Annotated in this window: 53 protein-coding genes and 1 pseudogene (2 of these 54 only partly in view); 30 read left to right on the top strand and 24 right to left on the bottom strand. The window is 62.1% G+C overall.

All coding sequences use genetic code 11. The features are described from left to right. From NKI49_RS07070 to NKI49_RS07055, 4 genes are all read left to right on the top strand, one after another. Positions 1-843 carry the 3' portion of an ABC transporter permease gene (locus tag NKI49_RS07070; protein WP_352606239.1) on the top strand. 279 nt of this gene lie to the left of the window's left edge, so only the last 843 of its 1,122 coding nucleotides appear in the window; the start codon falls outside the window, past its left edge; the stop codon is at positions 841-843. 174 nt (positions 844-1,017) lie between these two features. Beyond that, the gene (locus NKI49_RS07065) at positions 1,018-1,299 is read left to right on the top strand and encodes a metal-sensing transcriptional repressor (protein ID WP_352606241.1); all 282 of its coding nucleotides are present in this window, start codon (positions 1,018-1,020) and stop codon (positions 1,297-1,299) included. 5 nt (positions 1,300-1,304) lie between these two features. Next, positions 1,305-2,651 (top strand): cation diffusion facilitator family transporter, encoded by a 1,347-nt coding sequence (locus NKI49_RS07060; protein ID WP_352606243.1) that lies wholly within the window; start codon positions 1,305-1,307, stop codon positions 2,649-2,651. Positions 2,652-2,675: 24 nt separating this feature from the next. Next, complete coding sequence (locus NKI49_RS07055; protein WP_352606245.1) at positions 2,676-3,110, top strand: YqaA family protein; 435 nt, start codon at positions 2,676-2,678, stop codon at positions 3,108-3,110. Positions 3,111-3,460: 350 nt separating this feature from the next. Here the strand turns inward: NKI49_RS07055 and NKI49_RS07050 are convergent, their stop codons facing one another. Continuing rightward, positions 3,461-4,042 carry a TetR/AcrR family transcriptional regulator gene (locus NKI49_RS07050; RefSeq protein ID WP_352606314.1) on the bottom strand — a complete coding sequence of 194 codons (582 nt, stop codon included), beginning with the start codon at positions 4,040-4,042 and terminating at the stop codon, positions 3,461-3,463. A 152-nt stretch (positions 4,043-4,194) separates the two neighbouring features. Here NKI49_RS07050 and NKI49_RS07045 point away from each other — a divergent pair, with 152 nt between their 5' ends. Together NKI49_RS07045 and NKI49_RS07040 are read left to right on the top strand one after the other, a co-directional pair. Beyond that, positions 4,195-5,091, top strand: a complete 897-nt coding sequence (locus tag NKI49_RS07045) for a class I SAM-dependent methyltransferase (RefSeq protein ID WP_352606247.1) — start codon at positions 4,195-4,197, stop codon at positions 5,089-5,091. Between the two features lie 120 nt (positions 5,092-5,211). Further along, the gene (locus NKI49_RS07040; protein ID WP_352606249.1) at positions 5,212-5,913 is read left to right on the top strand and encodes a HoxN/HupN/NixA family nickel/cobalt transporter; all 702 of its coding nucleotides are present in this window, start codon (positions 5,212-5,214) and stop codon (positions 5,911-5,913) included. A 20-nt stretch (positions 5,914-5,933) separates the two neighbouring features. Here the strand turns inward: NKI49_RS07040 and NKI49_RS07035 are convergent, their stop codons facing one another. The 3 genes from NKI49_RS07035 to NKI49_RS07025 are packed head-to-tail and all read right to left on the bottom strand — an operon-like array spanning position 5,934 to position 9,498. Further along, a complete protein-coding gene (locus tag NKI49_RS07035) occupies positions 5,934-6,755 on the bottom strand; it encodes an alpha/beta hydrolase (protein WP_352606251.1) in 822 nt (273 codons plus the stop codon). A 10-nt stretch (positions 6,756-6,765) separates the two neighbouring features. Beyond that, the gene (locus NKI49_RS07030) at positions 6,766-8,253 is read right to left on the bottom strand and encodes an NAD-dependent succinate-semialdehyde dehydrogenase (RefSeq protein ID WP_352606253.1); all 1,488 of its coding nucleotides are present in this window, start codon (positions 8,251-8,253) and stop codon (positions 6,766-6,768) included. An 18-nt stretch (positions 8,254-8,271) separates the two neighbouring features. After that, entirely contained in the window at positions 8,272-9,498 is a 1,227-nt protein-coding gene (locus tag NKI49_RS07025) for an iron-containing alcohol dehydrogenase (protein WP_352606254.1), read from the bottom strand. Positions 9,499-9,603: 105 nt separating this feature from the next. Between NKI49_RS07025 and NKI49_RS07020 the strand changes: the two genes are divergently transcribed. Both NKI49_RS07020 and NKI49_RS07015 read left to right on the top strand, forming a co-directional pair. Next, positions 9,604-10,302, top strand: a complete 699-nt coding sequence (locus NKI49_RS07020) for a GntR family transcriptional regulator (protein WP_352606256.1) — start codon at positions 9,604-9,606, stop codon at positions 10,300-10,302. Between the two features lie 168 nt (positions 10,303-10,470). Continuing rightward, on the top strand, positions 10,471-11,064 hold the full coding sequence (locus NKI49_RS07015; protein WP_352606258.1) for a DJ-1/PfpI family protein: 594 nt from the start codon (positions 10,471-10,473) through the stop codon (positions 11,062-11,064). Between the two features lie 115 nt (positions 11,065-11,179). On the opposite strand, the gene NKI49_RS07010 is transcribed toward NKI49_RS07015, so the two are convergent. From NKI49_RS07010 to NKI49_RS06985, 6 genes are all read right to left on the bottom strand, one after another. Then, positions 11,180-11,920 (bottom strand): ribonuclease activity regulator RraA, encoded by a 741-nt coding sequence (locus NKI49_RS07010; protein ID WP_352606260.1) that lies wholly within the window; start codon positions 11,918-11,920, stop codon positions 11,180-11,182. A 23-nt stretch (positions 11,921-11,943) separates the two neighbouring features. Continuing rightward, entirely contained in the window at positions 11,944-13,107 is a 1,164-nt protein-coding gene (locus NKI49_RS07005) for a mandelate racemase/muconate lactonizing enzyme family protein (RefSeq protein ID WP_352606262.1), read from the bottom strand. Positions 13,108-13,139: 32 nt separating this feature from the next. After that, entirely contained in the window at positions 13,140-14,237 is a 1,098-nt protein-coding gene (locus tag NKI49_RS07000) for an ABC transporter ATP-binding protein (protein ID WP_352606264.1), read from the bottom strand. 10 nt (positions 14,238-14,247) lie between these two features. Further along, entirely contained in the window at positions 14,248-15,138 is an 891-nt protein-coding gene (locus tag NKI49_RS06995; RefSeq protein ID WP_352606266.1) for a carbohydrate ABC transporter permease, read from the bottom strand. Next, on the bottom strand, positions 15,135-16,094 hold the full coding sequence (locus tag NKI49_RS06990) for a carbohydrate ABC transporter permease (protein ID WP_352606268.1): 960 nt from the start codon (positions 16,092-16,094) through the stop codon (positions 15,135-15,137). The genes NKI49_RS06995 and NKI49_RS06990 overlap by 4 nt, the downstream gene beginning before the upstream one ends. A 77-nt stretch (positions 16,095-16,171) precedes the next feature. After that, complete coding sequence (locus tag NKI49_RS06985) at positions 16,172-17,650, bottom strand: ABC transporter substrate-binding protein (RefSeq protein WP_352606270.1); 1,479 nt, start codon at positions 17,648-17,650, stop codon at positions 16,172-16,174. A 184-nt stretch (positions 17,651-17,834) separates the two neighbouring features. On the opposite strand from NKI49_RS06985, the gene NKI49_RS06980 reads away from it, so the two are divergent. The 4 genes from NKI49_RS06980 to NKI49_RS06965 are packed head-to-tail and all read left to right on the top strand — an operon-like array spanning position 17,835 to position 22,400. Further along, positions 17,835-18,545, top strand: coding sequence for a GntR family transcriptional regulator (locus NKI49_RS06980; protein ID WP_352606272.1), 711 nt, complete (start codon positions 17,835-17,837; stop codon positions 18,543-18,545). A 57-nt stretch (positions 18,546-18,602) separates the two neighbouring features. After that, positions 18,603-19,769, top strand: a complete 1,167-nt coding sequence (locus NKI49_RS06975; RefSeq protein WP_352606274.1) for a mandelate racemase/muconate lactonizing enzyme family protein — start codon at positions 18,603-18,605, stop codon at positions 19,767-19,769. 56 nt (positions 19,770-19,825) lie between these two features. Next, positions 19,826-21,184 carry a mandelate racemase/muconate lactonizing enzyme family protein gene (locus NKI49_RS06970; RefSeq protein WP_352606276.1) on the top strand — a complete coding sequence of 453 codons (1,359 nt, stop codon included), beginning with the start codon at positions 19,826-19,828 and terminating at the stop codon, positions 21,182-21,184. A gap of 16 nt (positions 21,185-21,200) precedes the next feature. Further along, positions 21,201-22,400, top strand: a complete 1,200-nt coding sequence (locus NKI49_RS06965; RefSeq protein ID WP_352606278.1) for a mandelate racemase/muconate lactonizing enzyme family protein — start codon at positions 21,201-21,203, stop codon at positions 22,398-22,400. A 1,005-nt stretch (positions 22,401-23,405) separates the two neighbouring features. Here NKI49_RS06965 and NKI49_RS06960 read toward each other — a convergent pair. Then, a complete protein-coding gene (locus tag NKI49_RS06960; protein WP_352606280.1) occupies positions 23,406-25,487 on the bottom strand; it encodes a coiled-coil domain-containing protein in 2,082 nt (693 codons plus the stop codon). A gap of 496 nt (positions 25,488-25,983) precedes the next feature. On the opposite strand from NKI49_RS06960, the gene NKI49_RS06955 reads away from it, so the two are divergent. The 3 genes from NKI49_RS06955 (at position 25,984) to NKI49_RS06945 (ending at position 28,293) form a co-directional block, all read left to right on the top strand. Further along, a complete protein-coding gene (locus tag NKI49_RS06955) occupies positions 25,984-26,193 on the top strand; it encodes a hypothetical protein (protein ID WP_352606282.1) in 210 nt (69 codons plus the stop codon). Between the two features lie 129 nt (positions 26,194-26,322). Beyond that, positions 26,323-27,819: an aldehyde dehydrogenase family protein gene (locus NKI49_RS06950; RefSeq protein ID WP_352606284.1), complete on the top strand. Its 1,497-nt coding sequence runs from the start codon at positions 26,323-26,325 to the stop codon at positions 27,817-27,819. A gap of 198 nt (positions 27,820-28,017) precedes the next feature. Further along, positions 28,018-28,293 carry a hypothetical protein gene (locus tag NKI49_RS06945; RefSeq protein WP_352606286.1) on the top strand — a complete coding sequence of 92 codons (276 nt, stop codon included), beginning with the start codon at positions 28,018-28,020 and terminating at the stop codon, positions 28,291-28,293. A 103-nt stretch (positions 28,294-28,396) separates the two neighbouring features. Here NKI49_RS06945 and NKI49_RS06940 read toward each other — a convergent pair whose 3' ends face one another. Next, entirely contained in the window at positions 28,397-29,497 is a 1,101-nt protein-coding gene (locus NKI49_RS06940) for a CaiB/BaiF CoA transferase family protein (protein ID WP_352606288.1), read from the bottom strand. A gap of 103 nt (positions 29,498-29,600) precedes the next feature. On the opposite strand from NKI49_RS06940, the gene NKI49_RS06935 reads away from it, so the two are divergent. Genes NKI49_RS06935 through frp form a run of 3 tightly spaced genes read left to right on the top strand, consistent with a single transcriptional unit; the run spans position 29,601 to position 31,686 of the window. Continuing rightward, positions 29,601-30,623 (top strand): LLM class flavin-dependent oxidoreductase, encoded by a 1,023-nt coding sequence (locus NKI49_RS06935; protein ID WP_352606290.1) that lies wholly within the window; start codon positions 29,601-29,603, stop codon positions 30,621-30,623. 47 nt (positions 30,624-30,670) lie between these two features. Further along, on the top strand, positions 30,671-31,318 hold the full coding sequence (locus tag NKI49_RS06930; protein ID WP_352606292.1) for a ThuA domain-containing protein: 648 nt from the start codon (positions 30,671-30,673) through the stop codon (positions 31,316-31,318). A 35-nt stretch (positions 31,319-31,353) separates the two neighbouring features. Next, positions 31,354-31,686, top strand: coding sequence for a fluorescence recovery protein (gene frp, locus NKI49_RS06925; protein WP_352606294.1), 333 nt, complete (start codon positions 31,354-31,356; stop codon positions 31,684-31,686). A gap of 14 nt (positions 31,687-31,700) precedes the next feature. On the opposite strand, the gene NKI49_RS06920 is transcribed toward frp, so the two are convergent. Beyond that, complete coding sequence (locus tag NKI49_RS06920) at positions 31,701-32,120, bottom strand: VOC family protein (RefSeq protein WP_352606296.1); 420 nt, start codon at positions 32,118-32,120, stop codon at positions 31,701-31,703. Between the two features lie 52 nt (positions 32,121-32,172). Next, entirely contained in the window at positions 32,173-34,200 is a 2,028-nt protein-coding gene (locus NKI49_RS06915) for an amidase (RefSeq protein ID WP_352606298.1), read from the bottom strand. A 426-nt stretch (positions 34,201-34,626) separates the two neighbouring features. Between NKI49_RS06915 and NKI49_RS06910 the strand changes: the two genes are divergently transcribed. After that, positions 34,627-34,833, top strand: a complete 207-nt coding sequence (locus NKI49_RS06910) for a hypothetical protein (RefSeq protein ID WP_352606300.1) — start codon at positions 34,627-34,629, stop codon at positions 34,831-34,833. A gap of 256 nt (positions 34,834-35,089) precedes the next feature. Here the strand turns inward: NKI49_RS06910 and NKI49_RS06905 are convergent, their stop codons facing one another. Then, positions 35,090-35,821, bottom strand: a complete 732-nt coding sequence (locus NKI49_RS06905) for a GntR family transcriptional regulator (RefSeq protein ID WP_352606302.1) — start codon at positions 35,819-35,821, stop codon at positions 35,090-35,092. A gap of 182 nt (positions 35,822-36,003) precedes the next feature. On the opposite strand from NKI49_RS06905, the gene NKI49_RS06900 reads away from it, so the two are divergent. After that, complete coding sequence (locus tag NKI49_RS06900; protein ID WP_352606304.1) at positions 36,004-37,017, top strand: SIS domain-containing protein; 1,014 nt, start codon at positions 36,004-36,006, stop codon at positions 37,015-37,017. A 38-nt stretch (positions 37,018-37,055) separates the two neighbouring features. Further along, a complete protein-coding gene (locus NKI49_RS06895; protein WP_352606307.1) occupies positions 37,056-37,868 on the top strand; it encodes a PfkB family carbohydrate kinase in 813 nt (270 codons plus the stop codon). 91 nt (positions 37,869-37,959) lie between these two features. Here the strand turns inward: NKI49_RS06895 and NKI49_RS06890 are convergent, their stop codons facing one another. From NKI49_RS06890 to NKI49_RS06875, 4 genes are all read right to left on the bottom strand, one after another. Continuing rightward, on the bottom strand, positions 37,960-38,931 hold the full coding sequence (locus NKI49_RS06890) for an amino acid ABC transporter permease (protein WP_352606309.1): 972 nt from the start codon (positions 38,929-38,931) through the stop codon (positions 37,960-37,962). Further along, positions 38,928-40,229 carry an NAD(P)/FAD-dependent oxidoreductase gene (locus NKI49_RS06885; RefSeq protein WP_352606311.1) on the bottom strand — a complete coding sequence of 434 codons (1,302 nt, stop codon included), beginning with the start codon at positions 40,227-40,229 and terminating at the stop codon, positions 38,928-38,930. The genes NKI49_RS06890 and NKI49_RS06885 overlap by 4 nt, the downstream gene beginning before the upstream one ends. 48 nt (positions 40,230-40,277) lie before the next feature. Beyond that, entirely contained in the window at positions 40,278-41,105 is an 828-nt protein-coding gene (locus NKI49_RS06880) for a transporter substrate-binding domain-containing protein (protein ID WP_352607576.1), read from the bottom strand. Between the two features lie 269 nt (positions 41,106-41,374). After that, entirely contained in the window at positions 41,375-41,959 is a 585-nt protein-coding gene (locus tag NKI49_RS06875) for a TetR/AcrR family transcriptional regulator (RefSeq protein ID WP_352607578.1), read from the bottom strand. Between the two features lie 103 nt (positions 41,960-42,062). On the opposite strand from NKI49_RS06875, the gene NKI49_RS06870 reads away from it, so the two are divergent. The 7 genes from NKI49_RS06870 to NKI49_RS06840 all read left to right on the top strand — a co-directional run bounded on the left by NKI49_RS06870 (position 42,063) and on the right by NKI49_RS06840 (position 49,803). Beyond that, a complete protein-coding gene (locus NKI49_RS06870) occupies positions 42,063-42,878 on the top strand; it encodes an oxidoreductase (protein ID WP_352607580.1) in 816 nt (271 codons plus the stop codon). A 76-nt stretch (positions 42,879-42,954) separates the two neighbouring features. Beyond that, on the top strand, positions 42,955-43,824 hold the full coding sequence (locus tag NKI49_RS06865) for an alpha/beta fold hydrolase (protein WP_502899627.1): 870 nt from the start codon (positions 42,955-42,957) through the stop codon (positions 43,822-43,824). 66 nt (positions 43,825-43,890) lie between these two features. Next, positions 43,891-44,892 carry an NADP-dependent oxidoreductase gene (locus NKI49_RS06860; RefSeq protein WP_352607582.1) on the top strand — a complete coding sequence of 334 codons (1,002 nt, stop codon included), beginning with the start codon at positions 43,891-43,893 and terminating at the stop codon, positions 44,890-44,892. Between the two features lie 502 nt (positions 44,893-45,394). Beyond that, entirely contained in the window at positions 45,395-46,468 is a 1,074-nt protein-coding gene (locus NKI49_RS06855; RefSeq protein ID WP_352607584.1) for an ABC transporter ATP-binding protein, read from the top strand. A 38-nt stretch (positions 46,469-46,506) separates the two neighbouring features. Next, on the top strand, positions 46,507-47,832 hold the full coding sequence (locus tag NKI49_RS06850; protein WP_352607586.1) for an ABC transporter substrate-binding protein: 1,326 nt from the start codon (positions 46,507-46,509) through the stop codon (positions 47,830-47,832). Positions 47,833-48,056: 224 nt separating this feature from the next. Beyond that, the gene (locus NKI49_RS06845; RefSeq protein WP_502903192.1) at positions 48,057-48,908 is read left to right on the top strand and encodes a carbohydrate ABC transporter permease; all 852 of its coding nucleotides are present in this window, start codon (positions 48,057-48,059) and stop codon (positions 48,906-48,908) included. A 1-nt stretch (position 48,909) separates the two neighbouring features. Then, positions 48,910-49,803 carry a carbohydrate ABC transporter permease gene (locus tag NKI49_RS06840; protein WP_352607590.1) on the top strand — a complete coding sequence of 298 codons (894 nt, stop codon included), beginning with the start codon at positions 48,910-48,912 and terminating at the stop codon, positions 49,801-49,803. 126 nt (positions 49,804-49,929) lie between these two features. Here NKI49_RS06840 and NKI49_RS06835 read toward each other — a convergent pair. Continuing rightward, a pseudogene (locus tag NKI49_RS06835) lies at positions 49,930-50,235 on the bottom strand (Lrp/AsnC ligand binding domain-containing protein); the annotation flags it as partial. A gap of 44 nt (positions 50,236-50,279) precedes the next feature. After that, a complete protein-coding gene (locus tag NKI49_RS06830; protein WP_352607592.1) occupies positions 50,280-51,464 on the bottom strand; it encodes an NAD(P)/FAD-dependent oxidoreductase in 1,185 nt (394 codons plus the stop codon). A 211-nt stretch (positions 51,465-51,675) separates the two neighbouring features. On the opposite strand from NKI49_RS06830, the gene NKI49_RS06825 reads away from it, so the two are divergent. Further along, a complete protein-coding gene (locus NKI49_RS06825; RefSeq protein ID WP_352607594.1) occupies positions 51,676-52,590 on the top strand; it encodes an NAD(P)-dependent oxidoreductase in 915 nt (304 codons plus the stop codon). Positions 52,591-52,690: 100 nt separating this feature from the next. Next, entirely contained in the window at positions 52,691-54,148 is a 1,458-nt protein-coding gene (locus NKI49_RS06820; protein ID WP_352607596.1) for an NAD-dependent succinate-semialdehyde dehydrogenase, read from the top strand. 68 nt (positions 54,149-54,216) lie between these two features. On the opposite strand, the gene NKI49_RS06815 is transcribed toward NKI49_RS06820, so the two are convergent. The 3 genes in view from NKI49_RS06815 to NKI49_RS06805 are tightly spaced (at most 22 nt apart) and all read right to left on the bottom strand, a layout consistent with a single transcriptional unit that may run on beyond the window. Then, positions 54,217-54,705, bottom strand: coding sequence for an Lrp/AsnC family transcriptional regulator (locus tag NKI49_RS06815; protein WP_352607598.1), 489 nt, complete (start codon positions 54,703-54,705; stop codon positions 54,217-54,219). 22 nt (positions 54,706-54,727) lie between these two features. Continuing rightward, the gene (locus NKI49_RS06810; protein ID WP_352607600.1) at positions 54,728-55,450 is read right to left on the bottom strand and encodes a haloacid dehalogenase type II; all 723 of its coding nucleotides are present in this window, start codon (positions 55,448-55,450) and stop codon (positions 54,728-54,730) included. Beyond that, positions 55,447-56,567, bottom strand: the 3' portion of a protein-coding gene (locus NKI49_RS06805) for an aminotransferase class III-fold pyridoxal phosphate-dependent enzyme (RefSeq protein ID WP_352607602.1). Its footprint extends 250 nt past the window's final position; the window shows 1,121 of its 1,371 coding nt (coding positions 251-1,371); the start codon falls outside the window, past its right edge; the stop codon is at positions 55,447-55,449. Before NKI49_RS06805 ends, NKI49_RS06810 begins: the two co-directional genes overlap by 4 nt.

Below are 56,567 nucleotides of genomic sequence, written 5' to 3'. Positions count from 1 at the left end.
GGGCGCTTCGTCTTCGTCGTCGAGATTCCGCCCAAATTCGAGCAGGACGTGATTGCCCGGCGGCATCCCGAGATCGGCCTCGACATCGACGCCACCGCCATGTCGCAGGCCGGCAATGGCGCCTCCTATATCCAGAACATTCTCCTTCAAGAGGTGCTTGCCGCAATGCCCACTACAGTACAGGCCGAGCCGATCGACCTCGTGATGCGCGCCAAGTTCAATCCCAATCTCAAATCCGATTGGTTTACCGCCGTCATGCAGGTGATCAACAATATCACCATGCTGTCGGTGATCCTGGCGGGTGCGGCCCTCATCCGCGAGCGGGAACATGGCACGATCGAACATCTTCTCGTCATGCCGGTCAGGCCGATCGAGATCATGCTCGCCAAGATTTGGGCAAATGGACTGGTGATCGTAGTGGCCGCTATCTTCTCACTGTTGGTCGTCGTCGAGCGTCTTCTGGGCGTCCCGGTGGCGGGTTCGCTGCCGCTCTTCGTGAGCGCCGCCGTGCTCTATCTCTTCTCGACCACCGCGCTCGGCATCCTCATCGCCACGGTCTCGACCTCCATGGCACAGTTCGGCCTGATCGTCATGCCGGTGCTTATCGTCATGAACCTTCTGTCCGGCAGCACGACGCCCATGGAGAGCATGCCGGCCTGGCTTCAGGAGGCGATGATGGCTTCGCCGTCGCCGCATTTCGTCGCCCTGTCGCAGGCGGTCCTTTATCGTGGCGCCCGCCTTGCAATCGTCTGGCCGCAGATGGCAGCACTCGCCATCATAGGCTTCACGTTTGTCGTGCTCGCCTCGTTGCGCTTCCGCAAGGCTCTGCTCAGCATGCAGTGACAGCCGGCTCCGCATGACCGGGCCGGCGCTGGTCAATCACCCGAAAAGAAAAACCCGGCGACTGACCCCGGAAGTTGGACATCCATTTTCGGAGTTCAGTGTCACGACTCTTGCGTCGGATCGAATAGGCATGAGGAGACTTGCATATCCCCTCCAGGAGGATAGTATCAAGTTATGAATGGCCAGCCCCACATCCACGAAACCCATCCCGATATCGTCAAGCGCCTGAAACGAGCCGATGGACATCTCAAGGGCGTCATCGAAATGATCGAAGCGGGCCGGCCCTGCCTCGACCTCGCCCAACAGCTTCATGCTGTCGAGAAGGCCATTTCGCAAGCCAAGAAAACCCTGATCCAGGATCATCTCAACCACTGCCTTGAAGACGTCGTCGGGCCGCTGGCGCGCGAACAGCGCCGCTCGATCGACGAGTTCAAGGTCATCACCAAGTACCTGTGAAAACCATGAGGGACGAAATTCGCGATTGGTTCGGGTTTGGCCCGATGACGCGTGGCATGGGCGGCCATGGACATGATCACGGTGATGGCGGCCATGGCGGCCATGGCCACACACACGGCGTCATCGATCCGACGATCGCGACGACGACGCGCGGCATCTGGGCGATCAAATGGTCGTTCGTCATTCTGGCCATCACGGCGGCGCTTCAACTCGTGGTCGTGTTCCTCTCCGGCAGCGTAGCGCTGCTGGCCGACACGATCCACAATGTCGGCGACGCGGTCACCGCCATACCGCTATGGATCGCGTTCGTGCTGGCCCGCCGCAAACCGAGCAAGACGTTCACCTACGGGCTGGGCCGGGTCGAGGATCTGGCCGGAATCGTCATCGTTCTCATCATCCTCTTCAGCGCCATCGTCGCCGGCTATGAAGCGATCGACCGGTTGATCAATCCGAAGCCCATCACACTTCTTGGCTGGGTCGCCATCGCCGGCCTAATCGGTTTCATCGGCAACGAAGCGGTCGCCGTATTTCGTATCCGCGTCGGGCGAGAGATCAACAGCGCTGCGCTGATCGCGGACGGCTACCATGCTCGCACCGACGGCTTTACCAGTCTGGCGGTCGTGCTGGGCGCTATTGGCGTATGGCTGGGCTTTCCGCTTGCCGATCCGATCATCGGGCTGCTGATCACCGTGGCGATCTTCGCTATCGTCTGGCAGTCGTCGAAAGCGGTCCTCACGCGCATGCTCGATGGTGTCGAGCCCGGCATCATTGACGAAATCCATCATGCCGCCGAGCACGTGTCGGGCATCGGGCGCGTTGAAAGCGTGCAGGCGCGCTGGATCGGACATCGTCTGCATGCCGACGTCGCCATCAGTGTTCCGGAGATGGCGACGGCCAAGGACGTGCTGGGCGTAACCGAAGCCCTCAAGGAGGAGTTGTTCGCCCACTTGCCGGCGTTGGCGGAAGCCAATGTCCGCTTGGTGAGCTTGGCCAGGCCGGCCGTCACTGGCGCGGAAGCCACTCATGCTCACCATCATGCGCCGGAGCCCTTCAAGGTGGCCTGCGATCTGGCTGAAGGGAGGTTGGAAATCGTCGACACGGCGGCCGGCGAGCGGATGCGGCTGACCATCGATCGTCACGCCGACGATTTGACGGCGACGGTGATCATCGACCGGCCCGGCGGGCCGGAGACGCTTCGCCTCGAACCCGTCGCTGACAACCATCACCGCCTTGAGAGCACGGTCGCCCCGGCCGAGCCGCATGAGTTCCAGGCGAGGTTGGTGCTGACCGCGAAGGGTAGCGAGCAGGTGCTGCCGTTCAAGATGGTCGAACCCGAAGGTCACCATCATTAGGTCGACTGGCGGATATGCGGTTCAATGACCGATCTCGCGGCCTATGCCAGTCTGTTCCTGGCGGCCTTGCTGGCCGCGACGATCCTGCCGATGCAATCGGAAGCAGTGCTGGTCGGGCTGCTGCTTGCGGATTACTCGCCCTGGCCGCTTATCGCGGTCGCGAGCGTCGGCAACGTGCTTGGATCGGTGATCAACTGGGTGCTCGGGCGAGGCATCGAGCGCTTCCGGAGCCGGCGGTGGTTTCCGATGAACCACGCGCGCCTGGAACGCTCGCAAATGTGGTATCAGCGCTATGGAAAATGGTCGCTCCTGCTGAGCTGGCTGCCGGTTGTCGGTGATCCGCTAACCGTCGTCGCGGGCGTCCTGCACGAGCCTTTTCGGGTTTTCCTTGTGCTGGTCACTGCCGCCAAGGTCGGCCGTTATCTTGTTCTTGCAGCCGTGACGCTGAGCGTCATCTGACGTCGCGGATCTTCTCCAAGCTGAGCTGGTTAGGGCCGGCTGGTTCGAAGGAGCCAGCCCAAGAGCCACGTCTGATACAGGGGAAGCCTAGCCTTTCTTGACGGCGACCTTTGTGCTGGTTCCAGATCATCAGAACCCCGATGAGCGGCGCGTCCCGCTTCATTCTGTCAGTGCGACGTTCTGGCGATCGGTAGTGAATCAATTTGAAAGCCCGCCACACATAGGGCGGGCTTTCAATGGGAGCGGCTACATTCCTGAGAAATCGACCGCTATGGCCATAATGCGTGTCCAGCGGAACGGTTCCAGACGAAGGTCGAACGATCATTGCAAGCTCGATAGCCGACGACTGGTCAGGCTTCGATGCCTTTTCCTGCCATCCTCTGGAACAGGTCGTCTGCCTGTGCTGGTGAAAGGTTCATGTCGGTGGCGACCCACCAGGCGAGGACCGCAAGAAATGCGCCGGCGATGAACTGAATGGCGAATTCGGCAGGCATGCCGCGATCGCCGATCCGTTTCTCGACGAGTTCTTCCCGGACGGCTCGCCGGATACGCTCACGCAATTCGTCGTGGATCGTATCGCCGCTGCTTGCAAGCAATGCGTGGTGAAGCGGTCGGAACGCATGGGCGTGCTCGAACATGGGCAGGCTGAACTCGAACAGGCGGCTACCTGCTGCTTGACTTGCCGCCTCACGCCTGCGGCCGATCGACCGCAGATGCGCCTCGATGGTCGCGCTGCGCAGAGCATCCTTGTCGGCATAGTGGGTATAGAAGGTCGATCTGCCGACATTGGCCCTCTGGCAAATGTCATCGACTTTGATGGCAGCATATCCCTGCTCCGGGATCAGGGCGATGAGCGCGTCCTGCAGCAGGCCGCGCGTCCGCGCGACGCGTCGATCGATCGTGTTCCGCTCGCCCGCACCTTCGATTTTCATGGTCACGGCCCTCTGCAGTGCCCGGTTTCGGACATTCGGCGATCCGGTGTCCGACAACAGCATTTCCAGACATTATGTCCATTATGATACGCCAAGTCCAGGAGCTCAAATCGGGTTTGGGCACGCCGCAATGAAGCAGAAGGTCGCCAGACATGCATTCATCCGATCATCACGCCGGTAACGGACCGCATTCGCGCAAGAGGCTGATAGCGTTGGCCCTGCTTGCCAAGCTGTCGCTGGTCGCCGGCTTTCTCGTCCTCGCCAAATTGGGCATGGGCTATATTCAGGCCGGCGCCTGGACGGCGGCATTCCACGGCCTCGTCCTTGCGGCGATCGCGGGACTGGCGCTGTGGGGCAGCGTGCGTCACAGGGGGCTCGTCGGCAACGGCGCGCAAAGCGCGAGCGACAGGGGCATCGGCATCGTCCTGCACCGGGCGGCGGCCTATGATTTGCTTGCGCGCGTTCTGACCTTTGGGCGCGAGGGCCGGTTTCGGGAGTTCATGCTTCGCCCGGCAAAGCTCCAGCCCGGCGAAGCGATGCTCGATGTCGCCTGCGGCACGGGAACCCTTGCCATTGCCGCGAAGCGGCTGGTTGGTTCGGACGGAAGCGTCACCGGCGTCGATGCGTCGGCCGAAATGATCGAGAGGGCGCGCGCCAAGGCCGAGCGGTCCGGTCTCGATCTGACTTTCGTCAACGGGACGGCGCAGGAGCTTCCCTTCAAGGACGCGCAATTCGATATCGTCGTCGGCACGCTGATGCTGCATCATCTGTCGAAGCCCGTTCGATCGGCCTTCATCCGCGAGGCGGCACGCGTCTTGAAGCCAGCAGGCCGGCTGTTGCTCATCGATTTCGGCAGGCCGGTGCGCAAGTCCAGATTGCCCAGGCTCCACAAGCATGGTCATGTCGATATGCATTCGGTCGCCTCGCTGTTGACCGAGAGCGGATTCCAGGTCAGCGATATCGGCGCCGTCGGAACCAAGAACCTGAACTACATTCGCGCGACGACGGACAAGGACCAGCCAGGCCAAGCGTCGCCGGCAGCGCCGTGATCATGTCAAGGCTGGCTGAACGGCGACCTGTTCTGAAAAAAGAGCCACTTATAGGCAGGGGAGCATGTCCAATTCGGCCTTTGAATTGATTGACCTGAGAATGAGGCCGGTTCCAGCGTGATGTTCCAGACGCTGGTCGAATTCCAACGAACGATCTACCTGGCGCTGGCCGAGCAGATCAAACTGCTTTCGGCCGGCGGCGATTGGCTGGCCTTCACGGCCTTTCTGCCGATGGGCATTCTGTTCGGTGCAGCGCATGCGCTGACGCCGGGCCATAGCAAAGCCGTGCTGGCCACTTATCTCGCCGGATCGGATGCCAGCGTCAGGCGTGGGCTTCTGGTATCACTGACACTTTCCTTCACGCATGTGACGATTGCCGTGCTCTCGTTGCCGTTGGTGTCCATTGCCCTAGGCAGTGTTGGCCGCGCGCCGCTACTGGAAGACGTCAGTCGCGGGCTGCTGGGGCTGATCGGCCTGTGGATGCTGTGGCGGGCACTCAGTCACGGCCATCACCACAAGCACGAGGGTGAAGCCGTCGGCGTCATGGCCGGCTTGATCCCCTGTCCGCTGACGCTTTTTGTGATGACCTTTGCGATATCCAGGGGCGTTCCGGTGGCCGGCATTCTTTTCGCAATCACAATGATGGCCGGGGTGGCGCTGACGCTGTCTTGCGTTGCGGTGCTGTCGATCCTGTTTCGCGAGCGCTTGGTGCATTTTTTCGACAGTCGGCCACGCCTGTTCGACGCCATTTCTCGGACCATCGAAGGTGTCGCTGGAATTGTTTTAGCTGGCGTAGCGGTTTGGCAAATCACTTCTCCTTAACGCTGTTCTGGAAGGGCAGTTCAGCGATTGTTTGCAATTAGCTCTGCCAGGCAATCACCAGCCTGGGTCCCCGGCACGCCGAGGTCTCTGACGCTGTCCATGTGGTTGCGGTTTGTGAGAACAAGCGAGGTTGCCCGCGATCCCTGCCGAAGCAAGCTCGCTACGAATCGATCGGATTGCTGATGGAAGGGGGGCGTCTCATTGGCCCCGACCAAAACCGTCGCATTTGTTAGAGGATCATGCCGATGGGCGAGCGGTGTGAACGTGTCGACCTCCTCGTCTGTGATTCCAATCTCGTGGGCGAGAAAGGAATCCTGCAGCGGCTTCAAATCGTAGAGTCCGCTGAGCAGAAGGGCCGCTCTCACGTACGAAGGGGACTGCTCGCCGTCGAACAGAAACGTCGCAAGATGTGCCCCCGCCGAATGACCGCTGACGGTCAGATGCGCCGGGCTTCCGCCATGATCGGCGATGTTGGCCAGAACCCACTGCTTGGCGCGGCGTACCTGGTCGACGATCGTGGCCATTCTCGCGGCAGGCATCAGCGCGTAGTCGAGGATGACCGCGATCGCACCTGCGTTCGTCACCGTGTCGGCGATATAGGAATAGTCGCGTTTGGAGAACATTCTCCAGTAGCCGCCATGGATGAACATGTGAACCGGCAGGCGATGGCGGCTGCCTTGCGGGAAGAACAGGTCCACGGTTTCAGTTGCATCAGGTCCATAGGCGATGTCTGCGACCATGGCTGTGTTCGCCCTGGTCTCCGCGCTGCGGTGGACAAGCTCGGCGACGATTTCGTCGAACTCGGCCACGTGATCCCGAATACGGAACGGATCGCTTTGCATGGATGTCTGCTCAGATGGTCACGGCGATGTACTTCGCCTCCATGAACTCGGCAATGCCGTGCTTCTGACCACCCTCGCGGCCCAGTCCGCTCTGCTTGACCCCGCCGAAAGGTGCCGCAGGATCCGACATCAGGCCGCGGTTCAATGCGATCATGCCCGACTCGATCTTCGATGCCACGCGGAATCCCCTGGCAATGTCACGGGTGTAGACATAGGCGGCGAGGCCGTATTCGGTGTCGTTGGCGCGCGCGATGACAGAGGCCTCATCGTCGAAGCGGCTGATCGGAGCCACCGGCCCGAATATCTCCTCATGCGCCATCTCGGCATCGATGGGGACGTCGCGAAGGACCGTCGGCGGATAGAAATAGCCCCGGTGCTCCAAGGATGTGCCTCCGCACAGAATTCGAGCTCCCCTATCGACCGCGTCCGCTACCAGCCGCTCGATCTTGTCGACGGCCTTGCGGGTGATCATCGGGCCGCATTCGGTGTCGGGGTCCGTACCCGGACCAACCTTGAGCGCAACCATCCGTTCACGCAGTCCCTCGGCAAAGGCGTCGTGGATGCCGGCCTGGACATAGAGGCGGTTGGCGGCCGTGCAGGCCTCGCCGGCATTGCGCATCTTGGCCACCATCGCACCGTCGAGCGCTGCTTCCAGGTCGGCGTCGTCGAAGACGATGAACGGTGCGTTGCCGCCAAGCTCCATGGAACAGGAGATGACGTGCTTTGCCGCTTCGGCCAGGAGAATGCGCCCGACGCCGGTCGATCCTGTGAACGAAAGCTTGCGCACGCGCGGGTCCGCCAGCATTGCCGATGTCAGCGGCCCAGGGGCAGAGGTCGTGAGAACGTTGATGACACCCGGCGGAACGCCGGCTTCCTCGTAGAGTGCGGCAAGAGCGTAGGCGGTCAAAGGCGTTTCGCTTGCCGGTTTCAGGACGACGGTGCATCCGGCCGCCAGCGCCGGCGCAATCTTGCGGGTCGCCATGGCGGCGGGAAAATTCCATGGTGTGACGAGGAGGCAAATACCGATCGGTTGGTAGTCGACGACGATGCGGTTGGCGCCGGACGGCGCGGTGCCGAACTCGCCGCTGATGCGGACCGCTTCCTCGGCATTCCAGCGGAAGAACTCGGCGGCATAGGCGATTTCGCCGCGCGCATCGCGCAGCGCCTTGCCGTTCTCCAGCGAGATCAACGCAGCCAGGATTTCGGCACGCTCGCTCATCAGCTCGAAACAGCGCCTGAGAATCTCCGAGCGCTTGCGCGGTGGCGTCTCGCGCCAACCCGTCGCCGCCTTGGCCGCGGCATCGACCGCCGCGGCCGCGTCGGCGAGCGTGGCGTCAGGGACCGCCGCAATGATGGCTTCGGTCGAGGGATCGACCACGTCGATCATGCGGCCGTCCGACGAGGGTCGCCAGTGGCCGTCGATATAAAGACCATGCGAGAATGTAGCGTAGTCGGACATATCCGCGTCCTCGTCGAATTGCCCTGAAGAGATGTTCATTGGCTCCGCCTCTCTCGGCTACATCGCGGCGGCGGCCATGTCGCCGTCGTAAGCCGCTTTGACCAATCGCCGCATCGCGACAATGTCGAAGCTGCGCGGGTTGTTCTTGATCAGCCGGTCGATGCCGAGCGCCTGTTCGGCGGTCCAGTCGATCCTGTCCGCGGGAAGCCCGAGTTCGGCCAGCGTTCTCGTAATGCCGATCGCCCCAAAAAGCCGCGCGACCGCCTCTATGGTTGCGGCGGCTGTGTCACGGGGACCGTTCCCAGCGTCAGGGACACCGAGAGCTGCACCCACTTCCGCGATCTCAGTGGCGGCAGCCGACAGGTTGTAGCTCATGACATAGGGAAGCATGGTCGCGACACCCAATCCGTGTGGCGTGTGGGTGAGCGCGCCGACCGGATATTGCACGGCATGAGCGGCAGCCGTTCCGGCCGTGCCAAAGGCGCAGCCGGCAGCCAGGGCACCCATCATGACATCGGCCCGCGCATCCTCATCCGACCCGTCCCGCCAAGCCCTCTCGAGACTCCGGCCCAGAAGCTTGATAGCCAGCAGCGCGAAATGATCGGTCAGGGCACTCTTGCCGACAAAGACATGCTTCTGCGGCAAGGTCGGGTCCGTGCCGCGTCTGGCCGCCGTGAAAGCCTCGATCGCATGGGTAAGGGCGTCCGCACCGGCGATTGCCGTCAGCGCCGTCGGGCAGGTCAGGGTCAAATCCGGGTCGCACAAGGCGACCGCGGCGATAAGATGAGGGCTGGAGATCCCGACCTTCAGCGTGCGCTCCGGGTCGGAGATGACGGCCACGGGCGTGACTTCAGAGCCGGTGCCGGCCGTGGTCGGCACCGCGATGACGGGCAGGGTAGGGCCTGGCACTTTGAACTCGCCATAGTAGTCCTGAAGCCTGCCTCCGTGACTGATCAGGAGCGCCGCGCATTTGGCCATGTCCAGGCAACTGCCGCCGCCGATGCCGATTACCATATCGGGCCTGAAGCCCTTTGCCTCGGCGACGCAGACCGCAACGCTGTCGCGCGGCACATCCGGCAAGGTCTTGTCGTAAACAAGGACTTCGATCGAGGCTCCCCTCAGCGAGGCGATCATCTCGGCAAACGCCGGCGTTCCGGCGAAACGCTCGTCGGTGCAGACGTAGGCGCGTCGGCCATGTTTCGCCGCAACCTCCGGGATAACCTGGCGCTGCCCTTTGCCGAACAGGATTTCGCGCGGCAATCGGCTCGCGGCGAACAATGTCATGGTCGATCCATTCTCATAAAGTATCCTCTATGAAATCGTATAGGATATAGGATTGAATTGGCCAGAGCATCGTGTTAGTGCTTGCACCTGTCAAGAGGCAAAAAGATGCAGAACCCCGACGTTACACTCGACAAGGACACGCCGCAGACGGGCCGGATTGCCCGCGCCAACGGCCTTGCGGGAGACGTCTACGAGGCGATCTTCCAGCAGCTCATGTCGCTCAAAATCGCCCCGGGATCCCGGATCACGGTCGACAACTTGGTGAAGGAATTCAACGTCTCGCACACGCCAATCCGCGAGGCGCTTGGGCGACTCGAGGGTGAGGGACTTGTGCTGAAGACACACCTGATCGGCTATCGCGCCGCGCCGCAGATCACCCGGCGCAGGTTCGACGAACTCTACGAATTGCGCCTGTTGCTCGAACCGGCCGCCGCGGCCAAGGCCACTGCCGGGCTGGACCAGGCAGGCCTCGCGATCCTGCAGGAGGCAGCAGGGGTGATGGCCCGGCGAGAAGGCAGGGACGAACGCCTGCGCTATTCGAATTTCGCGCGCCAGGATGCGATCTTCCATGACAAGATCATGCAGTTCGCCCAGAACGACCTGATCCGCGAGACGCTGAGTCACCAGCACACGCACTTCCACATTTTCCGCCTGATGTATCATTCGCGCGTCACCGAAGAGGCGCTCGATGAGCATGAGGCGATCCTTTCGGCTTTCGCTTCGCGCGACGCGAACGCAGCCGAGAAGGCGATGCGGGCGCATATCGAGAATTCGCGGGACAGGCTCCTGCCTGCGTTCGAGTAGACGTCGCGATGTCCTTTGTCCGGGGCACCGCCGAACTGAGCGCGCCGCTAACTACCCAAGCCAACGCCAAGGAATGTTTCCCGACTTCCCGTTCTGTCCCGATTTCGATCCCCTAGAGGGCGAGGCGCGCAGTGCGCCTAGCCCTGAAACAAGCCGAGAGGAAGAGACATGCCAGGCAAAAAAATCCTGATGCTGACCGGTGAGTTCACCGAAGAATACGAGATCTTCGTCTACCAGCAAGCGATGGAGGCCGTCGGTCACACCATCTACGTGGTCTGCCCCGACAAGAACGCCGGGGATTTGATCAAGACCTCGCTGCATGATTTCGAGGGCGATCAGACCTATACTGAAAAGCTCGGCCACTATGCCCTGATCAACAAGACGTTTTCCGACGCTGAGAAGCAGTTGGATCAATACGATGCTGTTTATTGCGCTGGCGGTCGTGGCCCCGAATACATCCGCACCGACAAGCGCGTGCAGGCGATGGTGCGCCATTTTCACGAGACCAAAAAGCCGATCTTCACGATCTGCCATGGCGTCCAGATTCTGATCGCGGTCGACGGCGTCGTCCGTGGCAAGAAGGTGGCGGCGCTCGCGGCTTGCGAGCCGGAGGTGACGCTTGCCGGCGGCACTTATATCGATCTATCGCCCACCGATGCCTATGTGGATGGGACGATGGTTTCAGCCAAAGGTTGGACGGCGCTTGCTGCGTTCATCCGCGAATGCCTCAAGGTACTGGGAACGGAAATCCGCCACGCGTAGTCCTGGCTCCGACGCATCCAACCGGATGCGTCGGAGCCCATCGTTCTGGAGGGCTTGTCATCGCCAATCCGGCTTCGGATTAAATACCGCCTGCAATGGTGCCGATTCTGCTCCATCAAGATTTGGGGTTGGTTTTCCGCCAAGTCTCGTACTCCTCGTTCGCACTTGGATGCAGCGGATAGTAGCGTTGCAACGGCGCCCCTTCCATGAGCTTCACTCGTGAGAATTCTTCCCAATCGTGATGCTGCTTCGCGTCTTCGATTACCTTCGAGGCCATTGCGACGGGGAGCACCACCACCCCGTCGTCGTCGGCGACGATGATGTCGCCGGGGATCACCGTGACACCGCCGCAGGCAATCGGAACATTGACGGCATTGGGATAGATGCTGGTTTGCACATGGTAATTGGGCGTCCAGCCACGCAGCCATAGGGGCAGATCCAGCTTTTCGACATTAGGCCGGTCGCGCATGCATCCATCGATGACGATGCCGGCGCCGCCTCTGCCCTTGAAATACGTCGACATCATATCGCCGAAGACACCCGAGCTCATGTCGCCGCGCGCATCGACCACCACCACATCGCCTTCCTGCGCGTGATAGAGCACGTGCCGGTGTAATTGCGTCTCCGGATCGGCATATTCTCCCTCGGTGAAGAGGTCCGGCCGCTGCGGCATGAACTGCAGCGTCAGCGCCGGCCCGACGATGGATTTCCCATGGTTTTGCGCCACCGGACCGACCATGTGCGGATTGCGGAAGCCCATATGGCCAAGCGTGCCGGCAACCGTCGCGGCGCCGATCTCCCTCAGCGCGTCGATCAGGTCTTTAGGCGGCCGGGTGATGTCGGGAGTATGCGTCATGATGGACTCCGGTTGAGAGGGAACTACCAGTTCGTAACGGAACCGTCGCGGCGCTTCAGGTGAGGCGCCTCCCAGAAACGCAAACTCTGCGCCTGGATCGCCGCTTCGTTGACCTCGATGCCAAGCCCCGGCAGATCGCTGACCGGATAATCGGGGCCGTCGAGCCGCGGCTGCACGGGGAAGAACTCGGAATTGTCGAAGCCCAGTTTTATTTCGGGCGCCCTGGTCTCGAGCCACGCGAAATTGGGCACCGCGGCGGCGAGATGCACGGTCGCGGCCGTGCACACTGGACCGAGGGGATTGTGCGGCATCAGGTCCACATAGTGCGCCTCGCTCCAGCCAGCGACTTTCATTGCTTCGGTAAGCCCGCCGACATTGCAAACATCGAGCCGGTTGAACTGATGGATGCCACGCTCGATATAGGGCAGGAACTGCCACTTGCTGGCAAATTCCTCGCCGATGGCAAAGGGGATGTCGGTCATCGTGCGTAGGGATTCGTAGGCCTCCGGCGTCTCGTCCCGGATCGGCTCCTCGAGGAAATCAAGCACGCCGCGGCCGAGCTTGTTGCAGAAGCTCGCGGCCTCGGCCACCGACAGCCGATGATGATAGTCGAGGCCGAGGACCACGTCGTCGCCAAGCGCCTCTCGCGCCTTGTTCAGCATCCTCGCGGTAGCGCCGATGGACTCGCGCGGCTCGAAGATGTCCTTGCTGTTTTGCCCAAAGGGGAAGAAGCGGATCGCCTGCCACCCCTGTGCGCGTAGTTCGCGGGCTCGTTCGATGGCAACATCGCCCTCGGCCTCGTCTCCGGTCGAGGCGAAGGTGGGAATGCGGTCGCGCTGCCTGCCGCCTAGGAGCTCGTAGACCGGCACCCCCAGAGCCTTGCCCTTGATGTCGTGCAGGGCGATGTCGATGGCGGAAATCGCTGCCTGCAGAACCCGCCCGCCCTCAAAGTACTGGCTGCGATAAATCTCCTGCCAGATCCGGCCGATCTGCATGGGGTCGCGGCCGATCAGAAACTCGCGATAGTGCTCGACCGCGCCGGCCACGGCCTTCTCGCGGCCGCTCAAGCCGCTCTCGCCCCAGCCGAAGATGCCCTGGTCGGTCTCGACCTTGACGAGCATCTGGTTGCGCGTCCCTACCCACACCGGATAGGGCTTGATCGCTGTTATCCTAAGCTTCGTAGTCATCCACGCCCATTTTCCACACGCATCCGCCCGTTTCAGTCGGCCTTGAGGGCCATTTCAGTTTCGCCGTCGAACAGATGCATCCGCTCCTGGTCGAACTCGAGCCAGATCCGCTCGTCGGGTGCGACGGCGATATTTGGGGACACGCTGATGTTGACGACGGCGCCGGAGAGGAACGCCTGTACGAAGGTGACGTCTCCGGTTGGTTCCACCGTATAGGCCTTGGCCGGAATGGCGCCGGGAACCGGACTCTTGTGCAGTTTGATAGTCGAATGACGTGCGCCGAGCGCAAGTTTCCTGGTCGTCGCCCTCGCGACCTTCCGGGCGTTGCTTGGCGAGAGTTCAAGGCTCCAGCCCTCCGCGCTGGTCAACACCGTGTTGCCGTTTGCCGTCGCTGCCTCCAGCGGAATAAGGCTCATCGCCGGACTGCCGATGAAGCTGGCGACGAACATGTTCACCGGATGGGCAAAGACCTGCGCCGGGGAATCATATTGCTGCAGGTAGCCGCCGTTCATCACCGCCATCTTGTCGGCCATGGTCACGGCTTCGAGCTGGTCGTGCGTCACATAGATGATCGTCGCCTTGAGGTCCTGGTGGAAGCGCTTGATCTCAGAGCGCATCTGCACGCGCAGTTTGGCGTCGAGGTTGGAGAGTGGCTCGTCCATGAGGAACACAGCGGGGTCGCGGACGAGCGCACGGCCCAAGGCAACGCGCTGCTGCTGCCCGCCCGAAAGTTCGCGCGGCTTGCGCTCGAGCAGGTGCGTCATGTCGAGCACTCGGGCCGCTTCCTTGACCCTCTTGTCGATCTCGTCCCTGGGCAGTTTGCGCATCTGCAGCGGAAAGGCCAGGTTCTTGTAGACCGATTTCTGCGGGTACAACGCGTAGTTCTGGAACACCATTGCGATGTCCCGGTCCTTAGGGTCGAGGTCGTTGACCACCCGATCCCCGATGACGATATCGCCCGACGTGATCGGGATCAGCCCCGCGACGAGATTGAGCGTGGTTGTCTTGCCGCAGCCTGAAGGGCCGACGAGCGCAACGAACTCGCCGTCATTGACCGTCAGCGAAACGTCGTTGACAGCTTTGAAGCCGCCATAGGTCTTGACGAGATCTTTGAGGACCACGTGGGCCATAGGCAACTCCCTAGTGCTTGACCGCGCCTTCTGTAAGGGCGCGTACGAAGTAGCGTTGCAGGACGAGGAACAGCACCACGACGGGCACGCTCATCATGAAGCTGGCCGCCATCAGGCCCGGAAAGTCAGTCGTATTTTCCGAGAAGAAGCGCTGGATGCCGACCGGCAGGGTCAACTGGTCGTTCTTGGAGAGGAACGTATAGGCATAGATGTACTCGTTCCACGCGCCGATGAAGGAATAGATCGCGGTGGCGATGATTCCTGGCATCGAGAGCGGCATCACGATCAGGATGAAGGCCTGGAACCGCGTTGCGCCATCGATGCGCGCCGCCTGCTCGAGTTGCACCGGGATGTTATCGTAGAAGCCCTTGAGCAGCCAGATCGCCAGTGGCAGGCCGAATGTGAGGTAGGTGAGAACCAGCGAGCCATGCGTATTCATCAGCCCGATCGCGCGCATCAGGATGAAGAGCGGCACCAGAAAGATCACTGCTGGGAACATGTTGCGCAGCAGCACGGCGAAGAACAGGAAGTTTCGGCCGGGGAAGCTGAAGCGCGAAAATGCGTAGGCCGCAGGGACCGCCACGATCACGGAAAGGATTGTCGTGGCGGTCGACACGAAAAGACTGTTCCAGAAGAAGCGCAGGAAGTCCTGACCGACGCTGTTCTGTGGATCGAGCAGCTTCTGATAGCTGGCGAGGGTAGGCTCGTCCGGCCACCATTGCGGCGGGAATTGCGTCGCCGCGAACCCGGATTTGATCGAGGTGATCAGCATCCAGATCATCGGCACCGCGGTGTAAAGCAGCATGAAGACGAGAAAGATGCGCCCGCCCCACCGCCATCCGTCGACACGCATGCGGCGACGCGTCTGGCCTCGAGAGGAAATGTCGGCGATCGTGCTCATGCGCTCCTGTCTTTCCGCTCGTCGCCGCTTAGTGCACGGACATAGAAGTAGCCCAGCGTCATCAGGATCAGGAACAGGAGCACCGAATATGCCGACGCCACGCCCCAGCGCTGCCTGCCGAAGGCGAGCTCATAAATGTGGGTTATCCAGATATGCGATGCGTTCGACGGCCCGCCGCCGGTCATGATCCAGGGAATGATGAAGGAGTTGAAGTTGGCCACCGCGAGCAGCAGGATCGTTACCACCGAGACGCTGCGCAAGTGCGGGAAGGTGACGTGCCAGAAGCGCTGCCATGCGTTGGCCCCGTCGACTTTTGCGGCGAGCAGCAACTGGTCGGGAACCGTCTGCAGGCCGGCCATCATCATGATCATGGCAAACGGAAACTCGCGCCAGATGTTAACGACGATCAGGGAGGGCAGCACCGTGCTGACATTGTCGATGAAATTCGGCGGCCGGTCGGCCAGTCCGAGGCCGACCAGCACCGCGCCGATGATACCGAAGTCCGAATGGTAGATCCACTTCCAGATGTAAGAGGCGGCGACCGCGCTGATGACCCACGGAACGATCAGGATAGCGCGCAGGACACCACGGCCGATAAAGTCGCGGTGCAGCGCCAGCGCAGTGGCAAACCCCAGGACAAAGGAGATGAAAGTGGACCCCAGTGTCCAGATCACGGTGTTCCAGGTGATTTTCCAGAACACCTCACTGGTGAGGATGGCCGTGTAGTTGTCGAAGCCGAGGAAGGTCTTGTCGCGCAGTTGCAGGCCAGGCGGCGTCTTAAAGAACGACAGCTCGATCGTGTAGTAGATCGGATAGGCGATGACGATGAGCATCACGGCGATCGCCGGAAGCACGTACGCGTAGTCGGCGCGATGCTCCCAGATATTCCTTAGCGCGCCGGACCTACCGGGTTGCAATGTTCGCCGAGCCTCGGCCTTGCCGGTCACGATCGTCACTGTGGCGTGCCCTTGTTCTTCGGAACGAACCAGCTGCCCGATCGGCGCAGCCGGTCAGATCGCAGGTCAGGCCTGGACTACAGTCCGCCCATCAGGTCTTTTACCTTCTTGGCCGCGTCGTCCGCCGCCTCGTCGACCGTCATTGCTCCGGTCAGGGCATTCTGCAGCATGTCCGGGACGATGATGTTCATGATCTCGGGGGCCTGCGGCAGCGCTGGGAACGGGATGCCGTATGGCAACATCGAGGTCGTGACATCGAGGAACTTGATGTTGTCCAGGCGTTCCTTCATCCATTTGGTCTTGAAGCCGTTAAGGTTGCCCGGGTTCGAGCCGGCATAAGCCATCTTCAGCGACCATTCGGGGCTCGTCCACATGCAGATGATAGCCTTTGCAGCCGGCTCGTCTACCTTGCCGCCCTCGACATATTCAGGCTTCAGGATGTGAATGTTCGAGCCGCCGAAGACGACAGCGCGCTTGCCGTCGGGGCCAGTCGGAATGAGGCCGTAGCGCATGTTGTCGATGACGGTTTGCGCCTTCTCCTTGTCCGTGCCCGTCGCCTTCTTCTGCAGGTCGAGCATCACGTTGTAGTCGGACGGGTGCGAGATCATCATGCCGAGCTGACCGGCGACGAACAGGGGCTGGTTATCGGCCTGCTGGTTAGTGAGTGCCGACACCGGAACCGACTTGTCGCGAACATACATGTCGTACGAGGCTTGCAGCGCCGCCTTGCTCTGCGGGCTGTTGAGTTCGACCTCGCTGTAGGTTGGGTTCGCGGTGGCCTCGTCGAAAACACCGCCGCCATAGGCCCACAACTGCGGCATGAAGCGGTACGGCGTGTTGCCGGCGTTTTTGCGAGCCACGAGGCCGTAGCCGGCAATGCCGAGTTTGTCGTGGATCTGCTTGGAATATTTGACGACGTCGTCCCAGGTTGCCGGAGCTTTGTCCGGATCGAGCCCCGCACGCTTGAAGATATCTGCGTTCCAGATGAACGCCATCGTCTCGTTGTTGGTCGGAATACCGTAGGTCACTCCCTCCCAGGTCACGGCCTTCATGGCGCCGGGCCAGAAATCCTCGGTCGAATAGCCCACGTCCTCGGGCTTGAGCGGCTGCAGATAGCCCTTTGAAGCGAACTCGGTACCACCCAGGATCTGCAGGCGGACCGCCATCGGCGCCGCATTGCCAAGGAGCGCCGTGCGGAACTTGTCCAGAAGATCGTTGTAGGTGAGGGCTTGGTCCTCGAGATGGATGTTCGGATAGGTCTTGCGGAAGGTCTCGAAGAAATCCTTGTAGTACTGACGCAGGAGGTCGGGGTCGCCCTCGAACACGCCCTGATACCAGAAAGTCAGTCGCCCCTTGTAGTCGAGCGGGGTGACCTTCGCGCAATCGGCCGCCGTGTCGAAATCCTGCGTGCCCGCGATGGAGCGCACATATTCCGGCGACCACTTGCTCAGGTCCACCGGCGGCGCGCCGAGCGCCGATGTGGACATCAGAGATGCCGTCAAAACACCGACGACAGTGCCGCGCAGGACCGCACTGCCGAGCATGATCCTCGTCATAGGTATCCTCCCTGGTTCTCCCGCCCTGCGATCGCGAGAGTGCTTTTTTCAGCACGGTGTATCCCTGCGATCACTTAGTACGTTTTCAGATCGTGGATTGTCTGTCAACGCGCTGGATCGTACATTGTTTGTGAAAGGCGTGTGTGATATCGGGCAAGGTGTGTATTGATCTGAGGAGCCGGCCTTGGCCGAAATAGGTGATTTCAAAGCCATGCCACCTGTTGGGATTGACCCCATCGGTGCCTCCAGCGAGGGCGCCTCGCTTTACGAACGGATTAGGGAAGACATCATCGAGGGACGGCTCGCCGCCAATGAACGGCTTGTGGTCACCGATCTCGCCCGGCGTCACGGCACCTCGACCAACCCTGTGCGCGAGGCGCTGCAGCTGTTGCGTGGGGAGGGCTTCGTCACCTTTGTCGCCAATCGCGGGGCGCGTGTGCGACCCATAGATCAGGATTTTGTCCGCGATATCTACGAGATCGGTGTTCTGATCGAGCCGGCCCTGACGCGATGGTTTGTGAATATGGCCACCGGTGAGGACATCGCCGAGCTCGAACGTCTCCAGGGCCTAATCGAAGAGAACAACTTCGCCGACACCTTCAGGCACAGTGAACTGGATACCGCCTTCCACACCGTGATGTACCAGCGGCATTACAACCGCCATGCCGCCGAGCTGTGGTGGAAGCATCGCGAGGTGCTGCGAGCCGTGAGCCGGCGTTTCAATTTCACGCTCGCACGGCGTGCCGCGATCATGCGCGAGCACCGCCAACTAATCGCGCATGTGAAGGCGGGGGAAGCCGACAAGGCGGCCGAACTCGTTTCCCGCCATGTCGAGGGTTCCGGCCGGCATATTCTCGAACAGATGCGTGCGCGCAACGCCGCTCGGGCCGGATAGGACAAGGGTCCAGCCTAGAACATCGTCAGCCTGACCATTTCAGATGAAGGAACTGAGATGAAAATCACAAGCATTCGGCCGTGGCTGATCAAGTCCGATGCTTCTTATTGGGGAGAGTTCCTGTTCGTCGAGGTAACGACCGACGAGGGGGTGAGTGGCTGGGGCGAGATCACCACCACGACAAGGCTCGCCAACCGCGCCCTCTGCACGATCCTGCGGCAGATCGGCGTCGCCGTGACAGGCGAGGACCCAGCGCGTATCGAGCATCTCTGGCATAAGATTTTCCGCAGCTTCACTTACATGGGCAGCCGCGGCGCCGCCGTCGAATGCGTGAGCGCCATCGACATAGCCCTCTGGGACATCCGGGGCAAAATTCTCGGCAAGCCGATTTACGAGCTGTTGGGCGGACCGGTACGCGATGAAATCGCACTCTATACCCATCCCAATCAGGCCAAATTCACCAGCAAGGAAGCTGTGGTCCGCGAAATTCGCGATATCGTGGAGTCCGGACACACGGCGCTCAAGTTCGATCCTTACCCTCACCAGGGCCGCAGCGCCGACGGCCTGCCCCGCGAACAGCGGGACGGCTATCTCGATGGCAGCATGAGCCGCAAGGACGAGCGCGAAGCCGCCGAACTCACGGCTCTGATCCGCGAAACGGCGGGCCCCGATGTCGACATTCTCATCGACGCGCATGGCCGCTTCGACGTTCCCACCGCCATTCGCCTCTGTCGCAGCCTCGAGGAAGCAGGCCAGATCGACTGGTTTGAGGAGCCCTGTCCTCCCGAGAGCCTCAATGCCCTCAAGCAGGTCCGTGAGAAGGTCAGTACAGCCATCTCGTGGGGCGAGCGCGGCCATACGAAATGGGATTTCGTGCCGGTGCTCGAGAACAAGCTCGCCGACTACATCATGCCCGACGTCACCTGGACCGGCGGCATTACCGAACTCAAGAAGATTTCCGCCCTCTGCGAAGCCTACTACATCCCGGTCTCGCCGCATGACGCCGCGGGGCCGATCAATGTGGTTGCGGGAGCGCAGGTGATGATGACCGTTCCCAACTTCTATAAACTCGAAACGTCGGAGTGGAACCTGAGCAAATACGGTCACCTCATCGACAGACCACTCGACAATTCGAACGGCAGTCTCAAGCTGACGTCGAGGCCCGGTCTCGGTATTGAGATGGACCGCGACTACCTGCAGGCCCATGAGATTGAACTGGCCTAGCAACGCTCTATGCCGGGCCAGAGCGAGGGGCGACTCCACCAGAAAGAGGATAAGTCATGTCAAAGACAGGTGGTGCCGACGAGGCGCTCAATCGGGTGAACACGAACTCCAGGCCATCTGAGCTTCGCATCACAGACATGCGAGTAGCCGAAATCGTCGGTGCGCCGTTCACCTCGGCGCTGCTCAAGATTTACACCAACCAGGGCATCGTCGGGCTGGGCGAGGTGCGCGACGGCGCCAGCGCCACCTACGCGCTGATGCTGAAAAGCCGGCTGCTTGGCGAGAATCCTTGCGACATTGATCGCCTGTTTCGCCGGATCAAGCAGTTCGGCGGGCACGGCCGGCAAGGCGGCGGCGTCTCGGCGGTCGAGATCGCGCTGTGGGATATCGCCGGCAAGGCCTATGGCGTCCCCATCTACCAGATGCTTGGCGGCAAGTTTCGCGATCACGTGCGCGTCTACTGCGATACCGATGCCGAGAAACCCAGCGGCACCGAAACCGGAAAGCGCCTCAAGGAGCGCATGAACCGCGGTTTCACCTTCCTCAAGATGGACCTTGGCTTGATGCAAATCGCCCATGTCCCGGGCGCGGTGGCCGCTCCCGCCGGCGCGCTCGAAGGGTTTTACGCCAATCCGCGCGGCCGCGGGGGATCCCTCGAAGAGCGCAAGGCGCGCAATCTCGCCTACGATGCGCAGAACGTGCAGCACCCGTTCACGGGCCTGCATTTCACCGAAAAGGGGATCGACCTGCTCGAGCAGTATATCCACGAGGTTCGCGAGGTAATCGGATACGAGATCCCGCTTGCCATCGACCATGTCGGTCACATCTCGCTGCAGGACGGCATACGCCTGTCGCGCCGTATCGAGAAATACGTTCCTGCCTGGCTCGAGGACGTGATTCCGTGGCAACACACCGAGCAGTACCGTCAATTGCAGCAGGCCACCACGGTGCCGATCTGCACCGGCGAGGACATCTACCTCAAGGAGGCGTTCGAACCTCTGCTGAAGAACGGCGGTCTCTCCGTCATCCACCCGGACCTGCTCACCAGCGGGGGCATCCTCGAGACCAAGAAGATCGGCGACATGGCGCAGGACCACGGCGTCGCCATGGCCATCCATATGGCCGAAAGCCCGATCGCCGCAATGGCTGCCGCTCATGTTGCAACCGCGACGGAAAACTTCATGGCGCTAGAATATCATTCCGCCGATGTCGACTGGTGGGACGATATCGTCACCGGCCTGCCCACGCCGCTCGTCAAGGACGGCTTCATCACCGTGCCCGAGAAGCCGGGGCTGGGCATAGACGATGTGGTCGACGAGGTGATCAGCCAGCATCTGCAGCCCGGTGTCACGGGGATATGGCAATCCACGGATCGCTGGGACGACGAGTACTCCTGGGATCGCACCTGGAGCTGAAGCGGAAAGACCGAAGATGAAGATCACCGACCTCCGCTGTGCTCTTATCGGCAAGCACCCGATCGTCCGCATCGTGACCGACGAAGGCCTCCATGGCCTTGGCGAAGTGGAGTTCACCAAGACCTATCTGAAGCCTTTTGTGCTGCATTTTCGCGAGGCGCTGATCGGCGAGGATCCGACCGACGTCGAGCGGGTGATGCTGAAGATCCGCCAGCGCGGCTCGTTCAAGCCCTACGGCGCCGCCGTGTCCGCTATCGAGCATGCGCTGTGGGACATCGCCGGCAAAGCGGCGGGTGTTCCAGTCTACAAACTGCTCGGCGGCAAGGTGCGCGACAAGGTGCGCGTCTATAACGGCTCGATCCGCCGGAAACGCGCGGGCGACCGGCCGGAGGATTATGCCGCCGACGTCAAATGGATGATGGAGCAGCCGCAGAACTTCTTCATGGTCAAGCAAGGGATCTCGTTCCACTCCAACATGAAGGACAGCATCGAGGGCTTCCATTACGGTGTGACGCAGAAGAAGGCCGGATATCACGGTGCCATGGATCAGGGCATGATCAGCGAGCGCGGTTTCAACCATATGCTCGACTGCGTGATCGCAATGAAGGAAGTGCTGGGCGACAAGGTCAGCCTGGCGCTCGACTGCGGCCCGGGCTGGATGCTGCCCGATGCGATCAAGTTCGCTCGCGCGGTCGAGAGGTACAATTTGATGTGGCTCGAGGACATGCTGACCGGCGACTATGTGCCGTGGGTCAATCCGCAGGCCTATCGGGAGCTGACCACCTCCACCTCGACACCGATCCATACCGGCGAGCAGATCTACCTCAGGCACAATTTCAAGGAGCTGATCGAGACGCAGGCGGTACGCGTCATCGGTCCGGACCCGGCTGATATCGGCGGCATCGCCGAGCTCAAATGGGTCGCCGAGCACGCCTATATGCACTCGATCCTGATGGCTCCGCACGGTACGGCTAACGGCCTGCTCGGCCTCGGCGCGCTGATCAATGTCTGCGCCACCTTGCCCGCCAATTACGTCGCCTTCGAATACCCAAGTGCCTCCGACCCGTGGTGGAACGACATCGTCATCGGCCTGCCCAAGCAGGTGGTGAAGGATTCGATGATCGATCTGCTCGAAGCCCCCGGGCTCGGCCTGGACATCGACGCCGGGGGCGCCAAGAAGTATCTGCTGGAAGAGGACGCCGGGTTCTTCGATTGATCGGGCATCAACCCGCCTGGCGGCCGGCAGGAGCGCCTCGCCTTTGATGGAAATCGGTTCACGCAAGAAGAGACTATAGACAACTCTCAGGGTGGAACGGCGGCCACGCGGAATGTGCGTTATTGCAGCTGATAGCGGCTTCTCTCACGTACCAAGATCCTTGCTACGCCGGATTCATCCCCTAATTGCTTCCGTGGGCGCCTTAGTCGCGAGTTTAGCCTGGGGGCAGTGGTGGTTGCGCCGCTCTGACCGCATGCCGCGGAAAGACGGTCCGGCCGACACATTTATGGAGCTTGTCGTGCGCCAATCCCGTGCATCCTGCTTGGCATTTTTCGCAGTCGCTTGCTCGATCGCGGTAGCTTACGCAGGCGTTGCGGCCGGCGGCCAGAACGGCGGAGGGCAAGGCGGTGGCGGCCATCATGGGGACGGCGGAGGCCATGGCGCTGGCAGCCATCGCAGCGAAGGCCGCAGCAGCGACCCGCACAAAGGGCCTGTCGGCGATCCCAACGACCCTAGCAGTGGTTCACCGGGGGCGGGACCTACGGCCAGTGTCGTCCCGTCCGCAGACGGGGGACAGTCGCTCGACCTCCCGCCCACACTCCAGCCTTCCAGCGACAGCAGCAATTCATCAACGGCCGGTCCAATCAAAGCGCCGCCGGGCGTCCCGAACAAAGTCGTTCGCGCCTGCCATGATGCAGTCGAGTCGGCCGCCGCCCCGTTCGGCGCGACCCGTGTGCGCGTCAGCAGCGCAGGTTTCATACATCGGTTGAGCCAAGATACGATCTCGGCCCCCATCGAGGTCAGCATCGACTATGTACGGCAAGGCCGCGTAGAGACTCGGCAGGCGCCGATCAAATGCGAATTGAATGCGACAGGCAGCGTGATCGGACTGACATAGCGCTTCGCACGGAACTCGCCGGCGAGAGCAGGATAAATTCGAGTGGGAATTCACCCTGGCTAACTCTTCTGTTTCCGGAAATGAGGGGATCGCGCGGTTTTTGCAGATCACTCCATTGTCGCGTGTCTCGGCCAGAGCGAATAGGGAAGTGTGATAGAACGCACGCGGGTCACCCGTGGCGGATTGCGAACCTTGCTGCGTGCAGTTTTCTGGCTGACAGCCTTCACTTGGCCGGTAGCGGCTGCTGCGCGGCCAGAACGCGGCTTCAGCGGCGGCTCGATCTGCGCGCTGGGACGCTCAGTCCTGAGCCTGTCGTTTTCCGCGCGCGCGGCGGCAAGATCGCGGGCAAGGGAAGCAGCGGCCCCACGTTGCTTGTCCAGAGCCTCCTTCAGGATGGCTACCTCTATCACGCGTGCTCGAGCGGGGTCGCGTTCGAGGCGGGCTCTGTCGAGATCCTCATGGATCGAGACTGCTGCTGCGCGTTCTCGTGCCAGAGCCTGCGCCGTCTCGGCTGCGGTCTGCTCGGCACGCTCTCTCGCCGACACAGCTCTGGCTCGTTCCTGTTCAGCAGCGTCGCGCTCGAGACGAGCTTTTTTCAGCTCCTCCCGAATCGACGCTGTTGCGGCGCGTTCTCGGGTTAGCGCCCGCTCCGTTTCGGCTGCGGTCTGCTCCACTCGTTCTTTCGCTGTAACTGCGCCGGTCCGTTCCTGCTCAGCCATGTTCGCGCGCTGCACGAGCGCGGCATTGGACCGTTTGATTTCGGCGAGATCGCCACGAAGGTCCTCAGACTTCCGGCGTTCGTTGTCGAGCAGTTCGCTCGCTTGCGCCTGCGAAGCCTCGGCCTTGCCGCGATCCTTAGCGGTCTCGGCCTCAAGCTGTTCAATTTGCGCCCGCGCTCGCGATAGATCGCGCGCCAGCCATTCCGCTCGCTGACGCTCCAGATGAGCAGCGGGTATTTCCGCAAAAACATAGTTGGCGGTCTCGCGCAGCAGCGTGCGGGCACCTCCCGCAAAATGCCGCAATGCGTCAACGGTGCGGGCTGCCGCGAGTTCGTTGCGCAATCGCTCCTCGCGTGCGTTGTCGGCAACTGCCATGGCTGTCCTCAGCGCATCGATCTGCTTGCTCGACTTGAGGAGCGCTTCCTGCAGAGCGGCGCTCCTGGCGCGCTCGCCTTCCGCCGCCCGCTGCTCCCGTCCGGCCAATTCCCTCGCAGCGGTGGTCTGAGCACGAGCTGTCCCGACTTGCGCCTGAGCAGCCCTAAGGTCAGAATTGAGCAATTCGGTGCGCCCGTTTGCCTGGGCTGGTCTATGCATGTCCAGTGCAGCACGCGCCGGAAGCTGGAAGGGTCGCGAAAGTTCCGGATCGGCGTGGCCTTGCGCCTGCGAAATGGCGGGGGCTCCTTCGATCCAGTTTTGTCTCGTCATCGCATACCCAAGCGGCAGGGCCAGACAAATTGCGGCGACGACGCCCAAACGGAGTGCGAGACTGAGCGGCCTGCGAACGCGAGGGGGTGAGGCCGTCGGGTTGGAATCCAGGCTGGATCGTCCCGTTTGAGCTGTGGCCTTCAAACCGCGCTGCGCCGGATTGGCCAACTGGGCAACTTTGCGCGCCTTATGACGCGATTGGCCCCACGCTGACCCGTAAATTCGCTTTCCACGTTCCGCGAGGGCGATTTGTGTCGGCACACGGCTCAGCGTCCACAACACTGGACCACTTAGGGCGGCAAAACTGCCCGCCACCTGCCTATGGACATCGTCAGCGATTTCTCTGATGAATATCGCAAGTCGGCCGGGTTGCAGTACGTCCGTCGCGGAAGCAAAAGCATTGGTCTGGGCCACTGACGGGCACCCGCGACCTTTTGAGTTTACTTCAAAATGTTCGATCCGCACCCCGAACTGACGGTAATTGGCATCTTCAGGCCGAACATTTGGGTCCGCCGCATCTGAGAGAACTGCAACCTGAGGAAAAGAAGCACGCTCGGTTGCAGGGTCGACCGGGCATTGCCAGTCCCAAGTAGCTTCGCCAGGAAGGCCAGATATGCCTTCGGCGTTTGATTTCAGGTGCCTTCGCACCGTGACAACGATACGTCGGAGCACAAGATAGATGCCCACCAATACAAGCGGTGCTATCCCGCCCAGTATGGCAATATCTGCGTCGCTTGCGTAAATATCAGCAAGATGATTTGGCATTGGCGTGCCCGTGCGGCCTTAGGTGTATTCGTAAGCTCGTGAAGCGGTGTTTGGCCCTCATCTTGGCGTTGGCTAAGGCTTAGGATCCCTCTCAAAGCGTCGCATACGGGGCCACCGATCGTCGGCTGCCGAGGGCGTCCCTGGGCTCTGAAAAACCGACTTGCACCTCTGCATCCCAACGTCCCGAGATATCCAACGCGGTGCGTACCGTTCCACCATACCGGCTGAACGGTCCATGCTGAGCTTTAAGCTAGGTCACAGAGCTCTGCGGTCAACCGTCATCTGATATTCATGACTGCGGCAGCCATAAACGACGCCGCTGATCCTGCTGCCGGTGATCTTATGTACACCGGCTGATCCCATTGGGTGTTTCGTGGCAAGGTCGGCGCCGATATCGGCTACCAATGGTTGGGCTGGGCTGGGGACTATGGGGGCTGTCACAAATCCCTTTTGCGATGCGACGCGCTATCGCCTATTATCGCCAGAAGAGGTGGGCATGCTGATCGATCGTGGCATACAGCAAGCGGGGATTTTCGACTCCACTGAGATTAGGCTTCTTCGCCGCGTATTCGAACAGGCCAAAGGTGAAGCCGATTCTGAAGCTCGTCTAGAAGCGTTGGCGTCACGGGTCATCGCCAATTACATGGCTGGTATCACCGATGAGGCAGAGCTCCTGGCATTGTCTCGGCAGCCGCTTGGTCGTTAGCGCGATTTGTTTCGGCGCTGATAGGCTTATGGCAATCGCATGATCGTTCCGTATTCGCGCGACCATGGCACGACGCGCTTTCGGCCGCGCCGGGGGTAGTGGTCGCGATGGAATTGCGAGGAGGAAGGGATGACGCTGAGCTTCGACCCCAGGGCGACGGCCCAGACGCTTTACCATGGCGAATTCCGGCCGATGTTGATCGGCGGCAAGTGGGTCGCCGCGCAGTCCGGCGAGGAGATGCAGGCGCTGAACCCGGCGACAGGGGAGGTGCTGGCGACGGTGCCGCGCGGCGCGGCCGCCGATATCGATGCGGCGGTGGCGGCCGCGCGTGCCGCATTCGAAGGCCCGTGGTCCAGATTCTCCCCCTATGAGCGGCAATGCGTGCTCTTACGCGTCGCCGATCTGTTTGAGAACGATTGGGAGGAGCTCTGCGTCTCCGACACGCTCGATATGGGCCTGCCGATCACGCGCACGCTCGCCAACCGGCGACGCGTCATCGGCATGCTGCGCTTCTACGCCGGCATGGCAACCGCGCTGCATGGCGAGGCCATCGACAATTCGATCCCCGGCGAGATCGTCACCTTCACCCGGCGCGAGCCTGTGGGCGTCGTCGGCGCGATCATTCCCTGGAACGCTCCGACCGCCGCATCGATCTGGAAGATCGCCCCAGCGCTCGCCACGGGCTGCACCATCGTGCTGAAGCCCTCCGAGGATGCGTCGCTGACGCCGCTGCTGATCGCGCGGCTGATGCAGGAGGGTGGTGTGCCCGACGGCGTGGTCAACATCGTCACCGGCACCGGGGCGGAAGCGGGCGCGCGGTTGGCGGAACATCCCGACGTGAACAAGATCGTCTTCACCGGCTCGACGCTGACCGGCCAAGCCATCGCCCGGGCGAGCGTGGCCAATCTCAAGCGCGTTTCGCTGGAGCTCGGCGGCAAGTCGCCGCTCATCGTCTGCCGCGACGCCGACATCGACAAGACTGTTCCGATCGCTGCGATGGCGGTTTTCGTGCATTCGGGCCAGATCTGCATCGCCGGTTCGCGATTGTTCGTGGCGCGCGAAATCCACGACGAGTTCGTGCGCCGGCTGGCCGATTTCGCCGGCAGGCTGCGCATCGGCCACGGCATCGAGGCGGAGACGGAAATCGGGCCGCTCATCAATGCCCGCCAGGCCGGCAAGGTGGAGGATTACATCAGGGCGGGCAGCGACGAGGGTGCGAAGCTGGTCGCCGGCGGATCACGGCTGACGGGCGATCTCTATGACGGCGGCAATTTCATCGCGCCCACGGTGTTCGGCGCGGTGTCGGACCAGATGACCATCGCGCGCGAAGAGATCTTCGGCCCGGTGATTTCTGCCATGCCGTTCGACACGCTCGACGAAGCCGTCGCCCGTGCCAACGCGACGCCCTACGGCCTGGCGGCCGGCATATTCACGAGCCATCTCGGCACGGCGCACAAGCTCGCCCGCCGCGTCAAGGCCGGCTCCGTCTGGGTCAACATGTACCATGCCATCGACCCGGCCGTGCCGTTCGGCGGCATGAAGATGTCCGGCTATGGCCGGGAAGGCGGCATCGAGCATCTGCACGAATATCTGGAAACCAAGTCGGTCTGGATCCAGACAGACTAAGTGGTTTGCCGATATTCAGCTGAGGCCGGCCTGCGGATGGCGCGCCGCACCGCGAGGAATCGGTCGAAACGCAAACCGCTTCCTCCCAGGGCCGAGCGGCAATGAAGCGCTGCCAACGAGCCGTTCCTTAGGAACTTTTGTTCAGCTGGCGATTTTGCATGTATGATCAGATCCTAACGGCCAGGAGGGTATTTCTCGATGGCGACGAAACGGTTTGCGATCTGTGCTCTGGCTTTGGCGATCGGCTGCGGCGTGTCCACTTCGGCATTCGCCGGCGCCAAGCATCGCCACTACGAAGCCGGGCATGAACGCTACGTTCCCGCCCATGGCGATATCATCGACATCCTGTTCGGCGGCCCGCGTTATTATGACCGGCAACTGGTCACCACCGCCGCCGGTGCCTGTTCCTATCATCGGGTTGGGCCGGACGCGAATGCGCTGAACAAGATCAACGATCACCATTGCGGGAAATGAAATAGCCGGCGATTGATCCCCCGGCAGACGCTATCCGGCATCGGCTGGTCCTCGCAGCCCGGAGATCAATGGCGAATTCCACGACTGCAGACCGCCGTAGGCTTCAGCGACTTGTCGCCGGGGGATTCGCCAGTTCGGCGCGTATCTCGGCGTCATGCTCGCCGCGCGCGGGACTTTTCGCTGGTATCCAGCCCGGTCGTCCGGCAAAGCGCGGGGCGGCCGCCGCCTGCAGCACGCCGTCCACCGCCTGCCACGAGCCGCGCGCGGCCATGTGCGGATGGCGAGCCGCTTCCTGCGGGCTGAGCACTGGCCCGACGCACGCGTCCGAGCCCTCGAACAGGCTGATCCATTCATCGCGGGGTTTCGCGGCAAATATCGCCGCCAGCCTGCTGCCGAGCTCCGGCCAGAGATCGCGGTCGAACTGCCGGACGAACTGGGCATCGCCGGTCAAACCAAGCCTGTCGAGGAAAAGCGCATAGAATTTCGGTTCGACACACTGGACGCTGATGAAGCCGCCGTCGGCGGCGCGGTAGACCCGACACCAGTGCGGCCCGTCCAGAAGGCTACGGCCGCGCTCGGCGGCAAGCGCGCCGGATTGGCCGAGCGACATCAGCAGGTTCATCATGTGGGCCGAACCGTCAACGACGGCCGCGTCGACGACGGTGCCTCGGCCGCCGGCGCGTACGCTGATGATGCCGGCAAGCATGCCGATCACCAGATAGAGCGCACCGCCACCTACGTCGCCGACCAGCGTCGGCGGCGCCATCGGGGGTTCTCCAGGCAAGGAGGCGTACCAGAGCGCGCCTGATACGCCGATGTAGTTCATGTCATGGCCGGCGGTGCGGGCGAGCGGCCCGTCCTGCCCCCAGCCCGTCATGCGGCCGTATATCAGGCCGGGGTTGACCGCCAGGCAGGCATCCGGCCCAAGCCCGAGACGCTCCATCACGCCGGGCCGGAAGCCCTCGATCAGGCCGTCGGCGGTGGCGATCAGGCGCATCAGCACGGCGACATCTCCGGCGTCTTTCAGATCGAGCATGATCGAGCGTTTGCCGCGGTCGAGCAGCGAGCGCTCGGGCAGGCCGGGCGCGGAGGCGTGTTTGCGGTGGACGACGACGACATCGGCGCCGAGGTCGGCGAGCAGCATGCCGGCGAAGGGTGCCGGCCCCAGCGCCTCGATTTCCACGATGCGGATTCCCTTCAGCATCGGCTCCTCCCTTAGCGAGCATCGGTCCGTCGCGGCTTACCCTCCGCGGCGGCCCGCGCGAACGGCTTTGCATTCCACCCGTGCTTTCCATATATCGCAAGGCATGAAGAAAATCGGTTTTCTGTCGTTCGGGCACTGGACGCCCTCGTCGCAATCGCAGACGCGGTCGGCGTCGGACGCGCTCTTGCAGTCCATCGATTTGGCCGTTGCCGCCGAGCAGCTGGGCGCGGACGGGGCCTATTTCCGCGTGCATCATTTTGCCCGCCAGCTTGCCTCGCCATTTCCGCTGCTGGCGGCCGTCGGCGCCAAGACCAGCCGCATCGAGATCGGCACGGCGGTCATCGACATGCGTTACGAGAATCCGCTCTACATGGCCGAGGACGCGGGTGCCGCCGACATCATCGCCGGCGGGCGCCTGCAGCTCGGCATCAGCCGCGGCTCGCCCGAACAGGTGATCGATGGCTGGCGCTATTTCGGCTACGTGCCGCAGGAAGGCAAAACCGACGCCGACATGGCGCGGCATCACGCTGAAGTCCTACTCGACACGCTGCGGGGCGAAGGATTTGCCCAGCCCAATCCACGGCCGATGTTTCCCAATCCGCCGGGTCTCTTACGGTTGGAGCCGCATTCCGAAGGCCTGCGCGAGCGCATCTGGTGGGGTGCTGCCACCAACGCCACCTCCGAATGGGCGGCGAAACTGGGGATGAACCTGCAAAGCTCGACGCTCAAATTCGATGAGACCGGCAAGCCTTTCCACATCCAGCAGGCCGAGCAGATCCGGGTTTACCGCGAGGCCTGGAAGGCGGCCGGCCATCAGCGCGAGCCGCGCGTCTCGGTCAGCCGCAGCATCTTCGCGCTGATCGACGATCGCGACAGGGCCTATTTCGGACGCGGCAATGAGAGCCGCGACCAGATCGGCTTCATCGAGGAGAACACAAGGGCGATCTTCGGGCGCAGCTACGCCGCCGAACCGGACGTGCTGATCAAGGAACTGGCGGCGGATGAGGCAATCGCCGAGGCCGACACCCTGCTGCTCACCGTGCCCAATCAGCTCGGTGTCGACTACAACGCCCATGTCATCGAGGCGATCCTGACCCATGTCGCGCCGGCCCTGGGCTGGCGCTAGAGCCGGCAACCATCGATCACGACCGATAATCCAGGGAGGTGCACCGCATGCCGAAGAAGGCCTTGATTGCCTGGGGAGGCTGGGAAGGCCATACGCCCGAGCGCAGCGCCAGCGTCATCCGCGCAATGCTTGAGCGCAACGGGTTCGCCGTCACGTTCGGCCAGGGAACGGCGATGTTCGCCGATCCGGAGCTGGCCTCGTTCGATCTCATCGTTCCTGTCATCACGATGTCGACGATCGAAAAGACCGAGCTTCAGAACCTGACGCGCGCGGTCCGCCAGGGAACTGGGCTCGGCGGTTTCCACGGCACGATGGGCGACAGCTTCCGTAACGAACCCGACTACCAGTTCATGACCGGTGGCCAGTGGGTCGCACATCCCGGCGACATCATCGACTACCAGGTTGCCATCTCCAGGCCGGACGACCCGATCACCAGCGGCGTCAGTGATTTCGCCTACCGGTCGGAGCAGTATTACATGCATGTCGATCCGAGCAACGAAGTGCTGGCGACGACCACCTTCACCGAGGCGCATTTCCCTGGCATCGGCGGCGTCGTCATGCCGGTAGTCTGGAAGCGCAGATATGGCATGGGAAAGGTTTTCTACAGTTCGCTTGGTCACACCGCGGACGAGTTCGCGGTGCCGGAAATGGCACTTATCGTCGAGCGAGGCCTGCTCTGGGCCACGCGGGGATAGCGGCAAAATTTACAGGAACATTCCGGAGATGCCGAATGACTGATTTCAGCTGGTCTGCATCCGAAAAGAAGATCGCTCGCCATGCCTTCGATACGGCCCTTGAGGCGGCGCTTGCAAAGACGATGGCCGAGTTCAAGAGCAAAGCGAATGCCGCGACGGTGCCTTCGGAAATGTGGGAGGTCGAGGATTGGTTGCGTGATCAGCGACGGGACATCGACCGGAGGTTCGATTACCGCTATTCCCAGCTTCTTGACGTCTTCGCCGGTCTTATTTTCACAGGGCGCATGGACGAAGGTCTCATTGCCGGACTGTCGCAAGACAAGCTGGAAACGATCCGCCGATACATGGCCTTTGCCGCAGAGCGTTGAATTTCCGTCAGGCTCTACCAATCGGCGATGCGGTCGCCTCCGGTGAACTGCGCGCTTTTGCCGGTGTATTCGAACAATTCGATCTTCACGCCGTTGGGGTCGCTGAGCCAGGCCTGATAGGTGTCATCGCAGGCGAGTTTCTTGGCGGTGACCGCCACGCCCATGGACGCGATGTGTGCGATCGCGGCGTCGATGTCTTCGACCTCCAGACAGAAATGGTTGATCTGGTCGGTCTCGCTGAACCGCGCTGCGTCCTTCCGGAAAACCTCGACATGGCTGCGTCCGCCGCAATTGAGATAAAAACCGAAAACCTGGCCGTCGCGCAGGAAATTGAACTGGATGTTTATGCCCAGGACGTCCTCGTAAAATTGCCGTGTCTCATCCAGATCGTTGGCGAAGATACAGACATGGGCGAGTTGCTTCACTTTGATCATGGCTGAGCCTCTTTTTGTATCGTGAGTGTGGCATTGAGGCGGCAGCCTATCATCAGCCGATCCCCCCAGTGACCACATAGGCGCCAGCGGTGCGCCCGTCCTCCAGCCGCACCACCGCTGTCACGATCGAGCCGTAGGAGCCGCGCCAGACACTGTGCAAGCGCGCATGCTCGACGGCTGGCACGAGCGCGCGCCCGCTGAAACCCGTGCCGCTCCGCTGCAGCGCCAAGGGCTCTCCATTGACGTGCACCTTGACGCCGGCAGTGTCGGCCCCTGTTGCCTCGGCGGGCAGGTCGAGTGCGATGAAGATTTCATGCTGATCGCCAGAAGTGTTTGTCTCTGCGGCAAGTGTTATGGCGAGCGAACGCGCCTTGCCAGTGCCAGCCTGTGCGGCGCGGCGCGAAAAGATATCGTCGGCCAGTTCGGGCGTGCGCGGCGGGCGCGTGCGGCGTTGCGTCGAGTGCTCGAAATCGCCGGCCATGCGCAGCAATCTTTCATCATCATAGGCCTTGCCGGCGAAGGTCAGGCCGACCGGCATGCCAATATCGGCCATGGTGCCCATCGGCACGGTGACGGTCGGGATGCCGAAATGCCGCCACACCAGATTGCCGTTGGCGACCCAGGTGCCGTTGCGCCAGGCAAGCGCTGCGGACGCTTGGTCGATGTCGGCGTCGGCCGGTCCGACATCGGCTGCGGCGGGCAGCACCACGGCGTCGAGCCTGTTCGCGTCCAGCCAGTCCTCGAAATCGAGCCGCCGTGTCGCCTCCAGCCCCTTGAGCCCGTCCTCGAGGCTTGGAATATCGGCGAAAGGCGTGACACCGGATTTCGCGCGTTCGACATAGTCCGCCAGGTCGAAGCCGCCCTCATAGCGGTCGGGCAGCGTGCCCGGCGGCTGCGGGAAGATTTTCGGACCGTCGACCGAGGCGAGATCGGGCAGCGCAGGATCGGCATTGGCGCGCAGAAAATCGTCCCAGCCCCAGATGCAGAGATCCCAGATTTCCCGGTCGGCGAAGTCCCGTGGCACGAGCCCGCGCTCGACCATGGTGCGCGCGCCGGGGCGGTCGCGCTCATAGTTGGAAACGATGGGAAAGTCGACTTCTACCACCTCGGCGCCAAGCCGCCTCAGATCCGTCGCCGCCCGATCCCAGAGGGCAAGCACCGAGGCGCGGGTTTCGATCGGCCGGTCGGCCCCGCTGTCGCGGACGACATACATTCTGGGCACGCCGAGCCGCATGCCTTTCAACGACCCCACAAGCGCCAGATCGGTATAGCGTTGCGGCCGCACATCGGCGCTTTTCGGCAGCTTGACCCAGGGCTGCGCGCGCCAGAAATCGCCTCTCGTCTCCGCATCGTCGGAGACGATGACGTCGAGCAGTTCGAGCATGTCGGGCATGCTGCGTGTATGCGGCACCACGACGTCCATGGTCGGCACCAAGGGCCAGTTGCCGCGCACCGAAATGACGCCGCGCGAGGGCGTGTAGGCGACCAGCGCGTTGTTGCTGGCCGGCGCGCGGCCGGACGACCAGGTTTCCTCTCCGAGCCCGAAGGCGCAGAAGCTGGCTGATGTCGCCGTGCCGGAGCCGTTGGACGAACCAGACGCGAAGGCGGCGGTCAGGTAGTCGGCATTGTAGGGGCTCTCGGCTCGGCCATAGACGCCGCGCTGCATGCCGCCATTGGCCATTGGCGGCATGTTGGTCAGGCCGATCAGCACGGCACCGCCGGCGCGCAGCCGCGCGATGGTAAAGGCGTCTTCATTGGCGACGAGATGTTCGAAGGCCGGCGAGCCGGCGGCCACCGTCAGCCCGGCGACCTTGTAGCTGTCCTTGGCGGTGTAGGGAATGCCGTCGAGCGGCCCGAGTACGGCGCCGTTGCGGCGCCTTTGGTCGGAAGCGGCAGCCTCCTTGAACATGCGGGGATTGAGCACCGGCACAGCATTGAGGCTGATGCCGTGCCGGTCGAAATGCGCGATGCGCCTCAGATATGCCCCGACCAGTTCGACGCTGGTGACGAGGCCATCATCGAGCGCGCGGCGCAATTGCTCGATCGTCGCTTCGACTAGATGAAGGCTGGCGTCGGTCATCACTGGTTCCAGGCTGTCGTTTGCACGCCATGGATGAGCGAGGCCGCGGCCTTCGGCAAGAGCCAATCGCGATCGTCGGCTGCCGGTATCGTCGTTAAGCGAAATGGCCATAGTCGAAGGTGACGCTGGTGCTGGCACCGCCATTGGCGCGATGTCCGCCACGAAACGCGCCGGCTCGCCGATGAGCCCGCGCATCGCCGAAACCTGGTGCGATGACAATGCGGTGCGGTCAACCCACGATAGGCGCACCAGCCCGGCCGCTTTGGCTTGGCCGCACAATTGCGGCGCGAAAAAACTATCCGATCAAAGGGAATTTGGCTGACGCGGGTGTTTTACGGCCACTTTGTGGGGACGAGATTTGCAACTTAGCATTGCTGCCGTCATTATCGGTCTTAGAGGGGGCTGAAGGTTGTGGAGCATTGAGAAATGACGATGTCCGATCAGGATGACCTGATCCGAGCAGCCATCGGACGGCTGCTCGCAGAGAAAACCGGCGCCGCCAGCATATCGATGAAGGAGAGCATTGCCGAGCTTTTGACGCTCACCGGCGCTGCGGCCACGCATGAGAAGCTGCAGGACCTGCTGCTGGAGATGGCCGAAATGCGTGGCATGATGGTTAGCCTCGACGTCTAGATCGTTCATCGTCCCACACGGAGACAATGAACCTGTCGCTTTGTCTTGGCGCAATTCCGGACCGAGAACCTTCCTGTACTTTTCCTGGATCTCGGATCGACCGGGACGCTGCCGGCCGTGCAGCCTGCCAGTCAGCCGGTCGGTGCGCAAATGGAATCGGCGCTGCGGTCGGCGATCATGATCACCGAGCGCCGGCTGACGCGGGGATATTGCGGCCGATCTTCTGCGGCGAGCAGGCGCCTGGCGCGGGCCGAAATCACCTGCGGGCGAAGCTGAAGGAGAACCGGCTGCCGCGATGGTAGACGGCGGCATGGACGACCGGCGTCCCGGTCGCGTCGAAGCAGGTCTCGGTAATCAGCAGCGCCGGCCCGAAGTCGCGCAGATCGTTACGCTGCACGACTTCGTCGGGCAGCATCACCGCCGAAACCGAGGCAGCCGACATGCGCGGCCTGTGCCGGTGCTGTTCGAGGAGCGAAAGCAGCGAACCGCTCCAGTCGATGTCGAAAACGCGCGCCGGGATCAAGCTGCGCGGGATGTAGTCGAGCGAATACATCAGCGGTTCATCATGGTGGAGCCGCAGCCGCTCCAGCCGGATGACGCGTTCCCCCTCGGCCAATCGCAGCTGCTGCCGCACCATTGGATCCGGCGTATCCTCGGCGATGGACAGCACTTTGTTGGTGGTCTCGTAGCCATAGTGGCGCGACATGTCTGTCACGCTCTCGAACACGGTGATCGGCCGGTCGACCTCGACGGAGGCACTAGCGGTGACGAAGCGGCCGAGCCCGTGGGTGACAGAAATGAGACCGTCCTGTTCGAGCAGCTTCAGCGCCTCGCGCAACGCCGGGCGCGAGATGCGGAAGCGCTGTGTCAATTGGGCCTCGGTGGGCAGCTTGTCGCCGGGCTTGAGTCCCTCGGCTCTGATGAGGTTGGCGAGGCGTTCGCGGAGCTGGACCGCCAAAGTGCGCGCGTCGCGAAGCGGTTCGTCCAAGATGCTCATCCCCATTATGCCAACATTCCCTTTGTTGTCTGACAAAGGCGACGAGGTCAAGCAGAGCCATTTCGTTCCAGGACGTTGCCTGCCTCGAAAACCGTCCTGTGTTCGGCGCGCGAAAATCACTTGAAATGCGGACGCCGAGATGTCAGTTGTCTTACAACTTATGTGAGGGTGCGATGCTCAATTTCGACGAAGCCAGATTTTTACGCATTCAATCGGGGGCGGTGGCCCTGCGCGAGGGTATCGACGCCGCCGTGGCGCAATGCCTGACCGCCGGAGCGGAAAACATTTTCTTTCTTGGCACCGGTGGCGCGGCGATACTCATGCAGCCGGCCGCGCAGCTGTTGCAGCGCAGGTCGCGCTTCCCGGCCTCTATCGACGTGACGGCAGAGCTGGAACTCGCTCAATCGGTCAACTTGACGGAAAAGTCGATTGTCGTGCTGCCCTCGCTCTCCGGCACCACCAAGGAGAGCGTCGCGCTGCTGGCCAAGCTCAAGCAGATCGGCGCTACGGTGATCACGCTGGTCGGGCACGCGGACACGCCGCTCGGCAAGGGCGGCGACCATGTCTTCGTCAACTTCGCCGAGGACGACACGTCCTGCGAGTCCTTCTATCTGCAGTCGCTTTTCATCGCGCTGTCGGTGCTGAAGCATCGCGGCGAGCTTGCCGAAGCGGACCGGATTTTTGCCGAGCTGGAGCGCCTTCCGGATTTGCTGCTGGCCGTAAAGCAGGGCTATGAACAGAAAGCCGTCGAATTCGCCCGCAAGCTCGCGGCCAGCGACTGCCACATCATAACCGGCGCCGGTAATGTCTGGCCGCAGGCTTCGTATTACGGCATGTGCATCCTGGAAGAGATGCAGTGGATACGCACACGTCCGGTGCACGCCTCGGATTTCTTCCATGGCACGCTGGAGTTGGTGGAAAAAGGCGTCAGCGTCGTCCTTTTCAAAGGCGAGGACAGTGCCCGGCCGCTCGCCGACAGGGTCGAGAAGTTCGTCCCCGGCTATACGAATGAGATGACCGTGCTCGATACAGCCGATTTCGCGCTGCCCGGCATTTCGCCCGATGTGCGGGCGCTGGTGTCGCCGATCGTGCTCGCCACCGTGCTTGAACGTATCAGCGCCCATCTCGAAATGATACGCAATCATCCCTTGACGACGCGCCGCTACTACAAGCGCGTTGCCTATTGAGTGCACCCTATCAGGGCGCTCAGCCGGGGCACCAGAATATGGCAAGCTTTCGTTTCGCCACCGTCGGCGACAACTGCATCGACCGTCTCGGCCCGCCGGTAAACCGGCGGCTGGTCGGCGGCAACGCGGTCAACGTTGCCGTCCAGCTCGCCCGGCTCGGCCATAGGAGCTTCTATTTCGGCGCGGTGGGCCGCGATGCCGAAGGCCGGCACACAGAAGCGGCGCTGACGGCAAACGGGGTGTCGACCGAGCATCTGCGCCTCTGCGACGAGAATACCGCCTGGACCGACATTGCGGTCCTGCCTTCCGGCGAGCGCGTGATTGCCGCCGAGGATTTCGGCGCCTGCGCGCATTATGTGCCCGACGACGCGGAGCTGGCGATTCTAGAAGCGATGGACCACGTCCATATTGGCTGGCTGAACGATGGCGGCGTCTTGCGCCGGCGCCTTGCGCGGGCAGGGGGTAGCGTCTCGCAGGACATTTCGGTCAACGCCGATCCGGCCAATCTCGGCGTGACGGGGCTGAGCGTCGCCTTCGGCTCGGCCACGGAAGGCCGCGGCGCGGCGGAAGCGATGGCGGCCGATCTTCTGTCGCGCGGCGCTCAATGCGCAGTCGTCATGCGCGGTGCGGCCGGATCGATGGCGCTGACCGCGAACGCGCGCGCCGAAACCGGCATTCACGCTGTCGAGGTCGTCGACACGACCGGCGCTGGCGACAGTTTCATTGCCGGGTTTCTGACCGCTTGGCTCGCCAAGGGGCCGCTGCTGCAATGCCTGGATAGCGGGCGCGACCGCGCCGCGCTGACCTGCGGCCATCTCGGCGGTTTTCCGCAGGAGGCGTGGCCGCTCTAAGAGCGTTCACCGTTTCACGGACGACGAACCTCATATCTTTACGCAATTCCGGACGGAAAACCGTTTCACACTTTCCTGGAATTGCTCCTGTTCAGCGCTTGAGCGAGCGCCCGAACCGTTCCTCGATGCGCGACTGCAGGAATTCGAGACCCATCGAGAGCAGCCAGTAGATCATCGAGGCGGTGATGAGCATCTCGATGTGGCGGAACTCGGTCTGGCCCTGCGTGCGCGCGAGATACATGATCTCCCAGACCCCGACCACCGAGACCAGCGAGGAATCTTTCAGCATCGCGATGAACTGGTTGCCGGTCGGCGGCACGATGACACGCATGGCCTGCGGCAGGATGACCAGGAACATCGTCTGGTTGGCGCTGAGGCCGAGTGCGGTGGCGCCCTCCGTCTGGCCGCGCGAAATGCTTTCGATGCCGGCGCGGAAAATCTCGGTCATGTACGCGCCGTAGCAGAGCGACAGCGCCATGATGCCAGCCGGCACCGCGCCGATGACATAGCCGACCTGCGGCAGGCCGAGATAGATGATGTAGATCTGCATCAGCAGCGGCAGGCCACGAAACAGCGAGGTGTAGAAGGTCGCCAACCCGTAGACCACGCCGTTCCTGGAAAGCTTGGCAATGGCGCCGAGGAAGGCGATGATTGTGGCGATGGCGATCGAAATGGCGGAGATGTAGAGCGTCGTCACCACGCCCTTCGAGATGAGGAAGCCGATCTTCTTGGCGATGAAGGTGAAGGACAGGTCGAAGGAATAGAAGAACAGCATCAACAGCACGAACAGCTCGATCCACACCGCCACGATCTGCTGCTTGCGGCTGAGATACTGCAAAGCCTTCCAGTTCGCCGCCACGATCAGCGCGATCAGCACCGCCGAGACCACGCGGCCGGCCGCGGGATTGGCACCAAGCCAGTCGATCGAGCCCGGGACGAGCTTGCCGATCCAGTCCGGCTTGATGCCGAGGCCGTACAGGCCGGCGGCGAAGGCGGCGAGCACGAAGAGCAAGCCGATGCGGCGCGCCGCGTCCGGGTAATTGAGCAACAGTCGGCCGATCACGCTTTAAGCTCCTGTGGTCGGCGGGGCCGTTCGCGCCACCAGTCCTGTGCCTGCAGCTTCCAGTAGGTGAGCTGCGCGACAGCAAGTCCAGCCGGGCCGCCCGCCCAGGCGAGCCCGAACGGCGCGAACAGCCGGTAGCGGTCCGACTCGCCCAGTATGGCTTCGGCAACCAGCTTGCCGGCGATGGCCGTGGTGTTGACGCCATGACCGCCAAAAGCCGTGAGATACCAGACGCCCGGCTGCAATTCGCCGATCTGGGGCATCAGGTGGCGGGCGTAGGACATCAGTCCCGACCAGGCGAGTTCGGTCTTGAGCTGTTCGAGTTGGGGGTAGGTCGTCACCATCTCGCGGCGCAATTCCCCGGCCAACGCCGCCGGCGAGGCTGTTCTTGTGGTGATGCGCCCGCCCCAGAGCAGCCGTTTGCCGCCGTCCACGACACGGTAATAGTCGCCGGCGCGGCGGTTGTCGCCGATAGCGTCGGTCGTCGTGATCGCCCTGGCGATGAGTTCGGGCGCTTCTTCGCTCACCATCACGTAGGTCGCTATCGGCAGGAAAGCACGCTTCAGTCGCGCGACCAGCGGCCCCGTATAGCCGCCGGTCGCGAATACCGCCTGGCGGGCGCGCACTTCACCGCGATCTGTGCGCACGATCTTTTCCGCGCTGCGAAGCTCAGCGTGGACGGCGCCCGACCCTTCATGAATCCTGCCGCCCAGCCGTTCGATTTCAACCGCAACGGCGCGCAGGTAGTTGAGCGGATGCATGTGAAAGGCGTTGGGATCGCGCAGGGCCTGGTAGTAGCGGTCGGAATGCAGCACCGCGCGCACCTGGTCGCGCTCGAGATAGTCGAGCCGGTAGTCGAAGTCGCGCGCCAGTTGCCCGGCATAGGCCTTCAGCGCATGGCCGTCATCGTGGCGTAGCACGCTCATGATGCCGGAGCGCGGCTGTGCCGCCTCGATGTCGAGATCGCGGATCGTCTGGCGCACAAAATCAACGCCTTCGATCGACAAGCGGTGCAGCTTTTGCGCCGCCTCCGCGCCAGCCATCGCGGCGATGTTGTCGCCATCGGTGGCGAATCCGGGGCTGACGAAGCCGCCATTGCGACCCGAGGCGCCGAAGCCGACGCGCTGGGCCTCGAGCACGACGACGTGCCTGCCGGCGCGAGCCAGCTGTAGCGCTGTCGTCAGCCCGGCCAGTCCGCCGCCGACAATGACGGTGTCGCATTCGCAGACGCCTTGCAACGGCGGTCGGACCGTGTCGTCGGCAAGCGTGCGTCGGTAGTAGGTGTCGGGATATGCCATGATCAAAATGATGCGGGCGGGCGGCTGAAAGGCCGCCCGCGGCGCGCCTCAGTCGGCGCTATAATCCTTGCCGTACCATTTGGTGGTCAGCTTGGCGAGCGTGCCATCCTTCTTCATCTCGTCGATGATGCCGCCGACCTTGGCGTTCCAGTCCGCGTCGCCTTTCTCGGCGATCACCACCAGCGGTTCGCGGAAGGCATATCCGCCCTCGAGGATACGCAAGGGGTAGCCGTTCTTGATCGCGTTCTGGGCGGTCTGCTCCGGGGCGATGACCGCGTTGAGGCGCACGCCGTCGCCGAGCCTCAGATCATCGAACGGCAGCATGGAATCGGCGAAAGTCCTGATCTCGCCGGGCTGGAGCTTGTATTCGATCGGCGGCAGGCCTGGTGCGTCGATCTCGAGCTGGCGGCGGATGAAGTCTTCGGAGGTGGTGGCGGTCTCGACGCCGATGATCTTGCCGCTCAGGTCGTCGACGGATTTGGCCTTGCTGTCCTTGTGGACCACATAAACGTACGGGCTGTAATAATAGACGCCCAGGAAATCGATCACCCTGGCCCTGGCCTTGGTGGGCGTCACGGAGCCGACGCCGATGTCGTAGCGGCCTTGCCAGTGGCCCCCGGTCATCGTCGCCCAGTCCGGCGTCTCGAAGCTGACCTCGACGCCGAGGCGTTTGGCGATCTCCTTCGAGACGTCTATGTCGAAGCCGACGAGTTGATTGCTGTCGTCAAGGAAACTCTGCGGCGGCCAGCCGCTGTTGGTGGCGACCACCATCGCCTTCTTCGAGATGACGCGGTCCACGGTCCCTCCCGCCGACGCCGCCGACGCGAATGCAAATGTCGTGGCTGCCAACGCCAGGCACGCGATCAATTTCTTCACCGAAACCTCCCCAGGCTTTTTCTGTCGAACCGTATGTAAGATGTCTGACAACGTCAATTGAGTGTAAGCCGGGATACGAGTCAAGGGCCTTGGGGGAGGCCGCAACCGTTTTCTGTCGAATATCATATCCGGTCCGCCCCGACGTCACGCCCCAGCATTGACCATGTGGGCCTGACAGTCGTCGCGGCGATATTTTGAAGGGATGTGGGTTGCTGGGTGGAGGAGGACGCGGCCTTGGCAGCGACAGCGCTCGATCCTCCAAATACACCTCATGCGGCCGCTTCGTCCTGTGGCGGCCGCATCAGTGTCCGCGCAGCATCTTTTCCCGCCGCGAGGATACGGTCCGACAAATCCGTGCCTTCGACGGCTCGAGACAATTGCAATGTTCCGAAGAGCGTCGCGAAAACGCCGAGGGCAACGCCTTCCGGATCCTTGCTCGATGGAAGCGCCGAAGACAATTGACGCACCAGGGACAGCAAGTGCTCTGTATAGACTTCACGCGTCTCCGGCGGCTGGCGCGCGAGTTCGGGCAGCAGTGCGGCAGACGCGCAGCCCTTTCCCGGATTGTCGCGGTGCTCGGCGGAAAGATAAGCCTCCAGAGCCAACTCCGGGCCGCCGGTAGCCAAGGCTTCCTGCACTTGCTGCGACTGGATCTCCATGGCTGCCGCCACGCTTTCACGCACAAGCTCCGCCTTGGATTGAAAGTGCGGATAGAAAGCTCCGTTGGTCATCCCGGCATCCCCCATGATGGTTGCCAGCCCGGAAGCGGCAATGCCGTCACTCCGAAAACGTTCGACTGCTGCCTCCATGATCCGGCCGCGTGAGGCGTCCTTTCGGCCCTTGTCATAGCGCATGGCTGCCATTCCTTTCTGCTATTGCATTATGAGCATAATCTGATATTATGACTGTAATTCAATTGCCACGAAAAAGCTAGTCCTCATGACTTTGGAGCACGAAATGAATGCGAATTCCGGAAAAACCGCCGTTGTGACCGGCGCCTCTTCGGGCATCGGCCGCGCCAGCGCCGAGGCCTTGGCACGGGCGGGGTTCACTGTCTTCGGAACCAGCCGCCGCAAGGCCGGCAACGGCCCGGTCGGGGTGACCATGCTGGTTTGCGACGTAACCGACGGTGAGGCCGTTGCCGCACTCGTTTCGACGGTGCTTTCGCAGACCGGCCGGATCGACCTGTTGGTCAACAATGCCGGCGTCGGCCTGCTTGGAGGCGCCGAGGAATTTTCGATCGCACAGGTCCAGGCTCTGTTCGACGTCAATCTGTTCGGTGTCATCCGGATGACCAACGCAGTGTTGCCGTCGATGCGGCGGCGCGGCGAAGGGCGCATCATCAATATCGGCTCGGTGCTAGGCCTCGTGCCCGCGCCGTATTCAGCGCACTATTCGGCGGTCAAACACGCGCTGGAGGGCTATTCGGAATCGCTCGATCACGAGGTTCGTGCGTTCAATATCCGCGTCTCCGTCATCGAGCCGGCATTCGTCCGCACTGTCTTCGACCAGAACGGAATCGAGCCGGATTCGCGGTTGAAGGAATACGATCAGGCTCGAGCCGGCCTCGAAGCGCTTCTTCGCGATGTGATGCCTGTAGCCGACCGGCCGGAAGTGGTGGCGCAGGTGGTCGTCAAGGCGGCGACCGATGCCCGTCCGCGACGCCGCTACACCGCCGGCAAGGCCGCGCGGCAGGTCAGCCTGCTGCGCCGCTTTGCCCCTGCGGGACTATTCGACAAGAGCCTGCGCAAACAGTTCCGCCTGCCGGTTTGAACAACAGCGAGCAGAAGGTTTCACGCACATGCGACCAGCAACGACAACACAATTGCCCAGGCCCCACAAGACTCAGGTGCCGACTCCCGCGTTCAATCGGTCGGCCCACTCACCGGCATTGTTCCAGGACACGCCGACGCGCTCCGTCGATGTCGGCGGCACAGCTTTTGTTTACCGCGAACTCGGACCCAGGACGGGCGTGCCGGTGATCCTGCTCAACCATCTCGGCGCTCAACTGGACAATTTCGATCCACGCATCGTCGATGGCCTCGCTGCGACCCGGTGGGTGATTGCCTTCGACAACAGGGGCATCGGTGCTTCGGGCGGCAAAACGCCGTCGACCATTGCCGAGATGGCACGGGATGCGATCGCCTTTGTCCGAGCACTGGGGTTCGAGGAAGTCGATCTCTTCGGATTTTCGCTCGGCGGCTTCGTGGCGCAGGAGATCGTGCTGACCGAACCCACGCTTGTGCGCAAGCTGATCCTGGCCGGCACCGGGCCGGCCGGTGGCGAAGGCATCGACAAGGTGACGCCGTTGACGATCGTCGACATGATCAAGGGGGCGCTTACTCTTCGGGATCCGAAATACTATCTCTTCTTCACGAGGACGGCGAATGGGCGCCGCGCCGCCAAAGCCTTCCTGCAGCGGCTAACGGAGCGCCAGGCCGACCGCGACAAATCGATATCGTTGAGCGCGTTCGGCGCCCAGCTCAAGGCGATCAAGGCTTACGGACTGCAGGCGCCGCAAGACCTGAGCGTCATCCGCATTCCCGCCTTGGTTGCGAACGGCGATCACGACAGGATGGTGCCAAGCGGCAACACCCACGATCTCGCCCGGCGTATCCCTGGAGCGCAACTGGTGATCTATCCGGATGCCGGGCATGGCGGGGTCTTTCAGAACCATGCCGATTTCGTCTCGAAAGCCTTGGCCTTTCTCGAGGCCTGACGCCTCTCTGCCGGGGCGCTGTCTGGCCCTGGGGACATCAAGAAACACTTTCAGAAAGTCACTGCCATGAAGGCATTCGTCGTCGATAAATATAGCAAGAAGGGCATTCTGCGGCTAGCCGAAATGCCGGAGCCGGTGCTCCGGGACAGCGATGTCCTGGTCGAAATCCATGCCGCGGGGGTGAACCTCCTCGATTCCAAAGTCAAAACCGGAGAGTTCAAGCTCATCCTGCCCTATCGCCGGCCCTTCATCCTGGGCCACGACGTGGCCGGGACGGTTGTCCGCGTCGGATCGAAGGTGCGCAAATTCAAAGCCGGCGACGATGTCTATGCGCGGCCGCGAGACGGCCGGATCGGGACGTTCGCCGAGTTCATCGCCATGAATGAAGCCGACGTGGCCTTGAAGCCAGAGAACCTCGCCATGGAAGAGGCGGCCTCGATCCCGCTGGTCGGCCTGACAGCCTGGCAGGCGCTTATCGAAAGGGCAAATTTGAGGAAGGGACAGAAAGTCTTCATTCAGGCCGGGTCCGGCGGCGTGGGGACATTCGCCATCCAATTGGCAAAACACCTCGGCGCCACGGTTGCGACCACCGCGAGCGCGGCGAGTGCCGATCTGGTCAAGGGCCTCGGCGCCGATATCGTCGTCGACTACAGGAAGGACGACTTCGAGAAAATCCTGTCGGGTTACGATGTCGTCGTGAACAGCCAGGACGCCAAAACGCTTGAAAAATCACTGAGCGTGCTGAAGTCGGGCGGCAAGCTTATCTCCATCTCCGGTCCACCGGATCCCGAATTTGCTAGGGAAAAGGGACTGAATTTCGTGCTGAGGCTGGTGTTGCGCTTGTTGAGCCGCGCTATTCGGGCCAAGGCCAAGCGCCTTGGCGTGCAGTTTTCTTTCCTGTTCATGCGGGCGCAGGGTGATCAGCTGGGCAAAATCACGTCCCTCATCGAATCCGGAGCGATCCGCCCAGTTATCGATCGGGTCTTTCCCTTCGAAGCGACCAATGAGGCGCTGGCCTATGTCGAAAGCGGACGTGCCAAGGGTAAGGTCGTGATCAAGGTCAGATAGCTCCGACGCCCGCGGGGATGCAACATCTGCCAGTTCGCCGGCGATGACGGTGATCGTCGAAGCGCTCCGCCATCGGAGCTGAGGCGATAAGATCTACCGCGAACATCAGTGACGGCAATGACAACGTCGCCACCCCCTATTCGCCAACGACGCGATCTCCAGAGGAACAGTGAAGTACATACCTTAGAAATTTCTAATGTGTATTCGACGGGATTTGACAGAGGGTCGGCGACCAGCCGGGCTGGCTGGGTTGAGCTTGCCGTCGTGCCCAGGTGTCGAGCATCTTCCTGTGCGTGGTGAAAGAAAAGGCGTGTGCGCCACTGCTTTACAGGCCGGCCTGGTAGCGCTACCGTTTCACAGTCGCGTGACCGAGGGGGGACTTCGGGAGCTGTCGCCGACCGAAGTGGTGGATTGAAGTTCCTGCCGTTTGCCGGCATTCATTTCAAACGCCAAAGAGAAGCGGTTTCCTGCGAAGACGCGGGAACCATCCGGGAGGAGATCGATGGCGTCTGTCGCGATTGGCGATGTCTACAAGTCGTTCGGCGCCGTCGAGATTCTTCACGGCGTCAGCGTCGACATAGAAGACGGCGAGTTCGTCACGCTGGTCGGGCCCTCGGGCTGCGGAAAATCGACCCTTCTCAGGATGATCGCCGGTCTTGAAAAGATTTCGCACGGTCAGATCTCGATCGGCGACCGGATCGTCAACAACATTGCGCCGAAAGAGCGCGACGTCGCGATGGTTTTCCAGAACTATGCGCTCTACCCGCACATGACCGTTGCCGAGAACATGGCGTTCTCGCTCATGCTCAAAGGCGTATCCAAGGCCGAAAGCGATGCCGGCGTGAAGCGGGCAGCCGAAATCCTCGGGCTGGTGCCGCTGCTGTCGCGCTACCCTCGCCAGCTTTCCGGCGGGCAGCGCCAGCGCGTTGCCATGGGCCGCGCCATCGTGCGCGATCCGGCGGTTTTCCTGTTCGACGAGCCGCTCAGCAACCTCGATGCCAAGCTCCGGGTTCAGATGCGCGCCGAGATCAAGGAACTGCACCAGCGGCTGAAGACCACGACGGTGTATGTCACTCACGACCAGATCGAGGCCATGACCATGGCCGACAAGATCGTGGTCATGCATGACGGCATCGTCGAGCAGATCGGACCGCCGCTGGAACTCTACGACCGGCCGAACAACCTGTTCGTCGCGAGCTTCATCGGCTCGCCCGCCATGAACCTGCTCAAGGGAACGATCCTGACCGACGGAGCGCCGTCCTTCCGTGGTGCGGGAGACATTTCCGTGCCTCTGGCCGCGCCATCCTCGATCGGCAACGGCGAGCCAGTCGTGCTGGGGATACGGCCGGAGCATTTGCGGCTGGCCGACAATGGCATCCCGGTCACGGTGGTGGTGATCGAGCCGACCGGTTCGGAAGTGCAGATCATCGGCCGAACGGCGGGCGGCGAGGATATCGTCGTGAATTTTCGGGAGCGCCATTCCTTCACACCAGGGGAAACCATTCGGCTGTCGGTCGAACCTGGCCTGATCCATCTCTTTCACGGCGAAACCGGCAAACGCATCGAGACGCGATAAAGGGCACGCAACGAGGAAACACAGAGGAGGAAACGAGCATGAAATTCACCAGACGCGACGTGATCCGCACCACCGCCGGCGCGGCGGCGGGAGCCTTGGGCAGCCGCTTCGTCGGCTCCCCGGCCTTCGCCCAGGAAGGCCTGAAGTACAGGCCGGAGGAGGGGGCGAAGCTCAGGTTGCTGCGCTGGTCACCATTCGTGCAGGGCGACGAGGACCAATGGCTGAAAAACACCAAACGGTTTACCGAAGCGACGGGTGTGGAGGTGCGCGTCGACAAGGAAAGCTGGGAGGACATTCGTCCCAAGGCGGCGGTCGCCGCCAATGTCGGCTCCGGTCCGGACCTGATGTTCGTCTGGTTCGACGACCCGCACCAGTATCCCGACAAGCTGCATGACGTTACTGAACTGGGCGAATATCTGGGCTCGAAATATGGTGGCTGGTACGATGGACCGCGGCAGTACGCGACGCGCGAGGGCAAGTTCCTCGGCCTGCCTCTGGCCACCATCGGCAACGCCATCGTCTATCGCGAAAGCTGGGTGAAGGAGGCCGGTTTCTCGGAATTCCCGAAGGACACGACCGGCTTCCTGGAGCTTTGCAAGGCGTTGCAGGCGAAAGGGCACCCGGCGGGCTTCACGCATGGCCACGGCGTGGGCGACGGCAACAATTATGCGCATTGGCTGCTTTGGAGCCATGGCGGCCAAATGGTCGACGAAAGCGGGAAGGTGACGATCAACAGCCCCGAGACCCTGAAGGCCATCCAGTATGCGCAGGAACTCTACAAGACCTTCATTCCCGGGACTGAAAGCTGGCTCGACGTCAACAACAACCGCGCCTTCCTGGCCGGGGAAGTGAGCGTCATCGCCAACGGCATCTCGGCCTACAACACGGCCAAGATCAACAAGGACAATGACCCGAAGCTGACGGAGATCGCCAAGGACATCCGCACCACCAACCTGCCGATCGGCCCGGTCGGCAAATCGGTCGAGCTGTTCCAGGTGACCACGGCCGTCATCTTCGACTACACGCCCTATCCCAACGCCGCCAAAGCATATCTACAATTCATGTTCGAGGACCCGCAGATGTCGGACTGGGTCACGTCATCGGCCGGCTATTGCTGCCAGACGCTGAAGGCCTTCGACAACAATCCGGTGTGGAAGGCCGACCCGAACAACGCGGCCTATGCGAAAGCCTCGGCGACATTGCGTCCCAACGGCTATGCAGGGCCGCTCGGCTATGCCTCGGCCGCGACCATGGCCGACTATGTCCTAGTGGACATGTTCGCCAAGGCCGTGACGGGCCAGGCCACGCCGCAGGAGGCCATGGAAGAGGCGGAAAAGCGCGCCAACCGCTATTACCGCGTCTGATCCTGTTCGACGGAGACCGGATCGGGATGCATTTGAATTGAACCTGGCATCCCGTCCTATCTTTTGGTTCTAGCCGCATTTCTGCGACGCCTGGCGATTGCGCCCGGCTGCAGAACGCACCAACAGGAGCCCGCGCCATGGCCGTGCCATCCGTTGCCGTTCAGCCGCGTTCGTCGATCCTGTCGCGCCTGGCCGAGAGCCGGAACGCTCTCGGTTTCGGCTTCATGCTTCCGGCGGCGGCGCTGCTGCTGGTTTTTCTCACCTATCCGCTCGGGCTCGGCATTTGGCTCGGCTTCACGGACACGCGGATCGGCCGGCCCGGCATTTTCATAGGCGTCGAGAACTACCAATATCTGTGGAGCGATAACGTATTCTGGCTCTCCGTCTTTAATACCTTGCTCTACACGGTCAGCGCTTCCATCCTGAAGTTCGCGCTCGGCCTCTGGCTGGCTCTCATTCTGAACGAAAATCTTCCTTTCAAATCGTTCTTCCGTGCGGTGGTGCTGCTGCCGTGGGTGGTGCCGACCGTGCTTTCGGCCATCGCCTTCTGGTGGATCTACGATTCGCAGTTCTCGATCCTGTCCTGGGCGCTGCAGCAGCTGGGCCTCATCGATCATCGCATCAACTTCCTCGGCGATCCGACCAATGCGCGCGCCTCGGTCATCGCCGCCAATGTCTGGCGCGGCATTCCTTTCGTGGCCATCACGCTGCTTGCCGGTCTGCAGACGATCCCCCAGTCGCTCTACGAGGCCGCCACGCTCGACGGCGCCAGCCGATGGCAGCTGTTCCGCCACGTGACGCTGCCGCTGCTGACGCCGATCATCGCCATCACCATGACCTTTTCGGTGTTGTTCACCTTCACCGACTTCCAGCTGATCTATGTGCTGACGCGGGGCGGGCCGGTGAATGCCACGCACCTGATGGCGACCCTGTCCTTTCAACGCGGCATTTCCGGAGGCCAGCTGGGCGAGGGGGCCGCAATCGCGGTCGCCATGATCCCCTTCCTGCTGGCGGCGATCCTGTTCAGCTATTTCGGCCTGCAACGACGCAGGTGGCAGCAAGGCGGCGGAGACTGACATGGCCGCGATCAATGAAGGCAAGCGCTCCAACACCGACGAAGGCGGCATGGGCTACCTGCAAAGCGTGCCGCGCAAGGTGGTGACGGTCTACCTGCCGTTGCTTGTGTTCGTCATCGTGCTGCTGTTCCCGTTCTACTGGATGACGATCACGGCGATCAAACCCAATGTCGAGATGACCGACTATGCGAATTTCAATCCGCTGTGGGTCGTGCATCCGACATTCCAGCACATACGCTACCTGCTTTTCGAGACGTCCTATCCGGGCTGGCTGCTCAATACGGTCATCATTTCGACCGCCGCGACATTCCTGTCGCTGGTGGCCGCGGTTCTCGCCGCCTATGCGATCGAGAGGCTCAGGTTTTCGGGGGCGCGGCAGGTCGGCCTCGGCATCTTCCTCGCCTATCTCGTGCCGCCCTCCATCCTGTTCATTCCGCTGTCGGTGATGGTGTTCAAACTCGGTCTCTACGACACGCCGTTCGCACTGATCCTCACCTACCCGACCTTCCTGATCCCGTTCTGCACATGGCTGCTGATGGGCTACTTCCGCTCGATCCCGTTCGAGCTGGAGGAATGCGCGCTCATCGACGGGGCGAGCCGGTGGCAGATCCTCACCAAGATCGTGCTGCCGCTGTCGGTGCCCGGGCTGATTTCGGCCGGCATATTCGCCTTCACCCTGTCATGGAACGAGTTCATCTATGCGCTGACCTTCATCCAATCGTCCGAGAACAAGACGGTGCCGGTCGGCGTGCTGACCGAGCTGGTCCGCTCCGACGTCTACGAATGGGGAGCGCTGATGGGAGGCGCGCTGATCGGCTCGCTGCCGGTGGTCGTGCTGTATTCGTTCTTCGTCGAACACTACGTGTCCTCAATGACGGGCGCCGTGAAGGAATAGCGCTGCCTTGTCCTGTCGCCCGCGCTGTCGGCCGGTTGCCAGTATTCTAAAGCGGTTCACTGCTTCATTGAAGCGCCGAACCGCTCTATCTCTTTGTTTTTACGCAATTCCGGACGGAAAATCGTTTCACACCTTTCCTGGAATTGCTTCAGGCGCTGCGAGCTGATCCTGGTTCGCTATCGGCATTTGCCCAGGCCGCAGAACTATGGTTCTCATCACGAAGCTTGAACGTATGTGCAGAACGCCGGGCAGTCTCGACAGTATGCTTTGGTGTATCCGCTCGAAGTCGGTCAAATCCGCCGCTTCTACCCGAAGCAGGTAGTCCGAACAGCCGCTCATGAGGTGGAACTCCGATATTTCGGGATATGCCTTGACCGCTGCCTCGAACCGACCGAGATGCTGCGCGGCCTGCCGTTCGAGCGTGATCGTGACGCTTACCGAGCTCATCCTTTGCTCAGGGCGATGGCTCATTGGGATCAAGCGATGTCTTCCAGCCTGCCCACCGTTGGTCGCACTGCATCCGGTCCCGACACGCAGGAACGGCCGGGGGAGACGTTCGCGGCTGTAATGCCGAGTGCCGCGATATCGGCGGGGATGCTCTCGCCGGCAGCCAAACTCGCGGCCAGCCGCGCCGCGGCCGCGCCACCCATCACGCCGTTTCCGCCCTGTCCGGCCAGCCAGATGAAGGTTGGTTGATCCTGGTCCGGTCCGATTACCGGCTCGTGATCCGGCGCAAAGGTGCGCAGCCCTCCCCATTTGTGGGAGATCGTCGGCACTCGCATGGTGGTGAAGCGTTCGATGCGATCGATGGCGATCGCGACCTCCAGTTCGTCGGCCTGGGCGTCGCAAGGCGCGGATGGTTCCATATCGACAGGAGAGACCATGATACGGCCCGCCTCAGGCTTGAAATAGAAGGTCTCGGCGACGTCGAAAGTCATTGGCCAGGTGCGGATATCGGCGCCGGCCGGTGGATCAAAGGTCACCGCGGTGCGACGGAACGGCACGACGTTGCGAGCGGGAAGCCCGGCCAGTTGCGCGACCTCCTGGACCCAGCCGCCAGCCGCATTGACGACGACTGCAGCCTCGAATTCGCCTTGCCGTGTCGAGGCCTTCCAGACGCCGCCGGGGCGCGCGAGTTCGAGGACCCGGGCATTGGTTTGCAATTGCCCGCCACGCGCCCGAAGACCCTTGCCATAGCCCGTCATCAGGGCGTCCGTGTCGATGTCCAGGCAGTCGGGCTCGTAGAGCGCCAAGGCAAACTTGTCGGCCTGGATCGCAGGGCAATACCGCAAAGCGTCGGCCGGTGTCGTGATGTCGATCGAGGCACCGCGCCGGATCAGTTCCTCACCTTGTGCCCGAAGCTTGTCCTGCTCGTGCTCAAGCGCAAGGAACAACGCGCCGCGCGGCGAAACCAGCGATACGTCGGTGAAGCCGGGTGGGGGAGCCTCGAGGAACGAGCGCGACGCCGTAACCAGCCTGCTCCAGAGGGCCGGGCCGTAATTTTCCGACATCACGGCGGCGGACCTTCCCGTCGAGTGATAGCCCGGCGAATTCTCGCTCTCCAGCACGATCACGGTGCCCCTGGTGCTGAGTTCATAGGCGACCGAAAGTCCGGCGATGCCACCGCCAATCACAAGAAAATCTGCCGTCTGGACCGTCATGACGGAACTCCTTGAAGTTAGGTTTCGCATCGGAAGCGACCGGATCGATCTACATTCGAGGGGCAGATTATGCCGGTGTGCCCGGCGCGCCATGCTGAAAATCATGCAAGTTGACCGATCTCCGGCTGAAGTATCCGGGGACGACGGCACATTCTGCCGCCGCCTCGGACTATCGTGATTGCGAATTGCCCGAGGCCGGAGGAATTTCCCCATGCGCGCTGTTTTTGTCGACTGCACTGAAGAGTTGCGCCGGGTCATGGAGCAGCAGGATCTGCCTAGGCCTGATCACGTCAGGGTAAACATCGGAGATCCTTCCGTCGACGATCTGGTTCGCCTGGGGAACGAGGCGGATGTGCTGCTGGTCGAGCACACGGTCATTCCACCGCAAGTGCTCGACGCCTGCCCGACGGTTCGCGGCATAGTGTTCATGGGAACCGGTGCTGGAACCTACGTGGATACCGACGATGCGCACCGACGCGGCGTGACCGTGCTGACGACGCCGGGCTATGGCGACCGCGCCGTCGCGGAACATGCACTGGCCCTGATGATGGCGGCCGCCAGGAATGTTGCGCGGATGGATCGGGCTGTCAGGTCTGGCGCATGGCGGCCGATGGGCGGCCTGCAATTGGAACGGCGCAAGCTCGCGGTGGTCGGCCTCGGCGGCATCGGAAGCAAGCTCGCCGAGATCGGTCTCGCCCTGGGGATGAACGTCGCAGGCTGGAACCGAAGCCCGCGCGAGGTTCAGCACTTTGAAGCCGATCTCGACGAGGCGCTGCGCGATGCCGATATCGTGTCATTGCACGTTGCGCTTACCACGCAAACCGCTGGCCTGCTGGATGCCAGGCGTCTCGCTCTGCCAAAACGAGGTTTCATTCTCGTCAACACCGCGCGTGCGCAGCTCATCGATGAAGCCGGGCTTCTTTCAGGATTGCGCAGCGGGCAGATCGGCCATGCGGCTCTCGACGTCTTTCCCGTTGAACCGCTGGCCCGCGACAATCCCTATGCCGATCTGGACAATGTCACGCTGACCGCGCACGCGGCCTACATGACCGATGACGCCTACGCCGAACTCTGGCGGCGAACCCTGTTGGCGCTGGAGACGCTGGAACGCGGTTGGAACACCTGATTCCGGGCCAACATCACATCTTGCTTTCAACATTGTGGCTATGAACGGCATATTGTGCCGTGAGCGTATGGCAGGCTCCAAGCAGCCAATGGAGACTGTGATGAGCATCGCGACACAGCTGAAAGACCCCTCCCTTTTTGTTGAGCTATGCTTCATCGACGGCGGATGGCGCGTCGCCGAGACAGGGGAGACCATCGACGTCGACAACCCCTCCACGGGCGAGATAATCGGTCGCGTTCCTCGCTGTGGGGCATCGGAAACGGAGGTCGCGATCCTGGCGGCGGAGCGGGCGCTTGCCGGTTGGCGCAAGAAGACAGCCGGGGAGCGTACAGCGCTGCTTGAAAAGTGGCATGATCTGATGATCGAGCATTGCGACGATCTCGGTCGCATCATGACCATCGAGCAGGGCAAGCCGCTGGCTGAAGCGCGTGGCGAGGTCGCGTATGGCGCTTCCTTCGTCAAGTGGTTCGCCGAAGAGGCGCGCCGCGTCTACGGCGAAACCATTCCGTCGGCCGCAATGGACGGTCGCATCATCGTCCAGAAACAGCCGATCGGCGTCGTCGCCGCGATAACGCCGTGGAATTTTCCGAACGCAATGATCACACGCAAGGCCGCGCCGGCACTTGCCGCCGGCTGCACCATCGTCATCAAACCGGCCGAGCTGACGCCATTCTCGGCGCTGGCTCTCGGCGTCCTGGCCGAGCGCGCCGGGATACCGCCCGGCGTCATCAACATCGTCACCGGGCAGTCGTCGGCCATCGGCGGTGCCCTGACCAGCAGTCCTGTCGTGCGCAAGCTGACCTTCACGGGATCGACCCGAGTGGGGAAGATCCTGATGCAGCAATGCGCTGCCACCGTGAAGCGCGTGGGTCTCGAACTCGGCGGCAACGCGCCGTTCATCATCTTCGCCGATGCCGACATCGATGCCGCGGTCACGGGTGTCATCGCCAGCAAGTTCCGCAATGGCGGCCAGACCTGCGTCTGCGCCAACCGCATCCTGGTGCAGGAGGGCATCTATGACGCCTTCGCCGGCAGGCTCTCCAGCGCAGCAGCCAAGCTGAAGGTGGGGGATGGGCTGCAAGAGGGTACGGAGATCGGGCCGATGATCAACAGGGCGGCGATCGACAAGATCGAGGAACACGTCAACGATGCGATCTCGAAAGGCGCCGCGATTGCGACGGGAGGAAAGCTGAAGTCGGGCCTGTTCTACGAGCCGACCGTCCTGACTGGAGCCACACCCCGGATGCTCATCGCGAGCGAGGAGACGTTCGGTCCTGTTGCGCCTCTGTTCGCCTTCAAGACAGAGGAGGAGGCGATCTCGATGTCGAACGATACGCCATATGGGCTCGCCGCCTATCTCTATACGCGTGACCTTTCACGGTCCTTCAGGGTGGCCGAAGCCCTTGAGTTCGGAATGGTAGGCATCAATGCCAGTTCGGTTTCGACCGCATCCGCGCCCTTTGGCGGCATCAAGGAATCCGGCCTCGGACGGGAAGGGTCTCACCACGGCATCGAGGAATTTCTGGAGGTGAAGACGCTCCATATCGGCGGCATCTGAAGGGAGAGGTGCAATGCCATCCCCAGCCGGCGCCGGCTTCGGTGCGACCTCCGAAACAGGCGGGTGCCTTAATCCGACAGAAGGGATTTCAGTGGAACGCTGTCTCGCTGAATGACGCTTTTGATGACGATGTAGCTGAAATATTTCTCGATACCGATGTTCCGCTCCAGGATGAGTTCCATCAGCTCCTGGTAGGCCGCCACGCTGCGGCAGACGAACTTCAGCAGATAATCGTATCCGCCGCTGACGAGATGGCACTCCTGCACGGCCTCGTAGCGGCGGATCTCGGTTTCGAACTTGATGAAGTCTTCGCGCTTGTGATCGTTGAGCGTAACCTCGGTGAATACCAGTATGTGATCGACCAGCTTTGAAAGGTTCAGCCGGGCGCTGTAGCTGGCGATGTAGCCGGCCTTTTCCAGGCGCTTCACGCGCGCAAGGCAGGGGCTTGGCGACAAGCCCACAGCCTCGGCGAGGTCGACATTGGTCAGCCGGCTGTTCTGTTGAAGCTGCGCCAGGATGTTGACGTCGATTCTGTCGAGTTTGGGCAGCCCCACCATAAACGCCTCCCCGCGGAATATCCTACCCTCTTAGCTCTTCCTGATGTGCCTTGACGAGATCGGCCATGCTGTTGAAGCGGAAATCGTATTTGGGCATGTCGCCGGGATTCATCGTGGCTCCGAAACCTTCCTGATCATAGCGGCGGTAAACCCAGCAGGACGCAAGACCATGCCTGTTTGCCGGACCGTGGTCGTGGAACATGCTCTCGGCGGTGTGCAGGATCTCGCTCTTCCGGATCCCCAGCGTTTCCAGCTTGGCGAGCATGTAGTCGAAGTTTCGGTCCGCCGGCTTGTAGGAACCGACATCCTCGGCAGTGTAGACCGCATCGAACTCGACTTGCAGCTTTTCATTGCTGGCCGCGAAGCTCTCATTGTCGACATTCGACAAGATCACCAATTTGTAGTGTCGCTTGAGATACTGGAGAGCGCCGGCGGAGTCGGTGAATGCCGGCCAGTCCTTGACCGATCGGCCATAAGCGATGCACTCGCCCCAGCTCACCGCGACGCCCCATTCTTCCGCCAGCCGGCGATAGACGATCGGCAGCAGGTCCCGATAGTTCTTGGCTGGCGTCTGAAGCTGCTGCGAGGATTCGTGCCGGGCATGCGCCTCAAGGATCTCGTTGCGGCTGAGTTCGCGGCCGACCTTCGCGATCAGCGGCTTCAGTCCCTCGATCATCCCGGACTCCCAGTCGATGAGCGTGCCGTAGCAGTCGAAGGTCAGGGCTTTGAAATCGGTCAGCTTCATGCTCGTAACTCCTTGATGTCCAATATTGTGTCGAGGGTTTTTTCCAGGCGTTCCATCAGCAGGTCGATTTCGTCCTGTGTAATGCATAAGGGGGGCGCAAATCCGATCGTGTCGTCGGCGAAGGCGCGGAAGATGAGGCCGTTGCGGTAGCCCTCGTCGAACAATCTTCCGCTGAGCTTGAGCTCCTTGGCGGGCTTCTGCCTTGTCGCCTTGTTGGTCACGATCTCGACGGCTCCCAGAAGGCCCTGCGAGCGGACATCGCCGACCAGGGGATGATCGCGCAATTCGCTCAGCCGGTTGCCAAAATAGGCTCCCATCCTCTTGCCATTTTCGAGAAGACCGCCCTCCTGATAGAGGCGCAACACTTCGAGGCCGACGGCGGCGCTGACGGGGTGACCGGAATAGGTCAAGCCATGCCCGAACGGCGTGCCATCGGGTGCCGCGTCGGCGATCACCTGGTAGATACGATTCGAGACAACCGCCGCACCCATCGGCGCATAGCCGGCGGTCAGTCCCTTTGCGATGGTCATGAAATCCGGCAGGAGCCCTTCGTGTTCACACGCGAACATCGGGCCCGTCCGGCCGAATCCGGTAATGACCTCGTCGACGATGAACAATATGCCCAGCTCGCGGCACGTGTCTTGCATCGCCGTCAGGAACCCGTCGGGCGGCACAATGACGCTGCCCGAGCCCTGGACCGGCTCACAGATGAACGCCGCGACATTTTCCTCGCCGATCTCGGCAACCTTGTCACGCAGAGACTTGACGGATGCCGCGATGATTGCTTCGCCATTCGGGCCGGCCGGATGACGGTAAGGATATGGCGAGGGAATATGATGCTGCCATGCATGGGGCAGGTCGAAGCCCTGATGAAAGACCGGCAGCGCGGTCAAACCAGCGCCGTTGGAACTGGAGCCATGATAGCCTCGCTCCAGGCCGATGAAATGCTTCTTGTGCGGCCGGCCGAGTGCGTTGTTGTAATAGCGCACCATCCGGATGACGGTATCGACCGCGTCAGACCCGCCAAGGGTGAAAAAGACATGATCGAGGTCGCCGGGTGCCAACTGGGCAATCTTCGTCGCCAGCTTGATGGCGGGCTCGCTGCCGAAATGAAAGT

It is taken from the genome of Mesorhizobium sp. M0587, assembly GCF_040320945.1.
Classification (GTDB): domain Bacteria; phylum Pseudomonadota; class Alphaproteobacteria; order Rhizobiales; family Rhizobiaceae; genus Mesorhizobium.
The sequence above is the reverse complement of the archived record's forward strand: the minus strand, read 5'-3'. Positions and strand labels throughout refer to the sequence as shown.

Coding starts and splice junctions, on each gene's coding strand:
- NKI49_RS06895 (WP_352606307.1), top strand. CDS start 37,056: ATGGCAAGCTTTCGTTTCGCCACCGTCGGCGACAACTGCATCGACCGT.
- NKI49_RS06975 (WP_352606274.1), top strand. CDS start 18,603: ATGAAAATCACAAGCATTCGGCCGTGGCTGATCAAGTCCGATGCTTCT.
- NKI49_RS06940 (WP_352606288.1), bottom strand. CDS start 29,497: ATGCTGAAGGGAATCCGCATCGTGGAAATCGAGGCGCTGGGGCCGGCA.
- NKI49_RS07020 (WP_352606256.1), top strand. CDS start 9,604: ATGCAGAACCCCGACGTTACACTCGACAAGGACACGCCGCAGACGGGC.
- NKI49_RS06950 (WP_352606284.1), top strand. CDS start 26,323: ATGACGCTGAGCTTCGACCCCAGGGCGACGGCCCAGACGCTTTACCAT.
- NKI49_RS06825 (WP_352607594.1), top strand. CDS start 51,676: ATGCGCGCTGTTTTTGTCGACTGCACTGAAGAGTTGCGCCGGGTCATG.
- NKI49_RS06945 (WP_352606286.1), top strand. CDS start 28,018: ATGGCGACGAAACGGTTTGCGATCTGTGCTCTGGCTTTGGCGATCGGC.
- NKI49_RS06870 (WP_352607580.1), top strand. CDS start 42,063: ATGAATGCGAATTCCGGAAAAACCGCCGTTGTGACCGGCGCCTCTTCG.
- NKI49_RS06970 (WP_352606276.1), top strand. CDS start 19,826: ATGTCAAAGACAGGTGGTGCCGACGAGGCGCTCAATCGGGTGAACACG.
- NKI49_RS06920 (WP_352606296.1), bottom strand. CDS start 32,120: ATGATCAAAGTGAAGCAACTCGCCCATGTCTGTATCTTCGCCAACGAT.
- NKI49_RS07000 (WP_352606264.1), bottom strand. CDS start 14,237: ATGGCCCACGTGGTCCTCAAAGATCTCGTCAAGACCTATGGCGGCTTC.
- NKI49_RS07035 (WP_352606251.1), bottom strand. CDS start 6,755: ATGCAAAGCGATCCGTTCCGTATTCGGGATCACGTGGCCGAGTTCGAC.
- NKI49_RS07065 (WP_352606241.1), top strand. CDS start 1,018: ATGAATGGCCAGCCCCACATCCACGAAACCCATCCCGATATCGTCAAG.
- NKI49_RS07060 (WP_352606243.1), top strand. CDS start 1,305: ATGAGGGACGAAATTCGCGATTGGTTCGGGTTTGGCCCGATGACGCGT.
- NKI49_RS06910 (WP_352606300.1), top strand. CDS start 34,627: ATGACGATGTCCGATCAGGATGACCTGATCCGAGCAGCCATCGGACGG.
- NKI49_RS07055 (WP_352606245.1), top strand. CDS start 2,676: ATGACCGATCTCGCGGCCTATGCCAGTCTGTTCCTGGCGGCCTTGCTG.
- NKI49_RS06855 (WP_352607584.1), top strand. CDS start 45,395: ATGGCGTCTGTCGCGATTGGCGATGTCTACAAGTCGTTCGGCGCCGTC.
- NKI49_RS07005 (WP_352606262.1), bottom strand. CDS start 13,107: ATGACTACGAAGCTTAGGATAACAGCGATCAAGCCCTATCCGGTGTGG.
- NKI49_RS06845 (WP_502903192.1), top strand. CDS start 48,057: ATGCTTCCGGCGGCGGCGCTGCTGCTGGTTTTTCTCACCTATCCGCTC.
- NKI49_RS06985 (WP_352606270.1), bottom strand. CDS start 17,650: ATGACGAGGATCATGCTCGGCAGTGCGGTCCTGCGCGGCACTGTCGTC.
- NKI49_RS06815 (WP_352607598.1), bottom strand. CDS start 54,705: ATGGTGGGGCTGCCCAAACTCGACAGAATCGACGTCAACATCCTGGCG.
- NKI49_RS07050 (WP_352606314.1), bottom strand. CDS start 4,042: ATGAAAATCGAAGGTGCGGGCGAGCGGAACACGATCGATCGACGCGTC.
- NKI49_RS07045 (WP_352606247.1), top strand. CDS start 4,195: ATGCATTCATCCGATCATCACGCCGGTAACGGACCGCATTCGCGCAAG.
- NKI49_RS06935 (WP_352606290.1), top strand. CDS start 29,601: ATGAAGAAAATCGGTTTTCTGTCGTTCGGGCACTGGACGCCCTCGTCG.
- NKI49_RS07030 (WP_352606253.1), bottom strand. CDS start 8,253: ATGAACATCTCTTCAGGGCAATTCGACGAGGACGCGGATATGTCCGAC.
- NKI49_RS07010 (WP_352606260.1), bottom strand. CDS start 11,920: ATGACGCATACTCCCGACATCACCCGGCCGCCTAAAGACCTGATCGAC.
- NKI49_RS06965 (WP_352606278.1), top strand. CDS start 21,201: ATGAAGATCACCGACCTCCGCTGTGCTCTTATCGGCAAGCACCCGATC.
- NKI49_RS06810 (WP_352607600.1), bottom strand. CDS start 55,450: ATGAAGCTGACCGATTTCAAAGCCCTGACCTTCGACTGCTACGGCACG.
- NKI49_RS06995 (WP_352606266.1), bottom strand. CDS start 15,138: ATGAGCACGATCGCCGACATTTCCTCTCGAGGCCAGACGCGTCGCCGC.
- NKI49_RS06885 (WP_352606311.1), bottom strand. CDS start 40,229: ATGGCATATCCCGACACCTACTACCGACGCACGCTTGCCGACGACACG.
- NKI49_RS07015 (WP_352606258.1), top strand. CDS start 10,471: ATGCCAGGCAAAAAAATCCTGATGCTGACCGGTGAGTTCACCGAAGAA.
- NKI49_RS06900 (WP_352606304.1), top strand. CDS start 36,004: ATGCTCAATTTCGACGAAGCCAGATTTTTACGCATTCAATCGGGGGCG.
- NKI49_RS06830 (WP_352607592.1), bottom strand. CDS start 51,464: ATGACGGTCCAGACGGCAGATTTTCTTGTGATTGGCGGTGGCATCGCC.
- NKI49_RS06960 (WP_352606280.1), bottom strand. CDS start 25,487: ATGCCAAATCATCTTGCTGATATTTACGCAAGCGACGCAGATATTGCC.
- NKI49_RS06840 (WP_352607590.1), top strand. CDS start 48,910: ATGGCCGCGATCAATGAAGGCAAGCGCTCCAACACCGACGAAGGCGGC.
- NKI49_RS06915 (WP_352606298.1), bottom strand. CDS start 34,200: ATGACCGACGCCAGCCTTCATCTAGTCGAAGCGACGATCGAGCAATTG.
- NKI49_RS06820 (WP_352607596.1), top strand. CDS start 52,691: ATGAGCATCGCGACACAGCTGAAAGACCCCTCCCTTTTTGTTGAGCTA.
- NKI49_RS06955 (WP_352606282.1), top strand. CDS start 25,984: ATGCTGATCGATCGTGGCATACAGCAAGCGGGGATTTTCGACTCCACT.
- NKI49_RS07040 (WP_352606249.1), top strand. CDS start 5,212: ATGTTCCAGACGCTGGTCGAATTCCAACGAACGATCTACCTGGCGCTG.
- frp (WP_352606294.1), top strand. CDS start 31,354: ATGACTGATTTCAGCTGGTCTGCATCCGAAAAGAAGATCGCTCGCCAT.
- NKI49_RS07025 (WP_352606254.1), bottom strand. CDS start 9,498: ATGACATTGTTCGCCGCGAGCCGATTGCCGCGCGAAATCCTGTTCGGC.
- NKI49_RS06875 (WP_352607578.1), bottom strand. CDS start 41,959: ATGCGCTATGACAAGGGCCGAAAGGACGCCTCACGCGGCCGGATCATG.
- NKI49_RS06930 (WP_352606292.1), top strand. CDS start 30,671: ATGCCGAAGAAGGCCTTGATTGCCTGGGGAGGCTGGGAAGGCCATACG.
- NKI49_RS06860 (WP_352607582.1), top strand. CDS start 43,891: ATGAAGGCATTCGTCGTCGATAAATATAGCAAGAAGGGCATTCTGCGG.
- NKI49_RS06850 (WP_352607586.1), top strand. CDS start 46,507: ATGAAATTCACCAGACGCGACGTGATCCGCACCACCGCCGGCGCGGCG.